42 protein-coding genes, 2 tRNA genes and 1 pseudogene (1 of these 45 running past the window's edge) are annotated in these 57671 nt (G+C 73.3%); 5 read left to right on the forward strand and 40 right to left on the reverse strand.

All coding sequences use genetic code 11. The features are described 5' to 3' along the window. Window positions 1-792: pseudogene (locus tag AB0B76_RS25320) on the reverse strand (RHS repeat protein); the annotation flags it as partial. A gap of 35 nt (window positions 793-827) precedes the next feature. Further along, window positions 828-5522: a LamG-like jellyroll fold domain-containing protein gene (locus tag AB0B76_RS25325; protein ID WP_360379670.1), complete on the reverse strand. Its 4695-nt coding sequence runs from the start codon at window positions 5520-5522 to the stop codon at window positions 828-830. 306 nt (window positions 5523-5828) lie between these two features. Between AB0B76_RS25325 and AB0B76_RS25330 the strand changes: the two genes are divergently transcribed. Next, window positions 5829-6641: a heavy metal-binding domain-containing protein gene (locus AB0B76_RS25330; RefSeq protein ID WP_360379672.1), complete on the forward strand. Its 813-nt coding sequence runs from the start codon at window positions 5829-5831 to the stop codon at window positions 6639-6641. On the opposite strand, the gene AB0B76_RS25335 is transcribed toward AB0B76_RS25330, so the two are convergent. The 23 genes from AB0B76_RS25335 to AB0B76_RS25445 form a co-directional block, all read right to left on the reverse strand. Then, on the reverse strand, window positions 6625-7038 hold the full coding sequence (locus tag AB0B76_RS25335; protein ID WP_360379674.1) for a hypothetical protein: 414 nt from the start codon (window positions 7036-7038) through the stop codon (window positions 6625-6627). The two genes, AB0B76_RS25330 and AB0B76_RS25335, sit on opposite strands and share 17 nt — an antisense overlap. Further along, window positions 7035-7298 (reverse strand): hypothetical protein, encoded by a 264-nt coding sequence (locus AB0B76_RS25340; RefSeq protein ID WP_360379677.1) that lies wholly within the window; start codon window positions 7296-7298, stop codon window positions 7035-7037. The genes AB0B76_RS25335 and AB0B76_RS25340 overlap by 4 nt, the downstream gene beginning before the upstream one ends. Before the next feature lie 53 nt (window positions 7299-7351). Beyond that, window positions 7352-7984 carry a hypothetical protein gene (locus tag AB0B76_RS25345; RefSeq protein ID WP_360379680.1) on the reverse strand — a complete coding sequence of 211 codons (633 nt, stop codon included), beginning with the start codon at window positions 7982-7984 and terminating at the stop codon, window positions 7352-7354. Window positions 7985-8023: 39 nt separating this feature from the next. Further along, complete coding sequence (locus tag AB0B76_RS25350; RefSeq protein WP_360379682.1) at window positions 8024-8767, reverse strand: hypothetical protein; 744 nt, start codon at window positions 8765-8767, stop codon at window positions 8024-8026. Window positions 8768-8810: 43 nt separating this feature from the next. Continuing rightward, the gene (locus tag AB0B76_RS25355; protein ID WP_360379685.1) at window positions 8811-9683 is read right to left on the reverse strand and encodes a phosphate ABC transporter ATP-binding protein; all 873 of its coding nucleotides are present in this window, start codon (window positions 9681-9683) and stop codon (window positions 8811-8813) included. 19 nt (window positions 9684-9702) lie between these two features. Continuing rightward, on the reverse strand, window positions 9703-10626 hold the full coding sequence (locus AB0B76_RS25360; protein ID WP_360379687.1) for a sortase: 924 nt from the start codon (window positions 10624-10626) through the stop codon (window positions 9703-9705). A gap of 7 nt (window positions 10627-10633) precedes the next feature. Further along, on the reverse strand, window positions 10634-11746 hold the full coding sequence (locus tag AB0B76_RS25365) for a DUF916 domain-containing protein (protein ID WP_360379689.1): 1113 nt from the start codon (window positions 11744-11746) through the stop codon (window positions 10634-10636). An 84-nt stretch (window positions 11747-11830) separates the two neighbouring features. Continuing rightward, window positions 11831-13123 carry an Ig-like domain-containing protein gene (locus AB0B76_RS25370; protein ID WP_360379692.1) on the reverse strand — a complete coding sequence of 431 codons (1293 nt, stop codon included), beginning with the start codon at window positions 13121-13123 and terminating at the stop codon, window positions 11831-11833. A gap of 171 nt (window positions 13124-13294) precedes the next feature. Continuing rightward, window positions 13295-14530 carry a hypothetical protein gene (locus tag AB0B76_RS25375; protein ID WP_360379694.1) on the reverse strand — a complete coding sequence of 412 codons (1236 nt, stop codon included), beginning with the start codon at window positions 14528-14530 and terminating at the stop codon, window positions 13295-13297. 137 nt (window positions 14531-14667) lie between these two features. Beyond that, entirely contained in the window at window positions 14668-17265 is a 2598-nt protein-coding gene (locus AB0B76_RS25380; RefSeq protein WP_360379696.1) for a hypothetical protein, read from the reverse strand. Continuing rightward, window positions 17265-18929 carry a phosphate ABC transporter substrate-binding protein PstS gene (locus AB0B76_RS25385; RefSeq protein ID WP_360379698.1) on the reverse strand — a complete coding sequence of 555 codons (1665 nt, stop codon included), beginning with the start codon at window positions 18927-18929 and terminating at the stop codon, window positions 17265-17267. Before AB0B76_RS25385 ends, AB0B76_RS25380 begins: the two co-directional genes overlap by 1 nt. Continuing rightward, the gene (gene pstA, locus AB0B76_RS25390; RefSeq protein ID WP_360379701.1) at window positions 18926-20200 is read right to left on the reverse strand and encodes a phosphate ABC transporter permease PstA; all 1275 of its coding nucleotides are present in this window, start codon (window positions 20198-20200) and stop codon (window positions 18926-18928) included. The genes AB0B76_RS25385 and pstA overlap by 4 nt, the downstream gene beginning before the upstream one ends. Then, window positions 20197-21195, reverse strand: coding sequence for a phosphate ABC transporter permease subunit PstC (gene pstC, locus AB0B76_RS25395; protein WP_360379704.1), 999 nt, complete (start codon window positions 21193-21195; stop codon window positions 20197-20199). The genes pstA and pstC overlap by 4 nt, the downstream gene beginning before the upstream one ends. Next, window positions 21192-21608, reverse strand: coding sequence for a hypothetical protein (locus AB0B76_RS25400; RefSeq protein ID WP_360379706.1), 417 nt, complete (start codon window positions 21606-21608; stop codon window positions 21192-21194). Before AB0B76_RS25400 ends, pstC begins: the two co-directional genes overlap by 4 nt. 265 nt (window positions 21609-21873) lie before the next feature. Next, the gene (locus AB0B76_RS25405; RefSeq protein ID WP_360379709.1) at window positions 21874-22923 is read right to left on the reverse strand and encodes an NADPH:quinone reductase; all 1050 of its coding nucleotides are present in this window, start codon (window positions 22921-22923) and stop codon (window positions 21874-21876) included. Then, window positions 22920-23945 carry a 2-oxo acid dehydrogenase subunit E2 gene (locus AB0B76_RS25410; RefSeq protein WP_360379712.1) on the reverse strand — a complete coding sequence of 342 codons (1026 nt, stop codon included), beginning with the start codon at window positions 23943-23945 and terminating at the stop codon, window positions 22920-22922. Before AB0B76_RS25410 ends, AB0B76_RS25405 begins: the two co-directional genes overlap by 4 nt. Then, window positions 23942-24880 carry a transketolase C-terminal domain-containing protein gene (locus tag AB0B76_RS25415; protein ID WP_360379715.1) on the reverse strand — a complete coding sequence of 313 codons (939 nt, stop codon included), beginning with the start codon at window positions 24878-24880 and terminating at the stop codon, window positions 23942-23944. Before AB0B76_RS25415 ends, AB0B76_RS25410 begins: the two co-directional genes overlap by 4 nt. Further along, entirely contained in the window at window positions 24877-25746 is an 870-nt protein-coding gene (locus tag AB0B76_RS25420) for a thiamine pyrophosphate-dependent dehydrogenase E1 component subunit alpha (protein WP_360379718.1), read from the reverse strand. Before AB0B76_RS25420 ends, AB0B76_RS25415 begins: the two co-directional genes overlap by 4 nt. A gap of 74 nt (window positions 25747-25820) precedes the next feature. Further along, window positions 25821-26876 carry a glycosyltransferase family 4 protein gene (locus AB0B76_RS25425; RefSeq protein WP_360379720.1) on the reverse strand — a complete coding sequence of 352 codons (1056 nt, stop codon included), beginning with the start codon at window positions 26874-26876 and terminating at the stop codon, window positions 25821-25823. A 2-nt stretch (window positions 26877-26878) separates the two neighbouring features. Beyond that, entirely contained in the window at window positions 26879-27175 is a 297-nt protein-coding gene (locus AB0B76_RS25430; RefSeq protein ID WP_360379722.1) for a phosphopantetheine-binding protein, read from the reverse strand. Next, complete coding sequence (locus AB0B76_RS25435; protein ID WP_360379725.1) at window positions 27172-27354, reverse strand: MbtH family NRPS accessory protein; 183 nt, start codon at window positions 27352-27354, stop codon at window positions 27172-27174. The genes AB0B76_RS25430 and AB0B76_RS25435 overlap by 4 nt, the downstream gene beginning before the upstream one ends. After that, window positions 27347-32584, reverse strand: coding sequence for an amino acid adenylation domain-containing protein (locus AB0B76_RS25440; protein ID WP_360379728.1), 5238 nt, complete (start codon window positions 32582-32584; stop codon window positions 27347-27349). Before AB0B76_RS25440 ends, AB0B76_RS25435 begins: the two co-directional genes overlap by 8 nt. Further along, window positions 32581-40218 (reverse strand): condensation domain-containing protein, encoded by a 7638-nt coding sequence (locus tag AB0B76_RS25445; RefSeq protein WP_360379731.1) that lies wholly within the window; start codon window positions 40216-40218, stop codon window positions 32581-32583. The genes AB0B76_RS25440 and AB0B76_RS25445 overlap by 4 nt, the downstream gene beginning before the upstream one ends. A gap of 178 nt (window positions 40219-40396) precedes the next feature. On the opposite strand from AB0B76_RS25445, the gene AB0B76_RS25450 reads away from it, so the two are divergent. Beyond that, window positions 40397-41512 (forward strand): nucleotide disphospho-sugar-binding domain-containing protein, encoded by a 1116-nt coding sequence (locus AB0B76_RS25450; protein WP_360379734.1) that lies wholly within the window; start codon window positions 40397-40399, stop codon window positions 41510-41512. Here the strand turns inward: AB0B76_RS25450 and AB0B76_RS25455 are convergent. The 3 genes from AB0B76_RS25455 to sigJ are packed head-to-tail and all read right to left on the reverse strand — an operon-like array spanning window position 41503 to window position 44014. Continuing rightward, window positions 41503-41910, reverse strand: coding sequence for a hypothetical protein (locus AB0B76_RS25455; RefSeq protein ID WP_360379736.1), 408 nt, complete (start codon window positions 41908-41910; stop codon window positions 41503-41505). The two genes, AB0B76_RS25450 and AB0B76_RS25455, sit on opposite strands and share 10 nt — an antisense overlap. Beyond that, a complete protein-coding gene (locus AB0B76_RS25460; protein ID WP_360379738.1) occupies window positions 41910-43091 on the reverse strand; it encodes an FAD-dependent oxidoreductase in 1182 nt (393 codons plus the stop codon). The genes AB0B76_RS25455 and AB0B76_RS25460 overlap by 1 nt, the downstream gene beginning before the upstream one ends. Further along, window positions 43088-44014: an RNA polymerase sigma factor SigJ gene (gene sigJ, locus AB0B76_RS25465; RefSeq protein ID WP_360379740.1), complete on the reverse strand. Its 927-nt coding sequence runs from the start codon at window positions 44012-44014 to the stop codon at window positions 43088-43090. Before sigJ ends, AB0B76_RS25460 begins: the two co-directional genes overlap by 4 nt. A gap of 88 nt (window positions 44015-44102) precedes the next feature. Here sigJ and AB0B76_RS25470 point away from each other — a divergent pair, with 88 nt between their 5' ends. Then, complete coding sequence (locus tag AB0B76_RS25470; RefSeq protein ID WP_360379743.1) at window positions 44103-44894, forward strand: alpha/beta hydrolase; 792 nt, start codon at window positions 44103-44105, stop codon at window positions 44892-44894. On the opposite strand, the gene AB0B76_RS25475 is transcribed toward AB0B76_RS25470, so the two are convergent. Then, window positions 44891-45943 (reverse strand): Gfo/Idh/MocA family oxidoreductase, encoded by a 1053-nt coding sequence (locus tag AB0B76_RS25475; protein ID WP_360379745.1) that lies wholly within the window; start codon window positions 45941-45943, stop codon window positions 44891-44893. The genes AB0B76_RS25470 and AB0B76_RS25475 overlap by 4 nt on opposite strands. Window positions 45944-46053: 110 nt before the next feature. Between AB0B76_RS25475 and AB0B76_RS25480 the strand changes: the two genes are divergently transcribed. Further along, a complete protein-coding gene (locus AB0B76_RS25480) occupies window positions 46054-47226 on the forward strand; it encodes a cellulose binding domain-containing protein (RefSeq protein ID WP_360379748.1) in 1173 nt (390 codons plus the stop codon). A 97-nt stretch (window positions 47227-47323) separates the two neighbouring features. Here AB0B76_RS25480 and AB0B76_RS25485 read toward each other — a convergent pair whose 3' ends face one another. From AB0B76_RS25485 to AB0B76_RS25510, 6 genes are all read right to left on the reverse strand, one after another. Next, window positions 47324-48496 carry a cytochrome P450 gene (locus AB0B76_RS25485; protein ID WP_360379751.1) on the reverse strand — a complete coding sequence of 391 codons (1173 nt, stop codon included), beginning with the start codon at window positions 48494-48496 and terminating at the stop codon, window positions 47324-47326. Then, entirely contained in the window at window positions 48493-49692 is a 1200-nt protein-coding gene (locus AB0B76_RS25490) for an MAB_1171c family putative transporter (protein WP_360379753.1), read from the reverse strand. Before AB0B76_RS25490 ends, AB0B76_RS25485 begins: the two co-directional genes overlap by 4 nt. Continuing rightward, window positions 49689-50228: a hypothetical protein gene (locus AB0B76_RS25495; RefSeq protein ID WP_360379755.1), complete on the reverse strand. Its 540-nt coding sequence runs from the start codon at window positions 50226-50228 to the stop codon at window positions 49689-49691. Before AB0B76_RS25495 ends, AB0B76_RS25490 begins: the two co-directional genes overlap by 4 nt. Before the next feature lie 71 nt (window positions 50229-50299). Next, entirely contained in the window at window positions 50300-50839 is a 540-nt protein-coding gene (locus AB0B76_RS25500; protein ID WP_360379758.1) for a hypothetical protein, read from the reverse strand. Between the two features lie 212 nt (window positions 50840-51051). Then, window positions 51052-51693, reverse strand: a complete 642-nt coding sequence (locus tag AB0B76_RS25505) for a response regulator transcription factor (RefSeq protein ID WP_360379761.1) — start codon at window positions 51691-51693, stop codon at window positions 51052-51054. Beyond that, window positions 51645-52922, reverse strand: coding sequence for a sensor domain-containing protein (locus AB0B76_RS25510; RefSeq protein WP_360379764.1), 1278 nt, complete (start codon window positions 52920-52922; stop codon window positions 51645-51647). The genes AB0B76_RS25505 and AB0B76_RS25510 overlap by 49 nt, the downstream gene beginning before the upstream one ends. Window positions 52923-53029: 107 nt before the next feature. On the opposite strand from AB0B76_RS25510, the gene AB0B76_RS25515 reads away from it, so the two are divergent. Then, the gene (locus AB0B76_RS25515) at window positions 53030-55078 is read left to right on the forward strand and encodes an MMPL family transporter (RefSeq protein WP_360379767.1); all 2049 of its coding nucleotides are present in this window, start codon (window positions 53030-53032) and stop codon (window positions 55076-55078) included. On the opposite strand, the gene AB0B76_RS25520 is transcribed toward AB0B76_RS25515, so the two are convergent. The 5 genes from AB0B76_RS25520 to AB0B76_RS25540 all read right to left on the reverse strand — a co-directional run. Beyond that, a complete protein-coding gene (locus AB0B76_RS25520) occupies window positions 55069-55275 on the reverse strand; it encodes a helix-turn-helix transcriptional regulator (protein WP_360379769.1) in 207 nt (68 codons plus the stop codon). The two genes, AB0B76_RS25515 and AB0B76_RS25520, sit on opposite strands and share 10 nt — an antisense overlap. Window positions 55276-55448: 173 nt before the next feature. Continuing rightward, a tRNA-Met gene (locus AB0B76_RS25525) sits at window positions 55449-55525 on the reverse strand. A gap of 143 nt (window positions 55526-55668) precedes the next feature. Continuing rightward, window positions 55669-56007 (reverse strand): hypothetical protein, encoded by a 339-nt coding sequence (locus tag AB0B76_RS25530; RefSeq protein WP_360379772.1) that lies wholly within the window; start codon window positions 56005-56007, stop codon window positions 55669-55671. 199 nt (window positions 56008-56206) lie between these two features. Beyond that, a tRNA-Met gene (locus tag AB0B76_RS25535) sits at window positions 56207-56280 on the reverse strand. A gap of 119 nt (window positions 56281-56399) precedes the next feature. Further along, window positions 56400-57671: the 3' end of a UPF0182 family protein gene (locus tag AB0B76_RS25540; protein ID WP_360379774.1), read on the reverse strand. It continues 1743 nt past the right edge of the window; 1272 of the gene's 3015 nt are visible here — the last part of the coding sequence; its start codon lies off the right edge, out of view; the stop codon is at window positions 56400-56402.

Genomic DNA, 57671 nt, shown 5'->3' on the forward strand with positions numbered 1-57671 from the left:
CGTCGGCGACGGACCACCCAACGACGGCGGCGTCCGCATCGGGAACGACCACGAAAAATCACCCGCCGACCCACCAGCCGACCACGTACTCGACGCCGCCAGACTCGTCGCCCCGTAACTACCCGACGCACCCGAGGTCCCCGCCGTCAACGCCACCATCCGGGTAGCGGTGGACGCGACCGTGACGTCGGCCGTAACCGTGCCCGCCTTCGTGTCGTTGTGGCTCGGCAGATCCGTGCCGCGGCACTCCGCCTTGTCCGGCGTGCTCAACGCACACGCCGGCAGGTCCACCAGCTTCAACCGCGACGACCAGTCCGCACCATACGCCGTCGCGAACTGCCGGTAGTCGACCTTCACGCCGACCGCGCCGGTCCCCTGCCCGCCGTCGGCCCGGCCCACCTTCAACAGCAGACCCTGCACGTTCGCCCGCTTCGACGCCTGCTGGTCCAGGACCTCGACGTGCACCTTGCCCGGGATCGGCACGCTCGCCGCCCCGATCGTCCGCGCCTGCCGCGTCGTCGTCGACGCGGTGATCGACACCGGGCCGCCTGAGGCCGCGGTGACATCGACGTCCGCCGCCGACGCGGCCGGCCACACCGGCGGCGGGCTGTCCTGCGCCTTACGCGTGGTGTCCTTGACTGGCTTGCCGGCCGCGACCGCCTTGGTCTTGACGCTCGACACCTTCGCCGCCGCCGCCGGCGTGAACGGCTTGGCCGGACCCGCGAACGCCGGCGCCTGCGCACCCAGCGACACCACCAGCGCCAAGGGCAGACCGAGCAGCAGGTAACGCACCAACGACCTCCGGGACTCGAAGCTGGGCACGGCGATCACGCGGCCGGCGGGGTGTAGATGATGGCCCGGTTGTCCGCGAGCACATCCCGGAACGACGAGTACGTCTGCCCGATGGTCCCGTCGGCGTTCTCAAGGCCCACGACCGCGCCGGTGCCGCGCTCCGCGGGACCGTCCAGGCCGCTGTAGTTGAACGTGATGGTGCCGTTCTGCGCGATGAGCACCTCGACACTCAACCGCTGCGACGTGTTGCCGAAGATGTACACGTTGCGCCACTCGATCACGAACGTCGAACCCGCCACCGCGGTGCGGATGCTCGACGAGCCGTCGACTACCAGGTCGTGCCAGTACGGATACAACGCCGCGTTCGGGCCCGCCGGATCCGGCACCCCGGTCCGGCCCTCCGGGTTGTCCGACATCGGATCCGCGAAGCTCGCCAGGCCGTTGGTGCTGATCCAGACGGTCGAGTACGTCTGACCGTAGAACGTCACCGGGAACGGCAACGGCACCGACGTGTGCGCGTCGTCGCCGGTCAGCGACAACACGGTGCCGTTCGCCGGCACGAACGTCTGCGTCGCCGTCGTGCACGTGTACCCGAACTCGTCCGGCACCGCCTCCAGCACCAGATTCGCCACCGTCTCCACCGACACGTGCCCGCTCGCCGACGCCGTCGCGCAACCGTCCACGGTGGACACGCCGAACTCGCCCTCCTCGACCGCGGCGAACGCGTACGTGCCGTCGGCCGCCGTCATCGTGCTCAGACCGGCCGGCTGCAGCCACACCGTCAGCCCGCCCGCCGGCGCACCGTCACGCGTCACCGTCCCGGTCACCGTGCCGGTGCCGATCGGCTGCGCGTCGAGCGGGTAGTCGATCAGCACCGCCTTGTCGTTGTCGAGGATCGGCTGGTTGTAGAGGTACTGCAGGCCGTACTCGCCGCCGGTGCTCTCGATGCCGACCGTCGCCCCGCCGCCGCGCTCGGCGTCGTCCGCGTCGAGGTCGGCGTAGTTGAAGGCGATGTCGCCGTTCTCGGCGAGGATCGCCTCGAACGTGACCCGCTTCGACGTGCCCCACATCTCCACGTTGCGCCACTCCACGACGAACCGCCGGTTCGGGAACACCCCCTCCACCTCGGTCCGCACGCTGGCACTGCCGTCGACGATCAGGTCACCCCAGAACGGCGCCACGATCGCGTTCGGCGCCGCCGCCTGCGGGATCGCCGAACCGGCCGACGCATCACCGGCCTCGCTCGGATCGGCGAAGGCGATGAAGCCGTTCGTCGACACCCAGGCCGAGGACTGGTTGTGGCCGTAGAACGGCACCACGAACGGCAGCGCCACCGTGGTCGCCGCGTCGTCGCCGGTCAGGTTGAGCACCGAACCATCGGCCGGATCGAACGCCTGGGTCTGCGTGAGGCAGGTGTACCCGAAGATGTCCGACTGCGGGAAGAGCTGCAGGTCGACGTACTGGTGCCCGGTGACCTCCACGTCGGTGCCGGCGTACACCCCGCAGGCCCCGCCGACCGCGGCCGACACGTTGTACGTCCCGGCGGTCAGGCCGGTGAACTCGTACTCACCCAACCCGTTCGTCACCCGGGTCGCGCCACCGGGCCGCAGCGTCACCGTCACGCCGACCACCACGTCACCGGTGAACGGGTCCATCACCCGCCCGCTGATCGCCGGCGGCGTGCCGACCGTGATCGACGCGCCGACGATCTCACTGAGCCGCGAACCGGCAACGGCCTGCGCCCACAGCTGGACCGGCCCGGGTGCCGGCGGCGTGACCGTCACCGTCAGCTGGCCGCCCGGCGTCGGCAGCGTTGCCGTCTGGCCCAGCCCCACATTGCCGAGGCTGTACTTGATCGCCGTTACGGTCGTGTCACCGCCCGCGCTCAGGGTCACCTGCAGCGGCTGGCCCACCGTGGCGGTGTTGCCGTTGGGGAACGTGACGATCGGCTTCTCGGGCTTGAGCGGCGCGGTGAACTCCGCCTCGGTCGACGCGACCAGGCGCCCGTAGAGCCGGACATCGTCGATGCTGCCCTTGAAGAAGTTGTTCGGCCCGATGTCCCACAGGTGCCGGCCGATCACGAACGGGCCGGTCGCGTTGAAGCCGCCGACGACCGTGGCGGTGGCCGCCTGGACGGCCCCGTCGACGTAGAGGCGCATCTGGTGCGTGGAAGCGTCGTACGTGGCCACCAGGTAGGTCCATCGCCCGGCGGTGATCGGGTTGTCGGACACCACCGCATAGATCGCCGGCGAATGCACGTCGGAGCCGGCCATGGTGAACCGCCACCGGCCCGTCGGCCCGTGGTAGGTGAGCGCCCACGCCGCCGTCTGCGTCCCGTCCTGGCTGGCCGCGACGTACGCGGTCGTCGGATCGAGGGTGTCCACCTTGACCCAGGCGGTGACCGTGAAGTTGGCGTCGGTACGCACCGTCGTCGCCGCGCCCGTCGTCGGCGACTTCGTCTTGATCGGCCCCGCCGCCACCGCCTGTGCCCAACCGTTGAACGCCAGCGCATGACGGGTGCCGCCCCGGCTCGCCGTCCAGGTGGTGTTCGACAAGGTCAGGGTGTTGCCGTGGTCCGAGCTGTCGGCCGTGGTCGCGCCGGTGCCCTCCTCCATGTCCCATCGACCGTCCGGGCCGGTACCGGCCTTGACGCTGAACGCGTACGTCTTCGGGACCGCCGAATAGGTGTCGCCGGTGTCCTTGGTCCACACGCGCAGGATGAACGCGTCGTCGGTCGGCGGGGTGATCGTCACCGTCGCTGTGTTGTCCGCGGCCGGCGCCACCTGCGCCGCGTTCGGCGCCGTCGTGCCCGTATCCAGGGTGTAGGCGTAGCCGGCGAAGTCCGACGGCACCGTGGCCGGCGGGAAGAACTTGAAGGTCCCCGCCACCCCCGCGCCACCGTAACGCTGACCGTCGTCCGGATAGTCTGTCGAGGTGATCTGCGACGGTGCGCCGGGTGGTGCGGTGTCCACCTTGAACTCGCACACCTGCGAGAACTGCCCGTCGTCGGTCCCGTCGTAAGAGCGGGCCTGGAACTGGTACACCCCGTCGTTGACCAGCTTGTTCGGCGGGATGCTCACGATGGCGGTGGTGCCGGGCGTGACGGACGACTGGGTGACGCGGTCGTTGTCGTTGCGCGAACCGCCCAGCGGCCACCACCAGAACGACACGTTGTGCACCTGCGCCGTGCCGTCTGCGTCGCTGGTGCGGGCCCGCAGCTCGGGCTGCAGCGTCTTCACCACCGGCCGCCCCGCGCCCGTCGCACACGCGCTGCCGGAGACGGTCAGCTGGTCCGGGGCGTTCGGGTAGGAGTTGTACGTCACCGTCAGCAACGCCGTACCCGCGTCGAACTTCTTCCACGCATTGTGGTTCGCCTCATCGCCGGCCCGCAGCCCGATCGTGACCCCGTTCCAGTACTGCCCCGCCGCCGACTGGATCAGGCCCGTGATCCCCCACTCGCTACGCACCCGCTGCTTGTTGCACGTGTGGTTGTCGGTGAACGTCTGCAGCGAACCCCACGAACCGGCGTGATTGCTCCACGTGGTGTTCGCATCGATCCCACCGACCCACCACAGGCTCGTACGGGTGTCGCTGCACGTCCACGAATGCAGCAGATCCATCGAGAACTTCGCGTCCAGCACGTGCTTGCCCACATACGACGACGTCGGCAACAGGAAGATCGACCGGTAGATCATCGTCTGGCCCTCGTCGGTGTACCCGACCTTCGCACACGGCACCGCCGTGTAGGGCGACGGACACCCGTTACGGTCGTAACTCCAGTACGACTGGGTCGTGAACCGGCTGTTGATCATCGTCCAGGCGGAGGCGTTGAACGCCGGGTCGATGAACACCGGAAACTTCGTCGACGCCCCACGCAACACCTGCAGATCCGGGCGCACGACCATGTCGCCACCCTCGACCGCCACCGGCATCCGCGCCGTGCGGCTCTGGACCCCGACCGCCTTGGCGTCCGCGGGCACGTCGCCGGAGGAGTCCCACATCGCCGGCGTCCCCGACGCGAACGCCGTCGCACCGCCGCCGTCCACGTAGGACACCGAGCCGTTGCCGCCCGTCTTCGCGGTCAGTCCCTTGGTCCCGGTGCGGAAGCGCACGTTCTCCAGGGCCCGCTGCTTGGCGGCCTCGGGCGTCTTCACGACCAGGACCTCGGAGTAGCCCTCCAGCTCCGCGGTCAGCTGCAGATCCACGCCCGGCAGCACCTCCGGGTAGGTGGCGGTGCGGCCCTCGACCTTCGGCGCCGGCAGCGCCGTCGGCCACGACAGGGACAACTCACCCGAGCCGCGCCGCAGCGACACCAGCGGACCGCTGCCACCGCCCGAGAACGTCGTGCCCAGCCAACTCGCCGCCGGCGCGAAGCCACCCGACGACGTCTTGCGCAACGTCGGGTCCGGGGCGGTCCAGCCACCGTTCGCGGTCCGGACCCGCTGCACCACGATCGCCTCGGAGGAGGTGAACGTTCCGTTCGGGTTGGCGAAGACCTGAGCGCGCTCGGTACGACCGTCGAGGACCTCGACCCGCCCCTTGCACGCCGCCGCCTGCTGCCGCGCGCTCACCGCGTCCTTGGCCGTCGCCGGGCAGGTGACGGGCTTGGGCGCGGCCGACGCGGGACCCGCAAAGGGCGGCGCCACCAGCAGCGCGACCACCAGACCGAGCAGCGCGGCGATGGCGCCGGGCCGAATGTGAGCATGCCAAACAGGCAGCCGAGTATCCACGCCCGCCACTCCCCCATGATCCAGTTGATCGGTGCGGGGGAACGCTAGGAGTCAGCTGTGAGTCGAGTCAAGAAAACGTTAAGCCGACCCCGGGTAACCACTCCAACACACGCCGCACAAAGTGTGACGCTCCGGCCACATGTCCCAGCTCAGCGGGCCCGCCGCCAATACGTTACGTGGCATGCCAATTTGTCAATGCAACATTTCTCACTGACCTCCGCCTGGCCGTCCGCCGTCGGCCCCGCCCACGCGCGGGGCCGTGGCAACGCTTACCGGAGCCGGACGATCCGGTTAAGGTCCGCAGACATGAGCGAACCCGTCTCCCAGCAGCCCCAGCCGCTCCCCGAGAGCGCCCGCGCCCGGCTCGCCCGCACCCAGCAGGGCAAGCCCTTCTTCACGTCCGACTTATCGGTGAACGAGTTCGTGCTGACCACGCAGACCGGGTTCGAGCCGCTCGGGCTCGTGATGGGCACCTGCATCTACCACGTCGGTCTCCAGCAGTCCAAGTGGAGCGTGAGCCAGGAGCTGCAGGTGCTCAGCCAGGCCATGTACCAGTGCCGCGAGCTGGCGATGGCCCGCATGGAGAGCGAGGCCGAGGCGCTCGGCGCCGACGGCGTCATCGGGGTGCGCATCCGTTCGCTGAACTACCAGTTTGCCTCGGACGTGCTCGAGTTCGTCGCGGTCGGCACCGCGGTCAGGTCCACCAGCGGGCAGAACTACCGCACGCCGCAGGGCCGGCCGTTCACCTCGCACCTCAGCGGCCAGGACTTCTGGACCCTGCACCGGCACGGCTGGCTGCCGCGCGGGCTGGTGCTCGGCACGTGCGTCTACCACATCGCGCACCTGACGTTCCGCCAGATGCTGGCCAACGCCGGGCAGAACGTGGAGCTCACGAACTTCTCCCAGGCCGCGTACGACGCACGCGAGATCGCCATGGACCGTATGCAGTACGAGGGTCAACTCCTGCAGGCCGACGGCATCGTGGGCGTGACGGTCGAGGAGTCCGCGTGGGAGTGGGGGCAGCACGCGATCGAGTTCTTCGCCATGGGCACCGCCGTGGCGCGCCTGCACCCGGACGCGCAGCCGGAGCACCCGACGATGGTCATGCCGTTGACGTGAGGCGGTGCAGCGCCTGTACCGCGGCCGAATCGGCCCCCGCGACCCGCACGAGCTCGGGGGTGAGCGCCCGGCACCACTCGTCGGCGCTCACCGCTTCCGAGGAGAGCACCACGCCCCGGGACTCGTGCCGGATGACGGTCACCGGGCGGGCGCCGACGCCGGTGCGGTCGAGCTCGAACCGGCGCCCGTCGAGGCGCACGGTCACCCCGAGCACCGCCGGCTCCCGCCCGCCGAGGCGCGCCTTGAGCCGGCCCTCCCGCCGCACCTCGACGAGGTGGGCGGGCAGCGCGGCGGAGAGCACCGTGAGGAGCATGCCGCCGTAGAGCGAGAGGTCGTCGGTGCACCGCCGCAGCCGCTCGGCGACGAGCTCCAGGTCCAGGTGGGACTCGGGATTCACGCGCCCATCGTACGACTGCCGGAGCGCCGCCTCGCCGCGACGAGAACGGCCGCGCCGAGGGCGACCAGGCCGACGCCGACGCCCGCGATGAGCACGATGTCGAGGCCGGTCCGGGCGAGCCCACCCCCGCCGCCGCCGCCACCGCCGCCGCCGGGTGCCGGGGTCGTCGGCTCCGGGCTGCCGCTCACCACGACCACGATGGGCATCCCGTCGTCGGCGCGCGCCGGTGCGCCCACCAGCAGCAGGGCAATGACGCTCACCAATACGAGGGCAAATCTCATGAATGTTCCGATCCGAATGGAGGACGACTTGTTCACGCGGTCGAGATCATTCGCCAGGGCGTCTCGCTGCGGGTCAGCCGCTCGACCGTCCGGGGGGCCTCGCGCAGCAGCCGCCGGCCCTCGGTCAGCAGCCCGGCGGGCAGGGCGGCCAGGAATCGCCCGACGTTGTACTGGCATTCCCGGGCCCGCAGATACGCGCGGTGCGAAACCGCGAGCGGCACGCCGTCGAGCTCGACCCGCCACACCCAGTGCCCGCTGGAGCCCAGCGCGGTCGAGACGGGATTGAGCCGGTCGGCCGCCTGTACCAGCCCGCGGACGGCCTCGCGACACTCCGCCTCGGTGTCGAAGGTCTGTTTTCCACGGCCGAGGATCCGGTTGTTGGGCGAGCACAGCATCCACGCGGTCCGTTGTTTCCGGTCCACGATGGACTCTTCGTCGTCAGGTGTGACGATTGCCAGGAAAATGAACCGCGGCGGCAGCATTTGGACATTCCTCCCCGAATGTTCGTCACCGGCGCGCCGGCAGGCTCGTAGCCCGTCCGGCGCGCAGGCCACCGTGCTGACCCTCGATTCCGGCGATGACACCTCGCGCGTCCCTGACCGCACACCGGACATGCACGAGATGAACATCAGAAAACGACGAGCGATCCATTCAGCAGCAACCATTGACCGAACGGTCAATAGTCAGCCGAGTGCGATCATGCGTCAGGCCGAGGACTCCGAATCGCGGCGGCGCGCGGCGTACCGAAGACCGACCCCGACCCCGATGAGCGCGACCGCGACGCCGGCGATGGTGGCGATGGCGCCCCCGGTGACCGGCAGGTTCCCGGAGCTGGAGGCGGGGGTCGGCGAGATGGAGTCCGACGGCCCCGGCGTCGCGGTCCGCGTGGCGCTCGCCTCGGGTGACGCGCCGTTCGACGGGGGCGCCGAGGCGGTCGGGGTCGCGGACGAGGTCGGCGGCACCGGCGTGGTCCCGTGCACCACCCAGCTGCCGTCCGCGCCGAAGTCCACCTGCACGGCGTCGGTGTACGTGCCGTGGTCGGCCCCGGTCCGGCAGTCGACCATGAACAGGAACGACTCCTGGCCCCCGTTGCCGGCCAGGGACTGGACCGTGGCCATGGTGGTGTTGAACGTGGTACCGAAGCCGGGCTTCACCGCGAGGACGGCGGTGACGTTGTTGGAGATCGTCTGCTCGACGCCGGCCATGTCGATCGTGTTGACGTTGGCCAGGTTGGTGCCCGCCGGGCACGCGGTGTCCGCCTTGAAGCTCGGCGTCTCGCCGCCGTTGCCGGACTTCGGGGTCAGGTGCAGACCGCCGAGGTTGATGCCGGCCGGGGCCGGGTTGGGCACCGCGGTCCGGGCGACCGCGGGGATGAGCAGGCTCACCCCGATCGCGCCGAGCAGCGCGGCGAACGCGAGGCCCATCCGTTTCGAGAGCGTGGTCTTCATGAGGGGTCCGCTGACCTTTCTGGTGTCGAGGCCGTGGCCGTCATCAGCCGAAGCGGCCGTTCACGTAGTCGGAGGTGCGCGGGTCCTGCGGGGTGGAGAACATCGCGTCGGTCGGGCCGTGCTCGACGATGTAGCCGGGCGTGCCCTGCTCGGCGAGGAAGAACGCGCAGTGGTCGCTGATCCGCTGGGCCTGCTGCATGTTGTGCGTGACGATCACGATGGTCACCTCGGCGACGAGCTCCTGGATCGTCTCCTCGATGACCCGCGTCGACGTCGGGTCCAGGGCCGAGCACGGCTCATCCATCAGCAGGACCCGCGGGCGTATCGCGAGCGACCGGGCGATGCACAGCCGCTGCTGCTGGCCGCCGGAGAGCGCCCCGCCCGGCTGGCGCAGCCGCTCGGCGACCTCACGCCACAACCCGGCCTTGGTCAGGCACTCCTCGACGAGGGCGTCCCGCGCCGACCGGGCCAGCCGCCGGCCGGTGAGCTTCAGCCCCGCGCAGACGTTGTCGTAGATGGACATCGCCGGGAACGGGTTGGGCTTCTGGAACACCATGCCGATCTGGCGGCGGGCGTCGGTCAGGCGCCGGGCCGGGTCGTAGACGTCCACGCCGTCCAGCAGCACCTCGCCGGCCAGGGACGCGCCCGGCACCAGCTCGTGCATCCGGTTGAGGATGCGCAGGAAGGTCGACTTGCCGCAGCCCGACGGGCCGATCAGCGCCGTCACCCGGCCCGCCTTCATGGACAGCGTCACCCGGTCCAGCACCTGGTGGTCCCCGAACCACGCGCTGATGTCGCGCGCGTCGAGCCCGGCGAGCGAGGGCAGCTCGCGATGGATGCCGAGATAGTCGTCGTATGCGGCGAGCGCCTCTTGCGGGCTCGCCCACGCGGTGTCGTCGATTGGAAGGGTCACCATGCCGTCCTCGGCCGTCGGGTCACATCAGGTTCGGTAGGAGCCGGGAGACCTGGTCGGCCGTCGCGAGGCCGAGGAACCCGACCACCGGCACCGCCACGATCCAGGTCTGCCAGAGGCCCCAGAACGCGCGGGCGGCGGAGAGCAGGGCGACCGCGAGCAGCAGCGCCTCGCCGATGAAGACCAGCGGGAACCACACCCGGGTGTCGACCGCCATGACCTGCTCGGCCGGGGCGAGCTGCGAGTTCTTCACCACCTGCTGCGGCTTCGGCAGCACCTCGGAGACCAGGTCGGCGTCGACCCGCAGCGCGTCGGAGGGCACGAGGAGCCCGCCGTACGCCGTGGTCAGTACGACCCGCCCGGCGCCCGTCGCCGGCGGGGGCGGCTGGGGCATGCCGCCGTGCCGGACGTCGAGCACCTTGAAGCGGCTCACGCCCTGGCCGGTGGTGACGCTGAACTCGTCGCCGGGCACCAGCGTCGCGAGGGCGCCGAACGGCCCGCCGTACATGGTGGCCCGCCCCATGATCACGCTGACCCCGGACTGCCCCGGCAGCGGTGTGTCCCGCCGGTGGCCCGGCCCGTCCTGCAGTACCGCGCCGGTCGTGCCCTCGAAGACGACCTCCTTGCGGTGCAGCTTGGGAATGTCCAGCACCGCGACAGGCGTGCCGAAGTCCAGCAGCCGCTTCGGGTCCGTGGGCTTCGTCGGCCCGGTCGGCGCGGTGCCGAGCGCGAGGTCCTTGCGGAAGTCGGCGTAGGCGGTCAGCTGGGCGCGGTCGTGGTGCAGCCGGGACACCCAGCCGGCGTAGACGCCGAAGCCCAGCAGGATCAGCGACAGGATCGTGATCGCCGTCGAGACCACCTGGACCGCCGGCGGCGCCTGACGCCGGGGGCGCGGCGGCGGCGCGGCCGGCAGGACGGGCGGCGGCAGCAGGTCGGTCGCGGTCATGAGGAGGTCACTCCCCATCGCCACCGGCGGACGACCGGGCCGCCAGCGCCTTGGTCCGAAGCTCCTCGACCGTCTCCTGGCGCGCCTTCGCGACCGCGTCGGCGACCACGCGCTGCTGGCGGCCGGTGCGCCGGCGCCGCAGCCAGCGGACCGCGAAGAACCCGCCGGCGAGCAGCAGGATGACGAGCAGCAGCGTCCACGGCGTGGCCCACAGGAACGCCTCGGCCTCGACCGTCTGCGGCTCCGAGGGCGCCTTGGGCAGCCCGAGCGCGGTGATCTGGCTGGGCACGGCGCGGACCTTCACGGTCATCGGGCCGAGCGGGAAGACGCCGGCGACGTGCACGGTGAACTGCACCGTCGAGCCGGGCAGAAGGTTGGGCAGCGTCGACTGGCTCGCGCTCGCGACCTTCAGCCAGTACAGGCCGTTCACCGCGATCTCGGGGTTCACGTTGAGCCGGACGTTGCCGGTGTTGTGCACGGTCACGGTCACGTCGGTGCTGCCGCCGCCGACGGGGTTGGCGGTCCCGTGGTAGCTGGCGCTCACCGAGTCGACGGCGATGCCCGGGTTCAGCGGGCCCGCGACGCGCAGGTACATCGGCACGCCGAGCCGGCGGTCGACCTTGACGGGCCCGTTGGCGCTGCTCTCCTCGACGCCGATCGAGCCGAGGATGCCGCCGGTGTGGTCGCCGGGGGTCGCGGTGGCCGGGACGGTCAGGGTGAACGGCTCGATGGCCCGCTCGTTCGGCTTGAGGGTCACGCTGGTCTTCTGCATCGTCACCCAGGAGCCGATGTCGCGCGGCTTCTCGGCGGCCGGCTGCAGCTGGAGTACGCCGTTGTTGCCGTTGAGGGCGTCGGTCGCGTAGATCTGGAACGTCACCGGCATCGCGCTGAAGTTGGTCACGGCGACGTAGTCGTGCACGACGGTGCCGGGCTTGATGTCGAGATACGAGAACTCCTTGCGGCTGTCCGGCCCGTTCGCGCCCGAGGGCTGCACCGCCCACGTGATCGAACCCGGCGTGGGCTCCGCGCCGGCCGGGTGGCCCGGCAGCAGGATCGCGGCGGCGGCGAACAGCAGGCCGAGCACGGCACTGATCGCGCGCGAGGGGCGCGGAGTGGTCATCGCAGCACGTCCATTCAGGTCGACGGAGGTTCCGGAGGGAGCGCGCGGACGGCGCCACGCGCTCCCCCCGTGTTGCGAGAGGCCTTAGGCGAGCGGGGTGCCGCCGAGGCCGGTGATCGTGATCGTCGCGGCGTACGTGCCCGGCGTGGTGCCCTTCGGGAAGTCGAGGGACAGGGCCGCACCGAGCTTGCTGTCGCCGAGACCCTTGCCGGCCTGGGCGCCGCCCAGGGTGGTGGCGCTGGTCAGGCCCGGGGTCGAGCCGGTGTTCACGGCCGGGCCCGCGGAGACGTTCGCGGCCGCGTTGTTCGCCACCACGGCCGGCTGCCAGCCGAGGCTGGAGCCGGAGAACTTCTTGGTGGCGTCGGCCGTGTTGGTGAAGTCGCCGACCTGGCCGGTGACCGACCAGCCGGGAACCGTCTGGTCACGGCCGTCGGAGATGTTCACGTTCTTGAGGTTGCCCTCGGCGTGGAAGTGGCGGGCGTCGCCCGTGCCCGTGAGGTGGGCGGTGCCCATGTCCACGAGGCCCGGGTCCACGGTCAGGGTGAACACGCCCTGCTCCTGCGGAACGCCGACCTGGATGTTCTCCGTGGCCGTCAGCGTGTTGCTGGCGATCACGACGGTGGCCACGGACGAGGTCGAGTTCGAGTACGCCGCCGTGTCAGCCGCGTGGAACGTCGCGGTGATGCTGTGCGAACCCACCGCCAGGCCGGTCGTCGAGTACGTGAAGGTGCCGCTGCCCGACGGGGTCGTGAACAGCGTGGTCGCACCCTCCTTGAACTCGACCGTGCCCGTCGCGGCGGCCGGGGAGACCGACGCCGTCACGGTCACGTTCGTGCCCGGCGCCACGGTCTGCGTGGCCGGCGACACCGTCGTGGTGGTCTGCTGCTGCACCGGGCCGGACCCGTGGACCTGCCAGCTGCCGTCGGCGGCGTAGTCCACCTGCACGGCGTCGGTGTAGGTGCCGTGACCGGCACCCGTGCGGCAGTCGACCAGGAACAGGAACGACTCCTGGCCACCGTTGCCGGCCAGCGCCTGAACCGTGCCCATGTCGGTGTTGAACGCGGCGCCGAAGCCCGGCGTCACCGCGATGACACCGGCGACGTTGGTGGAGATCGTCTGCTCCACGCCGCCGAGGTCGATCGTGTTGACGTTCGCCAGGTTCGTCCCCGCCGGGCAGGCGGAGGCGGCCGTGAAGCTCGGGGTGACACCGGCGTCGCCGGAGGTCGGGGTGAGGTGGAGGCCACCGAGGTTGATGCCCGCGGGAAGCGGGTTCGGGACCTCGGCCTGGGCGATCGAGGGCGCGAGCAGGGTCGCACCCATCGCCCCGAGCACCACACCGGCCGTAAGGGCCCGGCGCTTCAGGGAAGTGGTCTTCATCAGGGGCTACACTGACCTTTCTGATAGAGGGCAATGCCCGCTGCACAGCCCTGGACGACCCTGGGGATGGCCCCCCAGGGAGTCTGCGAAGGTGGATCAGTCCAGGACGCCGTGCGAGGTCCGGTGCCCGGCCGGTTCATCGATCGGCCAGGCACCGGCCCGTTCGTGAAATCAGTCGGTGCCGAACGCCCGCAGGCCGTCGACGATCGCGCCGCAGGTGTGACCCAGCGGGGCGGAGTTGAGCAGCGCGAAGCCGTAGCTCAGGATCACCGCGGACTTGCCGCAGAGGCCCTGGCCCGGGCCGAAGACCGAGTAGAGCTTCGCGTCGAAGGCCGCGTTGCCGACGTTGACCTTCTTCCACTCCACGACGTTGTAGACCTCGCGACGGATGATGAAGGAGGCGTTCAGGTTGCCCGTCTCCACCGTCGGGAAGGCGCCGCTGAGCGGGTTGACCGTGACGTTCGGCGTGACGCCGACGTTCACGAGGCTGTGCAGGTGGGCGCCGTGACGACGGTCGCCGTGACCGTTGCGCTGCGAGACCCACTGCGCGATCGAGAACGGCGCGATGCCGTTCGCGTCGCCCTGCAGGACCGTGCCGTCGTGCTCCTCGACCAGGGCGCCGTTGTAGTCGGTGCCGGTCCAGGCGTGGTCGTGCAGCCACGCCGGCACCGTGCCGATGCCCATCTTGCTCAGCCAGAAGGAGCGCGTGCCGGAGCCGTTCTGCGGGATGTACAGGTGGATCGGCGTGGCGCCACCGGTGCACGGGGCCACGTTGCACTGCGGGTCGTACGTGACGCCGCCGAGAACCACCGGCTGGCCGTCGCGGTACAGCTTCTGCAGCGTGCCCGTGCCCGTCGCGGCGTTGCTGGGGTCGTAGCCGAGCTCGTTGTAGTTGATGGCGGTGGCGTCGCCGAAGTGCTGGCTCGCCACGCCGACCGCGTCCAGCGCGAACGGGATGTAGGCCCACCGGCCCGTGTTGGACTGCGAGGTGCCCGGGTCGCCTGAGGACCGCGCGAAGTCGACGCAGCCGGCCTCCGGCAGGTCGGTCTCGTCGGCGAACGGGGCGGCGATCGCGGCCGCCACGTTGCCCGACTGGCGCAGCGCGGTGACGCCCTGGCCGGAACCGTTCGGCCGGTTGAGGCTGCAGCCACGCTTCGGCGAGATGGCCAGGTGCTGGGCCTTGCTGTTCGGGTCGATGGCGTCCCAGGAGCCGATGAGGCCGAGGCCGATGCTGTCCGCGACGCCGTTCAGGACGTCCTGGGTGGTGTCGGAGCCGACGCCCACCAGGTCGCCCACCGGGTCGGCGGAGGCGGGACCGGCCACGCCGACGATGAGACCCGTGGCAACGGTGGCGGCGGCGATGCCGCCGACCAGCAACCGCTGCACGAGGCGCTTCGTGTTGTTCATGTGCTTCCTTTCCTGCGATGAGGGGAGCGACAACATCTTGTGGATCTGAGCGCCGAGGCCGATACCGGATCTGCATAGAAGGTCGGGATATGTGCGGATACGCCAGCATTAAGGGAGGGTTACGGGAATGTGTGCACTCATCCCCCGGCTCCCGGCGGTCGGCGACTGAGCGCAAAGCGCAACAACGGTCCGCCGATCGCCCCGCCGAGGCCGGCGATGATGACGATGACCAGCGCCCACCGGATCGCGCCGATGCTCAGCGGCGAGGTCGACAGGGCGGCCGGGACCGGGCTCGCCGAGGTGGTGACGAAGGCCGGCCCGGACGAGCTCGACGCGACCGGGCGCACACCCGTGTCGGGCACGCCGCCGGTGCTCGAGTTGCCGCCGCTGCCGTTGCCGCCGCCCGATCCGGTGTTCGCCGCCTCCGACGTGCCGGCGGGAACGGTCAGCGCCGTGGCGACGCTCATGGCGGTGGTGCGCAGGCTCTGCGGCAGCGGCAGGAACCCGTGCGGCAGCTGGCCGGGTTCGACGCCGGGCGTCTGGCCCTCGTTTACCGCGAACTTGATCAGCGCCGCGTAGTCGGCGAGCGCCTCCGCGTCCTGGGTCTTGCGTACCGCCGCGTAGGTGACCGCGACCAGCGGGTACCCGCCGTTGCCGGCCGCCGCCGGGTCGACCTGCAGCAGCCCGCTGCCGTCGGCCTTGGCCGCGCCGACGGCGGTGGAGATCGACGTCGTCGTGGGTGACACGCAGCCGGTGCCGTCCGACTTGCACAGCTGGGCCGGCACGACACCGTAGTTGGCCAGGCTCGCGGAGTCCATGACGCCCCACATGAAGATCTGGCCCGGGAACTCGATCGGCTGGCCGACCTCCCACCAGCCCGCGGTGTTCTGCGGCGAGGAGATGTTCGGGTTCCAGTCGGCGCCCTGCGGGTTGTTCGCCGCGCGCACCCGGCTCGCGCTCTCGTCGTAGTTCTCCATGTACGGCAGGAGATTCAGCGTGCAGCGGTCCGGGATCTTCTCGCCCGGCGCGCCGGTGTTGAAGCAGGTGTTGACGCGCGGGAACAGGTCGGTCGGGCTCGCCGCCAGGTTCAGCTTCCGGTAATCGTCGTTGACGATCATGCCGTACTCGTCGCGCTCGCCGCCGAGCCAGGCGCGCGCCGACGCGTCGGACAGGACCCAGGCCCAGACCTGCCGGATGACGCCGGAGTGCTCGGCCGTCAGCAGGGGCGACATGAGCGAGCTGCCCGGCCGGAAGGGCAGGCCGGGATTGACCTTCATGAACTCGGGGTCCGACGTCATGAAGGCGGGGTTCTGCCTGGCCCAGTCCGGGCCCTGGCCGCCGTTGTCCCGGCTGTCGGTCAGGTCGCTCTTGTACGACTGGGTCAGCCCCTTGGCGACCAGCCGCGGGGTCAGCTTGATCGGCGTGCTGACGTAGCCGTCCGTGAGGTTGACGTGGAAGCCGAACGTGACCGCCGATACGGCGACCGGGGCGTAGGCCAGCGGCGGTAACTGCGGCGGGGTGTCGCCCGCGCGCTCGGCCTCGCTGCCGATCGGCACGGTGGTGAAGGCGAGGCCCTTGCCCGTATCGCTGCCCAGCTGGGAGGTGTTCGACGCCTCCGGGGCGCGGGTGAAGCCGTAGACCTTCTGGCAGTTCGCCCCGGTGTTCAGCGCCAGCTGCCACGAGTAGAACGCGTGCGAGATCAGCTCGGTGCCCTGGGTCTGCCGCTGCTTGACGCCGCCGATGCCGCAGGCGCGCTCGATCGGGCTGTAGCCGAGGCGGATCTGGATGCGCTGGGCCCAGGAGGCCGCGCCGAGCGGCGACTCCTGCATGATCGAGGCCGCGTCGATGTCCTGCAGCTTCCAGCCGTTGGGCTCGTACTCCCCGCGCGGCACGATGACCAGCCAGCAGTCCCGCGCCTTGCCGTCGTTCAGCGCCTCGCCGCAGCCGAGCCCGGGCGCCTCGGTCTGGGTGAGGGCGTTGAAGTAGAGGTCGCCGGTGCCGTCGGTCCGGGTGCCGGCCTCCTGGATCTCGTTGCTGTTGGACTTGCTGAACGGCCACTTGATCGGCTGGTAGAGCTTGTTGGTGGTGCCGACGGGCACGAAGGGCACCGTGTAGGTGTCGGTGCTGCCGGCCGGGTCGTGGTGGCTGTAGCCGGGCGCCGCCGGGTCCTCGGCCGGGTCGCAGCCCAGGAAGGGCGCGAGCCCCACGCCGGCCGGCGGCTCGGTGGTGCTGGGCCGATGAATGTCGCAGACGTTGCCCTTGCGGGTGCCGATGTTGGCGCCGCCGGTCTTGTCCTGCTTGAGGCCCTCGGCGCCGAACTGGCACTGCTCCGGCTGCGGCCCCTCGGCCGCGTCGCCGTAGCACTCCATGAGCTGCAGGTAGTTGGCGTTGAACAGGCCCTTCATCGGCTTGCCCTTCCAGGTCACCTTGATGGCCTGGTGCACGAGGTTGCGGGTCTGGCCGACCGTGACCTCGAGGTCCTTGAAGTCGTCGTGCATGAAGGCGTACGGGTCGGCGGAGTCGCGCGCCTTGACGACCGTCTTGTTGTCCGCGCCGAGGAGGCCGTCCTTCCAGCGGACGGTGACCGCGGAGTCGGTGATCCCGTTGCCGGTGATCTGGTCGGACGGGTCCGCCGCGCGCGCCGGGTCCACCGGGCCGAGCGCGAACAGCCCGAGCGCGGCGACGGCGGCGGCGAGCCCGCTCGCCAGGCGCCGGCGTGCGGCCTGGGTCAGCATCAGAAACCTCTCGATCCGTCGCGCCGCGCCCGCCGGTTCGTGGCCAGCTGCACGGCGAGGGGCGGGACGAGGCACAGCCCGAGCAGCAGCACCGCGGCCACCACCATGAGGGCGGTCTCGAACCCGTCGAACAGTGCGGGCGAGGTCTCCACGGCCGCCGCGTCGACCTGCCCCGGCGCGCCCTCGCCGCCGGCGCCACCGCCGCTGCCGCCCGAGCAGATGCCGGTGTCCGCGTCGCAGGTCGGGGCGGCCCCGGCGTTGCCGGTCGGGGCCCCCGAGGCGCCGGTGCTCGCGCCGGTCGTGGCACCGTTGCCGCTGCCGCCGTTGTTCCCGTTGTTGTTCCCGCCGCCGTTGCCGTTGCCGTTGCCGGCGGTGCTGGTCCCGGCGGTGCCGGTGGTGCACTGCTGGGGGCCCTGCTTGTCGCAGTCCGGCGGGTTCGCGTCCCGCTTGGCCAGCGTATTGGTGCCGTCGGTGGAGAACGTCGGGTTGTTGCAGCTGCGCATGTCCGTCGGGGGCGGCACGTTGGCCCCGGGCACGAGGGCGAGCTGACCGAAGCCGGCCTGCACCAGGTTGAGCGGCAGGGGCGAGTAGCCGAGCGTGTCGACCTGGGACTGGCCCTCGCACAGCAGGTACTTGCCGAAGTCGCCGAGGGTCTGGCCCTTGTCCGTGTTGAAGGGATCGGCGGTCGTGGTCGGCAGGATCATGTACGAGTACGAGGACAGCACGTAGGTGCGCGGGTCCCGGTTGGTGTACACCGCCGAGAGGTCCTGCGTCAGGTACAAGGCCTTGTTGTTCTTGTCGTTGTTGATCTTCGCCGCCATCAGCGACACGGCCACGTGCCCGGCCGTCGGCTCCGTGTAGTACCCGGCCGGGTTGAGCACCTTCGCCACCGGGAAGCCGGCCTGGATCGCGTAGGAGTACTCGACGTAGCCGATCGAGCCGGCCGCGCCGGGCTGGGAGACGTAGCCGGAGACGCCGAGGTCGCCCGGCTGCCCGATCATCGAGGAGCCCCCGAGCACCGGGTAGGCCGAGGTCTGGGTGCACGGGTTCTTGCCGACCTTGGCGCAGTACGCCGTCCAGTAGCTGCCCTGGGTGGCGACCATCCACTGGGTGAACTGGGCGCTGGAGCCCGACCCGTCCGAGCGCACCACCGGGATGACGGAGATGCCCGGCAGGTTCAGGCCCGGATTGTCGGCCTTGATCGCCGGGTCGTTCCACTTGGTGATGACGCCCGTGAAGATCTTCGCGATGTTCTCGCCGGACAGCCGCAGGTTGTTGACCCGCTTGGTGCCGATCTTCAGGTTGTACATGAAGGTCGTGCCGCCGGCGGTGTCCGGCATGTAGACGTACCCGCGATCCGGCGGCAGGTCGTTGTTGTTGCCGTCCTTGACGCCGTAGGGGATGTCGGACGCGGCCCAGTCGAGGGTGCCGTCGCGGAACCGCTGCCGGCCGACGGTCGAGCCGCTGCGGTCGTAGTCCACGTGCATGTGGTTCTGTTCCACGTTGCCGATCCACGCCTGGAAGGCGTTGTAGGACCAGGTGGACCCGCCGCCGGTGATCGGCACGTAGGCGGCCGCGGGGCGGGCGGGGGCGAGGACGCTCACCATCGCGGCGATGAGCGCGACGAGGATCGTGGCCGACCGGCGACGCCATCGGGGGTTCATGGTGAGGCCTCTTCCTGCCTGGGTTCGGTTCCCTGCTGAAGTGCGATTCCCTGCTGAAGTGCGGTTTCCGGCGGAAGTCCGGTGGGCGGGTACGGCCGGGACATGCGCTGCACGTCGCGCCGGGATGCGGCCGCGCGGCGTCGCCGGCCGCGCGCGGTGAGCTCGCCGGGTCCGCGGCCGCCGATGATCCGGGCGACCATGAACAGCAGCAGCACCAGGACCAGCAGGACCGTCGCCGTGCCGAAGCCGCGGGCGATCTCGTTCTTCTCCGGCGACTGCACCTCGGTGAACGCCAGCAGCGGCAGCGACATCATCGGGCCGTGCATCGGGTCGAGGTTGAGGTAGTTGGTCGCCCCGGCGGTCAGCAGCACCGGCGCGGTCTCGCCGATCGCCCGGGCGGCGCCGAGGATCACGGCGGTGGCCAGGCCCGAGCGGGCCGTCGGCAGCAGCACGTGCCAGGTGGTACGCCACCGGCTGGCCCCGAGCGCCAGCGACGCCTCCTTGAGCGAGCCGGGCACCAGGCGCAGCACCACGTCGGCCGCGCGGATGATGATCGGCAGGATCGTGACGGCGAGCGCGGTCGCGGCCGCGAACCCCGACGGCCCGAGGTGGAAGATCAGGATCAGGGTCGCGTAGATGAACAGGCCCGCGATGATGTCCGGCAGGGCGGTCATCGCCTCGACCACGGTCCGGACGAACCGCGAGAACCGGCCCGGCACCTCGTGCAGGTACACGGCCGCGATCAGGCCCAGCGGCACCGCGACGCCCAGCGCGATCCCGAGCTCCCAGAGCGTGCCGACGATGGCGTGCAGGATGCCGCCCTCGGTGAGCGGGTCCGAGGCCTTGGTCGAGCGCATGTCCTGGGTGTAGAAGTTCAGGTGGATCACGGCCCGCCAGCCGCGCGAGAACGTGTAGAAGATGACGAACACGAGCGCGGCGAGCAGCACCGAGGCCAGCGAGTGCACGACGAACGCGCTGATCCGGTCGCGTACCGCCGCGCGGTTCTCGTCGAAGGAGACCAGCGCCGCGTAGCAGACGACCGTCACCAGCCACGTCACCACGACGTAGCCGAGCAGCCCGGTGAACGGCCCGAGCTGCGTCCACAGCACGCCGGTCGTGGCGCTGCCGGCGGCGAACGCGCCGATGATGGCGAACCAGTCCGTGCGCCGCAGCCCGCTGGTGCGGCGCCGGGTCTGCGCGCCCGGCGCCGCCGGGCGCGCCGGCACGACGGTGGCGCGGGTGTCGGGCTCGACCTGGTGCAGCACCGTCACACCTCGCTCATCGCGCCGGACCGGGACCGGGAGACCACCCAGGCCGCGGCGAAGTTGACGAGCAGGGTCAGCACGAACAGCGCCACGCCGGCCGCCATGAGCGCCGAGATGCCGAAGGGGCTGGCCTCGCCGTACCGCAGCGCGATCAGCGAGGAGACCGAGCTGGTGCCGTGCTCGAGCACGCGCGGCTGGATCTCGAAGCGCGGCGAGATGATCATGACGACGGCGATCGTCTCGCCCAGCGCCCGGCCCAGGCCGAGCATGGTGCCGCCGACGACGGCGCCGCGGCCGAACGGCAGCACGACGCTGCGGATCATGCCCCACCGGGTGGCGCCGAGCGCGAACGCGCCCTCCCGCTCGCCCATCGGGGCCAGGCCGAACGCCTCGCGCATCACCGAGCAGGCGATCGGCGCCACCATCAGCGCCACGACCACGCCCGCGATGAAGGTCGACGAGGTGTACGCCGTCGCCGTCGCCAGCGGGTCGTGCCGCTCGACCCCGCCGACCTTGAAGATCGGGATCCAGCCGAACCAGTCGGAGATCCACCGGGACAGGTCGACGATCTTCCACTGCAGGAAGAACGCGCCCCACAGGCCGAACACCACGCTCGGCACGGCCGCCATCAGGTCGACCATGGCGACCATCGTGCGCTTGAGCCAGCGCGGCGCGTACTCGGAGATGTAGAGCGCGGCACCCATGGCCAGCGGCACCGCGACCACTACCGCGACGAGCGCGATGAGGACGGTGCCGACGATCACCGCGGCGATGCCGAAGCCGCCGCCGTCCGGGTTCCACTGCTCGGTGGTGATGAAGGCGGGCCCGGCCTCGCTCAGCGCCTCCCAGGCCCGGTAGGCCAGGAAGGTGCCGACGAGCACCATGAGCACGAGCACGAGGCTGCCGCCGCCGCGGGCCACGCCGCGGTAGATCTTGTCGGCCGGGCCGGCGTTGTCGACCAGCTTCCGCCGCGCCTGGCGGGCCGTCACGTCGCCGCTCATCGCGGGCCCCGGTCGGGCCGGGCCACGACGCCCTCGGCCGGCTCCGCCTCGGCGCACAGGGCGACGAACTTGGCCGCCCCGAGCAGGCTCAGCTTGTTGCGCTGGTACCACCGGCCGCTGACCGCGACGGCCGCGCCGTCCAGCTCCAGCCGCCAGCCCCAGCGGCCGGTGGGCCGCTCGGGGACCAGCTGCTGGACGAGCCGGTCGAGGCCGCCGCGCAGCTCGGCGAAGGCGGCGAGGGCGGACTGGTAGCTGCGGAAGCTCAGCGCGCTGCGCCCGAGCTCATGGTTGTTCGTGCCGATGAGCCGCCAGGCGTACCACTCGCCGTGCCAGGTCGCCCCCGCCGGCCAGGCCATCCGGTGCGGGTGCACCGAGGCCGGTCCGCACAGGACCTGGATACGCACCTGGGGCATCAACCTCTCCAGTCCGCTCTGCGAATCCCGTACGCCGGGACGCAGTGCTGAACCTCGCAAGGCTTGACCAAGTGCGAAGGGTTAAATAGTGAACGCCGAACGAAGCGTGGATCGCCGGAAGTGGATCGTGACCGATTCGAGCGTTTCCCGCGAAAAGGTCCACGACTCGGCAAATGACGGTTCGTGCAGGCCTCTGACCTGGCTATCTAATGTTCAGAAAATACCGTCGAAAATCGTTGTCCGAAAGGTCGATGGCCGGGCCCTCCTAATTGCTGGTAGCGACGCGAATGAGGACCTTGCCGACGGCCCCGCTTTCCACCGCGGCGTGCGCGGCCGCCGTCTCGGACAGCGGATATTCGTGCAGCGGCACGCCCGTCTCCGCCCCGAAGCGCAGGGCGCCGGCGGCGAGCGCGGCGTTCACCGCGGCGGCGCCGTCGGCCAGGGCCGCGGGCGGGACGGTGTAGAGCAGCACGAACTGGTACCGCACATTGAGCACCATGAGCCGGCGCACCTCGACGCTCAGCGGCCCGCCGGAGCTGTCGTTGGCGTAGACGGCGATCGTCCCGCCGGAGCGCAGCACGGCCAGGTCGAGCTCGAGGTTGTGCGCCGCGGCGACCTCCACGACCACGTCCACGCCGTCCGGGAAGAAGGTCCGGAGGCGCTCGGCCGCGTCGGCGTCGCGGTAGTTGACCACGTGGTGCGCGCCGGCGAGCCGGGCCAGCTCGGCCTTATCCGGCCCGCTGACGGTGGCCGCGACGGTCGCGCCGGCCCAGGCCGCGAGCTGGATCGCCGCGTTGCCCACGGCCCCGGCCCCGCCCGCGACGAGCACGTTGCGGCCGGCCAGCGCGCCGGGGGCCAGCCGCGCCGGGGCGCCCTCGTGCACGGTGAGCGCGCGGTGGGCGGTCATCGCGGGCACCCCGAGGCTCGCCCCGGCCTCGAAGGACGCCTCATCCGGCAGCGGTACCGCACGATCCGCCGGCACCACCGTGTACTCCTGCGCGGTCCCGCTCCCGGGCCGCTGGTAGGCCGCCATGACCAGCCACACCCTGTCCCCCACGGCCAGCCCGGTCACCCCGTCCCCGACGGCGTCGACGACCCCGGAGCCGTCCTGGTTGGGCACCTGGCCCTCGGGCGCGACGGGCGCCATGGCGGTGGCGCCGCTGCGCGTCTTCCAGTCGGTGGGGTTCACCCCGGACATCACCACGCGGACGCGGACCTCACCCGGCCCCGGCTCGGCGAGCTCCCGCTCGGCGAGCTCGAGTACCGAGGCGGCGCCGAACTCGGTGTACATGATCGCGCTGTAGTTCTTGGTCATACGGCCAACGTAGCCGCCACCGCCTTGAGGAACGAGGTCGCGCCGCGGCCGTTGAGGACCCGGTGGTCGTAGGCCAGCCCGAGCTGCACGTGCCCGTCCACCTGCGCGGTGAGCGAGACCGCGCACGTGGTGCCGGGCAGCACCAGCGGCACGGCGGCGGTCACGTCCGGGTCGGTGTGCAGGGCCAGCAGGATCGCCGGGCCGGCGAGATCGGCCGGGCGGAAGGCGCCACGCAGGGCGGTGGTGCGCAGCTGCATCAGGCGGCCCGCGATGTCGGCGAGCGACAGCGCCGGCACGTCGCGGATGACCGGCACGTGCAGGCCCTGGCCGACGTCGACGGTCACCCCGACGTCGACGCTCGCCGCCCGGCGCACCCGGTCCGGCGGCACGAACGTGGCGAAGCAGTCCGGGTGCTCGCCCGCGGCCGCGCCGATCGCGGCGACAGCCAGCTCGGGCAGGCCGATCATCCGGCGGTACCGCCGCGTGAGGTCGCGCCCGCGCGCCACGGCGGCCCCGACCGGCACGCGCACGGCCACGAACGCCTGCGGGATGCCGCGCGCCGACTCGCTCACCACGGCGGCCACGGCCCGCTGGACCGGGGAGAGCCGCTCCTCCCGGAAGGCGGCGGGGGCCGGGGCCAGCTCGTCGAGGTCGGCGACCCGGATCACCCTGCGCCCGAGCGCCTCCACGGCGGCGCGCGAGATTCCCCGCTCGGCCATGGCCCGCAGCGCCGGCTCGGTGATCACGATGTGCGAGATCTCCGCCGGGACCGCCGCCGGAGCCGATCCGGGGGCGGCCTCCAGCCGGCCGATCACGGCGCCGGCCGGAAAGACCGCGCCGACCGGCAGGAGCGGCCACAGGTAGCCGGAGGCGGTGGCGGGCAGCTCCTCGGCCGCCTTCGAGGTCTCCACGGTCGCGACCGGATCGCCCGCGCGCACCAGGGAACCGGCGGGCGCGATCCACTCGACAAGCGTGTACTCGGCGTCGTTGGTGTTGAGCTTGGGTACCCGGATCTCGGTCACGTGAGCGCCGAAACGATCGTCGAAGCCTGCACGAGCACCTCCCGCTCCAGGTGGGCCGCGGTCGGCACCACCGTGTCCGCCGCGTGCAGCACCCGCACGGGCCGCCCGCAGTCCCGCAGCCGGTACGCGACCTCGGTGCCCCAGGAGGCGCCCGGCGGCCCGTCTTCGACCACCAGGATCTGCCGGGCCGGGTGGCCCAGCACCGGCTCCGGGTCCCACGGGTAGAGCCGCGTGGGCACGTGCAGGGCGCCGCACAGCTCGTACCGAACCAGCAGCGCCTCCATCGCCTCCAGCGCGCGGTGGGCGAGCCCGCCGGGCGCCACGATCAGGTAGTCGTCGCTCGGCGCGCCGTCCACGACGACCATGTCCCCGGCGGCCGTGAACGGGCCGGGAACGCCCATCGGCCGGCCGTACAGCACCTTGTCCTCGAACAGCACCGCGGGCCGGCCGCTCGCCAGCATCGCGCGCAACAGCGGCAGCGGCTCGTAGAACGGGCTCAGCTCGAAGACGTCGAGGCCGGGCACGCCGAGGAAGTGCTTCTGCGGGCTCTGGCTGTGCGTCGGGCCGTAGCCGCGGTTGCCGCCGGTGGGGCAGCGCACCACCAGCGGCATCGGCACCGGGTGGCCGAACATCGCCGTCGACTTGGCCGCCACGTTGACGATCTGGTCGAAGGCGAGCAGCGCGAAGTCCGCGAACATGATCTCGACGATCGCCTTGTCGCCGGCCAGGGCCAGCCCGTTGGCGACGCCGACGACCGCCGACTCGCTGATCGGGGTGGCGAGGACCCGGCCCGGGTGGCGGGTGGACAGGCCCCGGGTCACCTTGAAGGCGCCGCCGTACGGGTCGGCGATGTCCTCGCCCAGCAGGTACAGCGCCGGGTCCTCGTCCAGGAGCGCGGCCAGGGCGGCGTTGAGGCGCTCGGCGACGCGGGTCACCGCGGGTGCCAGGTCGAGGGCGGGCGGGCGGTGACGTCCGCGACGACGGCCGCGACCCGCTCGCGCTGCTGCGTGTCGAGGGGGGTGCCGGCGTGGCGGGTGTACCAGTCCGGCAGCGCGGCCACGGCGGCGGCGGGACGGGTGTCGTCGCCCTTGCTGTGCGGGCCCAGCCGGTGCACGGCGAACTCGACGACCAGCGGCCCGGCCCCGTCGCGCACGTGCTTGAGCGGCTCCTCCAGCATCGCCCGCATGGCGGCGACGTCCCCGCGAAGCTCCGGGACGTGCAGGTGGGCGACGCCGAACGCGGCCGCCCGCGCGGCGATCGTGCCGGCCATGGCCGCCGCCGACGGGGTGCTCTGCGCGATGCCGTTGTGCTCGACCGCGACCAGCAGCGGCAGCCGCCACAGCGCGGCGAGGTTCAGCGTCTCGTAGACCGCGCCCTCACCCCAGGTACCGTCGCCGATGAATGCACACGCGAGCCGTCCGGGCTCGGTCCGGGCCGAGTGCAGGGCGGCCCCCGCGGCCAGCGGCAGGCTCTCGCCCTGCACGCCGGTGGACAGGTAGCGGTCGCGCCGCAGGTGCTGGCTGCCGCCGACGCCGTGGCACACGGCCCCGTCCCGCCCCATGATCTCGGCGAGCAGGCCGGCCGGGTCGTCGAAGCGGGCGAGGTAGTGGCCGTGGCCGCGGTGGTTGGAGAACACGAAGTCGCCGGGGTCCAGCAGCGGCATCAGGGCGACCGGCACCGCCTCCTGGCCGAGGCAGGTGTGGGTGGTGCCGTGCAGCAGCCCCTGCGCGAACAGCTCCAGCAGCGCGGTCTCGAAGTGGCGGATGAGCAGCAGCGTCCGCAGGTCGTCGCACGCCGTCACCTCCGCAAGCTCCGGCGCCGACGCGACAACCCTGAGCCCATGGTGAGCGGCCCCTCCGCTCCGCTCCGGACCGCTCACAGGTTCACCAGGTGCTTCTCGAGCGCCCCCGGGTCCAGGGCGGCGACGAACGCGGCGGCCGCCGCGCGGCTCTCGGCGGCGAAGGCAGCGGCGTCGCCGAGGGCGGCCAGCCAGGGCGCGATGTCCTGCGGCGGGACGATCGGCCGGGGGTACGGCTCGCCCGGCCGCTGCGGCTCGTACTCGGTGATCGGGGTGACCGGCAGCAGGTACGGCACCCCCAGCTTGGCCTCGCGCAGCCCGCCGACGTCGGCCGCCAGCACCGGTATCCCGTGCAGCATCGCCTCCACCGCCGTGTATCCGAATGTCTCGTCCCACAGCGAGGGCATCAGCAGCGCGCGGCTGCCCCGCAGCACGTCGGCGATGTCCGGGGCGGCCGGGACGACGTCGATGTTGGGCCGGGCGGCGAGCTCGGCCAGCTCGTCAGCGGTGCTGCCCCACGTCCGCACCGCCCGGAACCGGGTCGCCGGCCGGGCGTCGGCGAGGCCGAGCAGGATGGGCAGTCCCTTGAAGCCGCACGGATTCACCATGGTGATGCGGCCGGCCGGGTCGAAGAGGAGCGGGCCCGGGCGGTAGACGTGGGGGTAGAGCACGGTGGACTCGAGCCCGCCGTGCTCCCGCACGTAGTCGTGCGCGGCCCGGCTCACCGCGACGATCGAGCGCGCCCGGGCCACCATCCGGTGCCCGGACTCGCTGGGGTAGAACGCGCGCGGCCCGAACGGCAGCTGCTGGAGGGTGTGCACCAGGTACACCACCCGCCCGGGCGCGGCCCGCAGCGCCGAGCCGAGCACCATGAGCCCGGGATCGTCGGACGGCACCAGCACCGCGTCCGGCTCCTCGGCCGCGGCGACCTCGCGCACGAGCCGGGGCAGCCGCGGGCCGCCGGCCGCGAGCACCTCCACGCCCGCGACGGTGCGCACCCCCGGCTCGCCGCGGGTGACGGCGACGCAGCGGTGCCCGCGGGCCGCCAGCTCCTGCAGCAGCAGCCGGTTCGACTTCGTGGCGCCGCCGTGGCCGGGCAGGTACGGCATGTTCTGCGCCAGCAGCACCCGCATCGCTAGTCGGCCCGGCTCAGCAGCTGGGCCACCTCGGCGTCGGACATGCCGTCGAGCTCGGCCAGCGCCGCGGCCATCCGGGCCTTGTCGATCACCCGGGCCGCGAAGGCGACGGTCAGATCCTCCTCGAACAGCTCGTCGACGGGCAGCTCCAGGCCCATCTCGTGCTGCACCCGGGCCAGGAACCCGACCAGGGTCAGCGACTCGCCGCCGAGGTCGAAGAAGTCGTCCCCGGCCGACGTCGGCCGGAGCCCCAGCCCGGTCCAGATCCGCGCGACCGCGGCCTCCTCCGGCGTCATCTCCGCTCCCCCCGCAGGCTCGCCGGCCGCATGTCGGTCCAGACGAGGTCGATGTGGTCGAGGCACTCCTGGCGCGCTCCGCGGAAGCCGGAGGCGTGCCAGCCGGGCGGCGTCGGGTCGCCGGCGGGCCAGATCGAGTACTGCTCCTCGTCGTTGCGCACGACGATGTAGTCATCCATGGGTGTGCTCCTTGCGGCGTTGGCGGACTTGGGCCCCGATGAGGTCGTCCGGGGCCGCGTCGGGCACCCGCTCGTCGAAGCGGGCCAGGCTCGGCAGCCGCAGCGACACCAGCACCTGCACCACCATCACGGCGGCCAGCAGCAGGAACAGCAGCGCGGTGCCGCGGCCCGGGCCGGTGCCGATCAGCCCGCCGAGGCTCCCGGCCAGCGCGCCGCCGGGCGCCATGAGCGGGTCGAGCAGGCGGCTGCCGAGCGGCGCCACGACCGCGTAGCCGATCGGGATGGTGGAGAACGCGATGACGGTGTTGACGGCGAAGACCCGGCCGTGGAAGCGCTGCGGCACCTTCACCTGGACGATCGTGGTGTACACGCCGTTGGCCAGGGTCAGCCCGAGCGACATGCCGAGCGCGCCGGCGGCCACGAGCAGCTCGCTCGGCCGGAGCCCCGGCAGCGCGCTGCACAGCGCGAGCCCGAGCACGACCAGCAGCATGCCGCGCACCCGGTGCCGCCGCGGGCCGCCCCAGAAGCTCATGAGCAGGCCGCCGGCGACCGCGCCGAGGCCGCCGGCCATGCTCACCCGGGCCACCGCGCCCAGGTCGGCGAACGACAGCACGAGCGGCGAGAGCAGCAGGAACAGCGGGGTCATGAACAGGTTGAGCACCGCGAAGAACACGAGGACGGGGCGGAGGCCGCCAGGGCCCAGCGCGTACCGCCACCCGCCGACGATCTCCTGCCAGAACGTCTCCCGGCGCACCCAGGCCAGCGTCTTCGGGAACCGCACGGCGAGCGTCACGCCGACCGCGACGACGTAGCTGACCACGTCGAGCAGCAGCACCCCGCGCAGGCCGACGGTGGCCAGGAGCCCCGCGGCGACGAGCGGGACGAGGAACTGCCCGGCGCCGAAGGAGAGCTGGACCATGCCGTTGGCGTGGCCGAGGTACCGCTTGGGCACCAGCTGCGGCACCGCCGAGGAGAACGCCAGCCGCTGGAACGTCAGCGCGACCGACAGCACCACGAGCAGCCCGTACACGTGCGCCACCCGCAGCGTGCCGGTGAGCGCCAGCGCGAGCAGCACGGCCTGGCTGGCCCCGGCGGCGAGGTCGCCGCCGAGCATCACGCGGCGGCGGTCGAAGCGGTCGACGACGGCCCCGGCGACCGGGGCGACGAGCATGCCGGGCACCAGGCCCAGCACCGCGAAGACCGCGAAGCGCACCAGCGAGCCGGTCTGCAGATAGATCCAGAGCGGGATGGCGAACTCGGTCAGCGCCGAGCCGACGATCGACACGAGCTGCCCGGCCGCGACGGCCATGAACCGGCCGAGACTGGGCTCCGGCCCCTCGGTCCGCTCCACGGTGGACGAACGGCCGGCCACCTCCCAGCCGCCCTGCGGGTCCCGCAGCCGCTCGTCGGTGCGGTGCACCTCGGTGACGACGTGCGCGAGCTCCTCGGCGCGGTACTTCAGGAAGAAGTGCCCGCCCTCGTCCAGCACCACCAGCGCGGTCGCCCCGGTCAGGAAGTGCCACTCCCGGTAGCGCTCGCCGTAGAACTCGGTCTGCGAGTCCTGGCTGCCGACCACTGACACGATCGGGGCCCGCAGCGGGGTGACGTGCCCGGCGAACAGGCCGGTGAAGTACTCCTCGGCCAGCCGCGTGTGCTCGCGCATGTTGCGGATGATGAGGTCGGCCTCGTCCTTGTCGAACTCGGCCATCTCGACGCCCATCGAGCGCAGCCAGTTCTCGTACACCCGGTTGGACAGCAGCGCCTCGCGCCCGGCCAGCCGCGCCAGCAGCCCGCTGAACCGGCCGGTGGGGCGCGCGAACGGGAACACCGCGCCGATGTAGACGGCCTCGACGGTCCGCCCGGCGGCCTCCAGCCGGCGGGCCAGCTCGACCGCGACGGAGGAGCCGACGCCGCAGTGGCCGTATACGACGAGCGGGCCCTCGACGCGCTCCAGCACCTCGGCGGTGAGCCGCGCGGCGAGCTCCTCGAATGGCAGCGCCGCCTCGCGCACGCCGATGTCCTGGCCGGGGATGGCTACCGCGTGCAGCGACCACCCGGCCGGGAGCGCGTCGGCCAGGGGCTGGTAGACGACCGCGCTGCCGCCGCCGTACGGCACCGCCACGATCGAGGCCAGCCGCCGCTCGGGCGGGACGGGCCGCGTCAGCTCGTGCAGCAGCCGCCGGGGCCCCCGGTCCGGCTCGGCGAGCAGCCGCGCCAGCTCGCGGAGCGTCTTGTGCTGGAACACGTCGAGCACGGAGACCTGCCCGCCGGCCTTGCGCAGCCGGGCCACGACCTGGGTGGCGACGAGCGAGTGGCCACCGAGGTCGAAGAAGTCGTCGCCGGCCCCGACCCGCTCCACCCCGAGCAGCTCCTGCCAGACGCCGGCGACGAGCCGCTCGGCGTCCGTGGCGGGCTCGACGAACGCGACCTCGGCGCTGCGCGTGACGGTCGGGGCGGGCAGGGCGCCGCGGTCGAGCTTGCCGTTCGGGGTCAGCGGCAGCGCGTCGAGCCGCACGAACGCGGCCGGCACCATGTAGTCGGGCAGGCGCTGCTTCAGCGCCGGGCGCAGGTCGGCGTCGGGGCCGGCCACGTAGGCGACCAGGCGGTCCTCGCGCACGACCACGGCCGCGTCGTCGACGCCGGGCTGGGCCCGGATCGCGGTCTCGATCTCACCCAGCTCGATGCGCAGGCCGCGCAGCTTGACCTGGGTGTCGAGGCGGCCGAGGAAGTCCACGGTGCCGTCGGGGCGCATCCGGGCCCGGTCGCCGGTGGCGTACATCCGGCGGCCGGGCGGGCCGTAGGGGTCCGGGAGGAACTTCTCGGCGGTGAGGGCCGGGCGGTCGAGGTACCCGGTCGCCAGCGCGATGCCGGCGATGAACAGCTGTCCGGGGACGCCGACCGGGGCGGGCCGCAGCCGCGCGTCGAGCACGTAGAGGGCGACGTTCTGGATGGGCGCGCCGATCGGCACCCGGGCCAGGCCGGCGAGCGCGTCGCCGTCGCAGTGCCAGGCGGAGACGTCGATCGCGGCCTCGGTCGGACCGTAGAGGTTGTGCAGGCCGGCCGGGAGGGTGGCCACGCAGCGGCGGGCCAGGTCGGCCGGGAGCGCCTCGCCGCTGCACACGATCGTGCGCAGCGAGGTGCACGCGGCCACGTCCTCGGTCGCGAGGAACACGGCGAGCATCGACGGGACGAAGTGCACGGTGGTGATCCGCTCGGCCCGGATGAGGTCGCGCAGGTACTCGGCGTCGCGGTGGCCGCCCGGCTGGGCCAGGACCAGGCGGGCGCCGGTCATGAGCGGCCAGAAGAACTCCCAGACCGAGACATCGAAGCCGGCCGGGGTCTTCTGCAGCACCGCGTCGCCGGGGCCGATCCGGAACCGGCGCTGCATCCAGTCGAGGCGGTTGAGCAGGCCGCGATGGGTGTTCGGCACGCCCTTGGGCCGCCCGGTCGAGCCCGAGGTGTAGATGACGTAGGCGATGTCGTCGAGCCCCGGCCCCGCGAAGCCGTCCGGGTCGGCGAGGGCGTCGTCCAGCGGCCGCGCGCCGGAGTCCGCGCGCATGAAGGCCAGGCGGTCGGCCGGGTACTCGGGGTCGAGCGGCACGTAGGCGGCCCCGGCCCGCAGCACCGCGAGCAGCGCGATGACCAGCTCGAACGACCGGTCCGTGGAGACCGCGACGAGGCTGCCGCGCGGGATGCGGGCGGCGAGCCGGGCCGAGCGCTCGTCGAGCTCCCCGTAGGTCAGGTGCCGCCCGGCGAAGGTGAGCGCCACGGCGTCGGGCTGCTCGGCCATCCGGGCCTCGATCAGCGCCGGCACGGTGGCGGCGGGCAGCTCGACCGGCTCCGGCGCCCGCAGCACCGCCGCGCGCTCGTCCGGCTCCAGCAGGTCCACATCGGACAGCCGCCGGGACGGGTCGGCGGCGACCTCGGCCAGGAAGCGGCGGAAGTGCCCGGCGAAGCGGACCGCGGTGTCGTGGGAGAACAGGTCCGTGTTGTAGACGACCGTCGCCCACAGCTCGCCCGAGTCCCCGGCCCGGGGTACGTGCTCCTTGACGTACAGCTCCAGCTCGAAGCGGGTCGCGGACACCGGGGCCGGCCAGTGCCCGGGGGTGAGCCCGCCCCAGTCCGTTCCGGTGTACTCGTCGTAGTTCTGCAGCGCGAAGAGCGCCTGGAAGATCGGCGAGCGGCGGACGTCCCGGGGCAGGTTGAGCTCCTGCACCAGCTGCTCGAAGGGCAGGTCCTGGTGGGCGTACGCGTCCAGGCACGCCTCCTTCACCCGCCCGAGCAGCTCGGCGAAGGTCGGGTCGCCGGCCAGCGGCGCGCGGACGGTCACCGTGTTGACGAACATGCCGATGAGCCGCTCCAGCTCCGGCGGCTGCCGCCCGGCCACCGGCGAGCCGACGGCGAACTCGGACTGCCCGGTGAGCCGACCGAGCACCGCCAGGAACGCGGCCAGCAGCGTCATGTGCAGCGTGACGCCGTGGTCGCCGGACAGCGCCGACAGCTCGTCGCGCAGGCCCAGGGCGAGGCTGTGCTCGGCCCCGGTGAACGTCTGCCGGGGCGGGCGCGGGTGGTCGGTCGGCAGGTCGAGCGGCTCGACGCCGGCCAGGGTCCGCCGCCAGAAGTCGACGCTCGCCGCGAACCCGGTGCCGGCGCGCTGCCAGGCCGCGTAGTCGCCGTAGCGCACCGGCAGCTCGGGGAGCGTGCCCCCGGCGTAGAGGGTGGCGACCTCGCCCGCGAACAGGTCCATCGACCAGCCGTCGGTGACGATGTGGTGGACGGCGATGGCGAGCAGGTGGTCGCCCGGGGCCAGCTCGACGAGGGCCGGGCGCAGCAGCCGGCCGGCCGCGAGGTCGAACGGCTCCGCCAGGTGCGCGTCCAGCCCTTCCAAGGGCAACAGCGGCAGCGGTACCGGTCCGGGCTCGTCGATGCGCAGCTCGGGCCGGCCGTCTCCGGCGTCGGCGAACCGGCTGCGCAGCGGCTCGTGCCGGGCCACGACCCCGGAGATGGCGTCGGCGAGCCGCCCGCGGTCGAGGTCGCCGTGCAGCCGCAGCACGATCGGGATCACCGCGGCGAGGTTGCCCGGGGCGAGCTGCTCGAGGAACCAGAACCGCTCCTGCGCGAACGACAGCGGCGGCGGCGCCCCGGCGGGAAGGGCGGGGACGGTCCGGGCCGAGCGCCCCTTGAGGCGCTGTTCGAGCAGCGCCCGCTTGGCCGGGGAGAGCGTCGTCATGCGGTCTCCCCCAGCAGCCGCTCGGCCTCTTCGTCGGTGAGCGCGCTCAGCTCGGCCACGATCAGCCCCTGCACGGCCACGGCCAGCTCGGCGAGGACCGGATGGGCGAACACGGTCCGCAACGGCACCTCGGTGCCCGTGGCCGCCCGCAGGCGCCCCACCACCTTCATCGCCAGCAGCGAGTGGCCGCCGACGGCGAAGAAGTCGTCGTGCACGCCGACCCGCTGCAGGCCGAGCACCTCCCGCCACACCTCGGCGACCAGCTCCTCGGCGGCGTCGCGCGGCGGGATGTACACCGTCTCGGCGGCCGCCGCCACGGCCCGCGGCGCCCGGACCGACCGCAGCAGCGCGGCCCGCGCGGCGGCGTCCCCGCCCGCGTCGACCGTCGACAGCGCGGCGTCGGGGTTGGACAGCAGCGCGGTGGCGAGCGCCTCGAAGCGCAGCGCGAGCGCCTCGGCGGTGGCCCGGTCGAACAGGTCCGCGCGGTAGCCGAGCACCAGGCGCAGGCCGTCGGCGGTGCGCCACACGTCGAGGCTCAGCTCGAACTTCACCTGGCGCGCGCCCGGGTCGTGGAACTCCGCCTCGACCCCGGGCAGCACGTCGGTGCCGGCCGCCTCCTCGGTGTGCAGCGTGAACGAGGTCTGGAACAGCGGCGTCCGGTTGAGCCGCCGGGGCACGTCGACCGCGGCGAGCAGCCGGTCGAAGGGCACGTCCTGGTGGGCGTACGCGGCCAGCGCGGTGTCCCGGGTGCGGCCGAGCAGCTCCCGGAACGTCGGGTCCCCGGCCAGGTCGGCGCGCAGGGCCAGGGTGTTGACGAAGAAGCCGATCAGGTCGGCGACCTCGACGCGGGGCCGGTTCTCGATGGGGGTGCCGACGCAGAAGTCGTCCTGGCCGGTGAGCCGGGCCAGCAGCACCTCGTAGACCGACAGCAGCACCATGAACGGCGTGCACCGGGCCTCGGCGGCGAGCCGGCGCACCCCGGTGGCCAGGCTCGCGGGCAGGTCGTGCACCAGGAACCGGCCGTCGAAGCCGGTCATCTCGGGCCGCGGCCGGTCGGTGGGCAGGTCGAGGATCGGCACGCCGGTCAGCTGGCCGCGCCAGTACTCCAGCTGGTCGTCCTCGTCCCGCCCGCGCTGCCAGACGGCGAAGTCGCCGTACTGCACCGGCGGCTCCGGCCCCGCCTCCCCCGCGTACGCCGCCCGCAGCTCGCGCACCAGCACGCCGAGCGAACGCCCGTCGGCCGCGATGTGGTGCACCACGAGGCCGAGCACATGGTCGTCGGGGCCGAGCACCCGCAGCCCCGCGCGCAGCAGCAGCCCGGAGGCGAGGTCGAACGGCCGGTTGGTCCAGGCCCCGACATCGTCGCCGCGCTCCAGCACCACCCGCGCGCCGGTCACCTCCTGCACCGGCTCGTCCTCCCCGGGGAGGAAGCGCGTGCGCAGCGACTCGTGCCGGGCCACGACCGCGTTGAGCGCGGCCTCCAGCCGGGCCGGGTCCAGCGGGCCCCGCAGCCGGTAGGCGACGGCGATGTTGTAGGACGCGTCCGCGGGGTCGAGCTGGTGCAGGAACCACAGGCGCTGCTGGCCGTAGGACAGCGGGCCCCGGGTCAGGCCGCGGCGGGTCACCGGCTCCTCGGCGCGGTACCGGTCCACCGCGCCCGCGAGCCCGGCGACGGTCGGGGCGAGGAACAGCGCCCGCACCGGGATGTCCCGCCCGGTGGCCGCGCAGAGCTTGGCGACCGCGGCGATGGCCAGCAGCGAGTGGCCGCCGAGGGCGAAGAAGTCGTCGTTCGCGCCGACCCGCTCCACGCCCAGCACGCCGGCCCAGACCTGGGCGACGAGGTCCTCGGCCGGGGTCCGCGGGGCCACGTACCCGCCGGCCGCGACGACGGGCGCGGGCAGGGCGGCCCGGTCGACCTTGCCGTTGACCGTGAGCGGGATGCGGTCCAGCACGGTCAGGTGCGTCGGCACGAGGAAGGCGGGGAGCCGCTCGGCGAGCTCCCGGCGCAGCGCGGCCGGGTCGAGGCCCGCGCCGGCCGCGTAGGCCGCCAGGGCGCCGTCGCGCACGACGACCGCGGCCTGGTGCACACCCGGCAGGCCCCCGAGCACCGTCTCGACCTCGCCCGGCTCGACCCGGTAGCCGCGGATCTTCACCTGGTCGTCGAGGCGACCCAGGAACTCCAGCCGGCCGAAGCCGCCGCCGGCCGACTGCGCCTCCGCCGACGAGGCCTGTGTCGCCTGACTGCCGCCGCCGGCCGACTGCGCCTCCGCCAACGAGGCCTGTGTCGCCTGACTGCCGCCGCCGGCCGACTGCGCCTCCGCCAACGAGGCCTGTGTCGCCTGACTGCGCCGCCAGCGGGCCCGGTCGCCGGAGCGGTACAGGCGGGCGCCGGGCGGGCCGAAGGGGTCGGGGCGGAACCGGTCGGCGGTGAGCCCCGGCCGGCCCAGGTAGCCGCGGGCCACGCCGTCGCCGGCGATGCACAGCTCGCCCGGGACGCCGGCCGGGGTCAGCCGCAGCCGCTCGTCCACGACGTACACCCGGGTGCCGGCGATCGGGGTGCCGATCGAGGTCTCGCACGGGCCGAGCGCGCCGGTGGTCGCGATGACCGTCGTCTCGGTCGGGCCGTAGGTGTTGAGCAGCTCGACGCGGTCGCCGACCTCGGCGTACCACTGGGCGAGCCGGTCCGCGCGGACCGTGTCGGCCCCCAGGATGAGCAGGCGCAGCGCCGCGGGCCAGGGCACCCCCGAGCCGACCAGCTCGTGCCAGTAGGGCGTGGGCAGGTCCAGGACGGTGACGGGCTCGCGTGCCAGCAGCTCGGGCAGGTCCTCCCCGGGCGGCAGCAGCACCAGGCGGGCGCCCGCGGTAAGCGTCGGCCAGACCTCCTCGACATGGGTGTCGAAGCTGACGGTGGCGAACTGCGCGACGACGTCGTGGGCGCTCAGCCGGTACCGCCGCCGCATCCACGAAACGCGCGAGCTCAGCGCCTCCCGGGTGACCCCGACGCCCTTCGGCGTGCCCGTCGAGCCGGAGGTGTGGATGACGTAGGCCAGGTGCGCCGGGTCCACAGTGGACTCGAACGGTTCACCCTGCGCGACCGCGCCGACGGTCAGCGCGCACCCCTCGGCCAGCAGCGACCGGCGGGCCTGCGGGTAGCGCGGGTCGATCGGCACGTACGCCGCGCCCGCCTTCAGCACCGCCAGCAGCGTGACGATCAGGTCGAGCGAGCGGGGCATGAGCACGGCCACGCGGTCGTCGGGGCGCACCCCCTGCGCGCGCAGCCACCCGGCCTGGCGGGCGGCCCGCTCGTCGAGCTCGCCGTAGGTGAGCGACGCGGTTCCGCACGACACGGCGACCGCGGCCGGGTCCTGGGCGGCGACGAGCCGCACCACGTCGGGCGCGTCGCCGGCCGGGCCGGTGCCGAGCGCGACCAGCTCCTCCCGTTCCCCCGGCCCGAGCAGGTCGACCTCGGACAGCCGCCGCGCCGGATCGGCGGCCAGCAGCCGCTCCAGCCGGGCCAGCAGCCGGTCCGCGGTGGCGGCGTCGAAGAGGTCGGTGCGGTAGTTGAGGGACAGCTGGATGCCGTCCGGCTCCCGCCAGGCGTCGAGCATGAGGTCGAACTTGGCCAGGGCGAGGCCGTCCTCGGCGTGCTCGGCGGCGATCCCGGGCAGCAGGCCGGTGGTCGCGCCCTCCTCGGTGTGCAGGATCAGCATGGTCTGGAACAGCTCGGTGCGCGACGGGTCGCGGGGCAGGCCGAGGTCGGCGGCGAGGCGCTCGAACGGGATCTCCGGGTGGGCGTACGCGCCCAGGGCGACCTCGCGCACGCGGCCGAGCAGCTCGGCGAGGGACGGGTCGCCGGACAGGTCGGTGCGCAGCACGAGCGTGTTGACGAACATGCCGATGAGCCCGGCGAGCTCGGGCCGGGCGCGGTCGGAGACGGAGGTGCCGACGCTGATGTCGCTCTGGCCGGTGTGCCGGGCCAGCAGCGCCTGGTAGCCGGCGAGCAGCACCATGAACAAGGTGCAGCCGTGGGCCGCGCCGAGGCGGTCGAGCGCGTCGGCGGCCCCGGCGCCGAGGCGGCGGCGGGCGTAGGCGCCGCGCGAGGTCTGCACGGCCGGGCGGGGGCGGTCGGTGGGCAGGTCGAGGTGCGCGACCCCGGCGAGCCGCCGGGTCCAGTAGGCCAGGTCGCGCTCGTCGCCCCGCACCCGCTGCCACTCGGCGAAGTCGGTGTACCGCACCGGCAGCTCGGGCAGCGGCTCTCCGGCGTAGGCGGCGTACAGCTCCTCGCACAGGATCCCCAGCGAGCGCCCGTCGCCGGCGATGTGGTGCATCACCAGGCACAGCACGTGCTCGTCGTCCGCCACCGGGACGAGCCCGGCGCGCAGCAGCATCCCCGAGCCGAGGTCGAACGGCCGGTTCGTCCAGCGGGCCACGTCCGCGGGCGCGCCGCGCTCCAGCGCCGGGCGGTTGCCGGTGACGACCTGGCGGGGCTCGCCGTCGGCCGCGAAGTAGCGGGTGCGCAGGGTGTCGTGGCGCGCGACGACCAGTTCCAGGGCCCGGTGCAGCCGGTCCGCGTCGAGCGGGCCGCGCAGGCGGTAGACGAGCGCCATGTTGTACGCGGCGTCGTCCGGCTCCAGCACCTGCAGGAACCACAGCCGCAGCTGGGCCGGGGACAGCGGGGCCGGCGCCGCCGGATCCTCCCGCGGCGTGACCGGCACGTCGCGGGTGCGGTCCGGGGCGGCGACGAGCTCGTCCACGGCGGCGGCGAGCGCGGCCACGGTCGGGTGCGCGAACACGGTACGCACGGCGACCTCGTAGCCGCAGGCGACCGAGAGCCGCGCCGCGACCGCCATCGCCGGCAGCGAGTGCCCGCCGAGCGCGAAGAAGTCGTCGTCGACACCGAAGTCGAGGACGGTCCGGTCCGGCGGCACGACGTCGGACCGGTTGAGCGCCTCGGCCCAGACGTCCGCCACCAGGCGCTCGGTGTCGGTCCGCGGGGCCACGCCGGTGCCGGTCGCCGGCGCGGGATCGGGCAGGGCGGCCCGGTCGAGCTTGCCGTTCGGGGTCAGGGGCAGGGCGTCGAGGGTGACGTACACCCGCGGAACCATGGGCCCGGGCAGCTGCTCGGCGAGGTCGTTGCGCTCGGGCGCGCCGACGACGTAGGCGACCAGCCGGTCGTCGCGCACCGCGACCGCGGCCTGCCGGACGCCCGGCAGCGCGGCCAGGTGGGCCTCGATCTCGCCGAGCTCGATGCGGTGCCCGCCCAGCTTGATCTGGTTGTCGGCCCGGCCGAGGAAGCGCAGCTGCCCATCACCACCCCAGCGGGCCAGGTCGCCGGTGCGGTAGAGCCGGGCGCCGGGCGCGCCCCACGGGTCGGGCCGGAACCGGTCGGCGGTCAGGGCCGGGCGGCCGAGGTAGCCCCGGGCCACGCCGAGCCCGCCGATGCACAGCTCGCCGATCGCGCCGGGCGGCAGCTCGCGGCCGTCCTCGTCGCAGATGCGGATGTGGGTGTACGCGATCGGCTCCCCGATCCGCACCTCGTCGGCGTCCTCGGGCACGGGCCACGCGGCCGACCAGATAGTGGTCTCCGTAGGCCCGTAGACGTTGAGCGTGGCCCGGCTCTTCGCGCGCAGCTCCCGGGCCAGCGCGAGCGGCAGGGCCTCCCCGCCGACCAGCGCGACGACGCCGGGCCGGTCGAAGCCCGCGGCGAGCAGCAGCCGCCAGCGCGACGGCGTGGTCTGCACGTGCGTGACCCCGGCCCGGGCGATGAGCGCGTCCAGGCGGTGCCCGTCGCGCTGGGCCTCCTCGTCGGCGAGCACGATCCGCCCGCCGGTGACCAGCGGCAGGAACAGCTCCAGCCCGGCGATGTCGAAGTTGAGCGAGGTGACGGCGAGCCAGCGGTGCCCGGGCCGCGACTCCAGCCGGGCCGCCATGTCGAGGACGAAGTTCGTGAGCGCGTGGTGCTCGACGACCACGCCCTTCGGACGGCCGGTCGAGCCGGAGGTGTGCAGCACGTATGCCACGCCCGCCCCCGGGTCGCCGGCGCGCGCGTCGGCGCGGATCAGCTCCTGCCGGGCGGGCGGGTAGCCGGGGTCGACGGGCACGTAGGCGGCCCCGGCCCGCCAGACCGCGAGGACCTCCTCGACCAGCTCGGGCGTGCGTCGCAGGGCGATCGGCACCAGCGCCCCGGAGATCTCCTTGGCCCGCCGGTCCACGTTGGCCATCAGCTCGGCGTAGGTGCGGGTCTGCCCGTCGGCGCACTCCAGCGCCACGGCGCCGGGCGTGCGGGCGGCCTGGGCGTCGATCAGGTCGAGGACGGTGCGCGGGTCCTTGCGCCAGCCGGTCGGCCGCGGCGGCTCGGGCGCTCGCCCCTCGGCGAGCATCCGCAGGTGCTCGGCGAAGTGCTCGAGCGCCCCGTCCTCCAGGTCGGTGTACCGCAGCGCCAGCTCGGCACCGCCGTCCGGCCGGGGCACGGCCTCGACCACGAGGTCCTGCTCGACGGCGGGCACGTCGTGGTGCCAGACCTCGGCGTGCAGGCCGGGCCACGCCTCGGTCGCGTGCGGCTGGTGCAGGTGCAGGGCGACGCGGAACAGCGGCGTGCTCCGGCCGACGGTCTCGAACGGCACCTCGTGCGCGAGCGCCTCGGTGACCGTGCGGCGGGTCCGGCGCGCGACCTCGGCCAGGTCGCGGGCGCCGCTCAGGTCGGTCCGCAGCGCGACCGGGTTGAGGAAGCAGCCCACGACCGGCTCCAGCTCGACCCGGGGGCGGCCCGACGAGATGGTGCCGATGCTGACGTCGGGGTCGCGGGTGTACCGCGCCACCGCGTCGGACAGCACCGCGAGCAGGCCGGCGAACGGGGTGGCCGCGCGCCGCCGGTCCAGGGTGCCCGGGGCCAGCTCCAGCCGCAGCGCCCGGGTCGGCGCGCCGGGGGCGTGGTCGCGGGCGAAGGGCAGGCGGGTGTCGCCGAGGCCGGCCAGCCGCTCCCGCCAGTAGCGGGCGCGCGCCTCGGGCACCGGGCGGGCGGCGGCCCAGGCGGCGTAGTCGGCGTACTGCAGCGCGGGCGGAGCGCCGAGGTCGTGCCCGGCGTAGGCCCGCGCGACCTCGCGCCGGACCAGGTCGACCGAGTGCTCGTCGAAGGCGATGTGGTGGCCGACGAAGAGCAGCACGTGGTCGTCGGGGGCGGTCTCGACCAGGGTGGCCCGGAAGATGGGGCCGGTGGCGAGGTCGAAGCGCTCGCGGACGGCCTCGGCGGCGATCGCGTGCGGGTCGCCGGCGCGCACGTCGAGGCGGACCTCGGTGCGCTCCAGAACCCGTTGCCAGGGCCGGTCGCCGACGACCTCGTAGACGGTGCGCATGGCCTCGTGCCGGGCCGCGACCGCGGCGAACGCCCGGCGCAGCGCGGCCACGTCGAGCCGGCCGCGCAGCCGCAGGCCGAAGGTGGCGGGCGGGGCGGCGCCGAGCCGGTCGGCGACCCAGATGCGCCGCTGCGCGGGCGAGCACGCGACGAGCCCGCCGCCGGCCGGCCGCGGCGCGATGGCGTCGGGCGCGCCGCCCGCGCCCACGCGGCGGGCGGCGAGCAGGCGGTCGAGCGCGGCGCGGCGATCCGGATCAAGGCGCGCTAAGGCAGGCGTGACCATCAATCGTTCCCCCGCGAACAATTAGTGCCGGAATACCCACATTTGGCGGTGTTGGGAGCGCTTCCAGATGTGCGCACGCTACGCACGCCGACAGCGCAGCGTCAAGGTCTACGTATTTGGATCTTCAGATCAAATGAGTCTTGTTTGACGGCCGCCGCGATGGTCATACTCCACCGCCATGGCCGTCTTCCTCCTCGTCGCGCACGGCTCGGCCGGCGACGTGCTGCCGTTCGCGCGCATCGGCGCGACGCTTGCCGCGCGCGGCCACGACGTGACGCTCGTGAGCCACGCGCCCTTCGCCCGGCACGCGCCGTACGGTTTCGCCGCCATCGACACCGAGGAGCGCTACCGCGACAACCAGGCCCACTCGGCCGGCCTGCTCGCCGCGCACCGCCCCGATGACCTCCGCCGCTACTACGAGGAGCGCGGCCTCTTCGACGAGCTGCGCCGCGAGGTCGCGCTGCTGGCCGAGCGGCACCGGCCGGGCGAGACCGTGCTGGTGGGCCGGCACACCTCGGCGCTGTCGGTGCCGATCGCGGCCGACCTGCTCGGCGCCCCGGCCGCGTGGGTCGCGGTCGCCCCGGTGCAGCTGATGGTGGCCCCGGTGGCCGCGATGCACGCCCGCAAGGGCCTGGCCCCGGGCGTCGACGCGGTGCGCGCGGGCGTCGGGCTGGCGCCGGTGGCCGACTGGGCCGGGTTCCTGCGGGTGCCGACGCTGGGGCTGTGGCCGGGCTGGTTCGACGCGGCCGGCACCCGGTCGCGGGCGGCGCTGACCGGCTTCGTCTGCGGCGACGAGGACGGCGAGGCCGTGGACCTGCCGGGGCGCCCGATCCTGGTCACGGGCGGGACCGGGCAGATGCTGCACCCGCGGTACTACGAGGTCGCCCTCGCCGCGGCCGGGCTGGTCGACCACCCGGTCGTGGTCGTCTCGCCGCAGCCGATCGAGGGCTTCCCGTGGTACCGCCGCCTGCCCTTCCCCTCGGCCCTGCCCCAGTGCGGCGCGATCCTGCACCACGGCGGGATCGGCACCGCGGCCCGGGCACTGCTCTCCGGCACGCCGCAGGTGATCCTGGCCCACGGCGCCGACCGCCCGGACATCGCCCAGCGCCTGGCCCGCCACGACCTGGCGCGCTGGCTGCCGGCCGACGCCTGGACCGCGGAGGCGGCGGCCGACCGGCTGTGGGCGGCGCTGACCGACACCGGCTACGGGGGCCGGGCGGCCGGCTTCACCGAGCCGACCGCGACGGCCCCGGAGCGCGCCGCCGACCACCTGGAGCGCCTGCTTCACACCTGAAACGCGATGTTGAACGTGTAGTTGTCGCCGCTGCGCGAGACCACGTCGATGCGCACGCGGGCGGCCGGGTCGGAGCAGGACATCCCGACGCGGACCGGCATCCGGGCGAACCGGCTCGTGCCGGCGTCGATCCGCAGTGAAAGTTTCCCGTACGAGGCGGTCGCGAGGAACCGCTGACCGCCCGGCGCGAGCCACTGGCAGAGCGCCGCGGTGGAGTCGTTCGCGGGCGCGTCCGGGAAGTCCACGAAGACCATCTTGGCGGCGACGCTGCCGCTGGCCGGCACGAACCGGGCCTGGTTCTGGATGCCCTCGGACAGCGCCGCGGTGGTGGCGGGCAGCGCTTTCGCGCGAGGCGGCGTTGGCGGCCGCCGCCCCGGCTGGGGCCAGCATGACCACATCAATCGCTTACTGTCGATGCCTTTCGAACCGCGGAAGGTGAAAGTTTCACCGCGGCGGCCCGGGCCGCACTGCGCGCCGAGTTGAGCGCCACCTCCGCGAGCATGCCCGGCGCGGCCACGCTGTCGCCGATCAGCCAGACGCCCTCGCCGCGGTCGATCGCGGGGCGGTCGCGCCAGGTCGTGCCCGGCCCGTCGACCGCGCCCGTGCGACCGTTGGCGAAGGCGTCGCGGCGCCACGTCACGCGGTCGCGCCAGCCGGGCAGGGCCAGGTCGGCGAGGGCCTCGGCGCGCGCGGTCGCGGCCGGGACCGCCTCGTCCGGGCGGGCCGGCAGCTCCAGTTGCACCAGGGCGTGGCCGGGCGGGGCGAGGCTCGGGTCCGGCGCGGAGTACCGCTCCACGAACCCGCCCTCGTCGAGGTCCGACACCAGGAACGGGTCGCGGCGGTCCGTGCGCAGGCCCAGGTCGATGAGCGCGGCCCGCCCGCTCGGCCAGCGCAGCGACTCGTCGCCCAGCAACGCGCGGGCCGAGTCCAGGCCGGTGGCCACGATGACCGGGCCGTCGGGCAGCGCGTCGACGCGCTCGCCGGTGGCGATGACCGCGCCGAGGCGGCGGGCGTGGGCGGCCATCCGCTCGACCATCGCCGACCAGCCGCCGTGCACGTAGCGCACCGCCGGCCAGCCCGGCGCGGCCGCCCGCAGCAGGCGCTCCCAGACGAACGCGGCGGAGAGGCGGCCCGGGTCGGCGGTGTACGTGATGACGCCGACCACCCCCGCGGCCGCACGCGTCGCCTCGGGGCCGAACCGGCGCCCGGCCCACTCGCCGAAGGGCTCGTCGGCGGGCGCGGTGAGGCGGCGGTGGGCGACCATGCGCAGCAGCGCGAGCGGCGGCAGGGCGCGGATCCGCCCGTCGCGGCGGAACCGGAAGCGCGCGAGCTCGCCCGGGGTGGGCCGGCTGAACGGCTGGACCAGACGGCGCTCGGCGAGCCAGCGGAAGGGCTCCCCGTCGCTGTACAGCACGTGCGTGCCGTCGTTCGCGACGTACGGCCCGGGCGTCGAGCGCGCCCGCCCGCCCAGCCGGCGGTGGGCCTCGTGCAGCGTGACGGCGAGCCCGCGCTCGGCGCACGCGATGGCGGCGGTCAGCCCGGCCACGCCGCCGCCGACGATGGTGATGGAGTTCCTCATGCGGATGTGGACGCGGCGCCCTCCCCCGAACGTGACACCCACGCGAGCTTCTCGGGGTTGCCCACCAGGAACACGGTGCCGATGCGGTCGCCGTCCGCCGGCTCCACCGACAGCACCAGGATCACCTGCTCCTCCACCCGGATGACGATGGCCGGGGCGGCGTTCACGTCCTCGACGGCGACCCCGAAGTCGTTCGTCTGGGGCACGCCGATCGAGTCCAGGAAGCGCTGGGCCCCTTCGGTGTTGGAGATCGCGTTGAGGAACCGCCCGACGTGGTCCGCGCCGTGCAGGACCCGCAGCGGGGCCTTGGCCCGCCCGCCGCCGTCGCTGACCAGCCGCACGTCGGCGGCGAGCAGGTCGACGAGGCCGGCCAGGTCGCCGCCGAAGCAGGCGGCGAGGAACCGCTCGGTCAGGCGCCGGCGCTGGGCGCGGTCGGCGCGGAAGCGGGGCCGGGCCTCCTGCACGTGGTCGCGGGCGCGCCGGGCCAGCTGGCGGGTCGCGGCCTCGCTGCGGCCGATGACCTCGCCGACCTCGGCGTACGAGAGGCCGAAGGCTTCATGGAGTACGAACGCCGCACGCTCCAGCGGCGAGAGCGTCTCCAGCACGACCAGCAGCGCCAGCTCGACGCTCTCGGCCAGCTCCGCGCGCCCCTGCGGGTCGGGCTGGGTGCTGACCAGCTCCGGCAGCCACGATCCGGGATAGGCCTCGCGGCGGGCCCGGACCTGGCGCAGCCGGTCGATCGCGAGCCGCGTCGTCACCGTGACCAGGAACGCCTGCGGGTTGCCGACCGTCGCCCGGTCGACGGCCGACCAGCGCAGCCAGGCCTCCTGCACGACGTCCTCGGCGTCCGAGACGGTGCCGAGGATGCGGTAGGCGACGTCGAGCAGTCGGCGGCGGTGCGGCGTGAAGTCATCGGGGCCCATGCGTGACAAGACGGTACCGCGCCCGGATTCGTGACATCATCCGCGCGGGCGAGGGATCGGCGGCCCGAGGCTGTCACCGTTGGTCCTCATGAGCACGGTCCTGACGACCCTCGCGCTGGTGCTCGGCCTGGTCCCGGCCCCGGCCGGGCAAGCGCCGCCCGCGTTCGCCGCCGCCGACTGCACGCCCAGGCCGACCGTGGTGCTCGTGCACGGCGCCTGGGCCGGCACCTCCAGCTGGAACGGCGAGACGGAGCGGCTGCAGCGGGCCGGGTACACCGTGCGCGCCTTTGCCAACCCGCTGCAGGGCCTGACCGGCGACGCGGCCGGGCTCGCGGCGTTCCTGCGGACCATCGACGGCCCGGTCGTGCTGGCCGGGCACTCGTACGGCGGCTCGGTCATCACCAACGCGGCCGCGAGCAGCCCGAACGTCAAGCAGCTCGTCTACGTCGACGCGGCCGCCCCCGCCGTCGGCGAGACGACGGGCCAGCTCAGCGGGGCCGGCTCCGCACTCAGCGGCCCCGCGGCGATGCTCTACGACAAGGTCGGTTCGGAGTTGTACCTCAAGGAGTCGGTCTTCCTCGCCTCGTTCGGCCCCGACCTGCCCCGGGCCACGGGCCGGCTGCTGTGGGCCGGCCAGAACCCGGCGACCATGGCCGCGTTCACCACCCCGTCGGCGGCGGCCGCGTGGCAGCACATCCCGTCGTGGTACGTCATCGGCTCGGCCGACCGGATCATCACCCCGTCGTCGCAGGAGGCGATGGCGAAGCGCGCGCACGCGAAGATCCGCACGGTCCCGGGCGGGTCGCACCTGACGCTGGTGTCCCACCCGCAACCGGTGACCGAGCAGATCCTCGCGGCCGCGCGCGCCGTCTGCGCCTAGAGCCTCACGACCTCGCCCCGCTCGGCCGAGCGGCGGGCCGCCTCCAGCACCTTCAGCGCGGCGATCGAGCCGGCCACGTCGACCGGGCTCGGGGCGCCGTCGCGCAGGGCGGCCGCGAAGCCGGCGTAGAACTCCTGGTAGGCGCCCGGGTCGGTCGGCACCGTGTGGTCGCGGCCGTCGTAGTCGGTGAGCACCCCGTAGGCGCCCGGGTCCTCCTCGCCCCAGCCCGGCTCGGTGGGCAGCCGCCCGGCGCGCAGGGCGTCCTCCTGCACGTCGAGGCCGTACTTCGTGTACGCCCCGCGGTCGCCCAGCAGCCGCAGCCGCGGGCCGGTCTTGGCCGCGAGCGTGGTCATCCACAGGTGCGAGCGCGCGTCGCCCTCGTGCCGCAGCGCGATGAAGGTGTCGTCGTCCACGGTGATCCCGGCGCGGCGGGTGTGCGCCTCGGCGTACACCTCGGTCGCGGGGCCGAGCAGCTGCAGCGCCTGATCGACGAGGTGGCTGCCGAGGTCGTACAGCAGCCCGCCCGCCTCGGCCGGGTCGTCGCTCTCGCGCCAGCCGCCCTTGGGCACCGGACGCCACCGGTCGAAGCGGGACTCCAGGCGCAGTACCCGCCCGAGCGCGCCCTCCGCGACGAGCCGCCGGGCGGTGCGGAAGTCCCCGTCCCAGCGCCGGTTCTGGTACACGGTCAGCAGCAGCTGGTTCCGCGCGGCCAGCGCCGCCAGCTCCTCGCCCTCGGCCGACGTCGGCGTGAGTGGCTTGTCCACCACCACGGAGAGCCCGGCCTCGAGCGCGGCGCGGGCCAGCGGCGCGTGGGTGCGGTTCGGCGAGGCGACGACGACCGCGTCGAGCCCGCCGTCCCAGAGCTCCTCGGCCCGCTCGGCGATCCGGGCCTCGGGGTAGCGCGCGGCCGCGGCGGCCTGCCGCTCGGGGTTGGCGGTGACGATGGCCTCGAGCCGGAGGCCGGGCGTGACGCTGATCAGCGGCGCGTGGAACGCGGAGCCGGCCAGCCCGTAGCCGAGCAGCCCGATGCGCAGGGTGGTGTCGCTCATGAGGTCCAGTCTTCCAAATCGTCGTGCGTCGCTTTAACATCCACGCAGCGCGATGCCAGTGGGAGCCGGCCGCCAGCACCCCCGCCTGCCCTCCTCCGAGGAGTTCTCCCATGCTGCGCCGAACGCTCCTGCCCGCACTCTTCGCCGCGCTCCTGGCCGTGGCCGCCCTCGTCGTCCTCCAGCCCGCCGGCGCCGCCCAGTCGGCCGCGGCCGCGCCCGTGCGGATCATGCCGCTCGGCGACTCGATCACCGCCGGCCCCGGCTGCTGGCGCGCCAAGCTCTGGCACCGCCTGCAGACCAGCGGCTACACGAACATCGACTTCGTCGGCGGCGTCTCCGACGGCGGCGGCTGCAACCCCGGCTACGCGTACGACTTCGACCACGAGGGCCACGGCGGGTACTCCGCCACCGGCATCGCCGACAACAACCAGCTTCCGCCGTGGCTGGCCGCGGCCCGGCCCGACGTGATCCTCATGCACCTGGGCACGAACGACATGTGGGGCGGCTACATCCCGCTCGCCACCAAGCTGACCGCCTTCACGAAGCTCGTCGGCCAGATGCGCGCCCAGAACCCGGCCGTGAAGATCGTGGTGGCCCAGATCATCCCGATGAGCCAGGCCGCCTGCGCCACCTGCCCGGCCGACGTGGTCGCCCTGAACAACGCCCTGCCGGCCTGGGCCGCGGGCCTGACCACGGCCCAGTCCCCGATCACGCTCGCCGACCTGTGGACGGGCTTCGACGCGGTGGCCGACACCGGCGACGGCGTGCACCCGAACGACGGCGGCTTCGAGAAGATGGCCAACGCCTGGTACCCGGTGCTCGCCCGCGCTCTGGGCGGCGTGACCCAGTCGCCGTCGGCATCCGCCTCGCCGTCGCGGTCGGCGTCCGCGTCGGCGTCCGCCTCGCCGTCCCGCTCCGCGTCCACGTCCCCGTCGGCGTCGCGCTCCACGTCCCCGTCGGCGTCCTCCGGTGGCTCCCGCGCGTGCACCGCGACCGCCAAGGTCGTCTCCCAGTGGGGCGGTAACTTCCAGGGCGAGGTCACGGTGACCAACGCGTCGGGCACCGCCTCGACGGCGTGGACGGCGACCCTCACCTTCGCCAACGGCCAGCAGGTGAACCAGGCCTGGAACGCCACCGTGACCCAGTCGGGCGCGACGGCGACCGCGCGCAACGTGACCTACAACGGCAGCATCGCCCCGGGCGCGTCCACCTCGTTCGGCTTCCTCGCCTCCTGGAACAACATCACGAACGCGGCCCCCGCCGTGACCTGCACAATCTCCTAGCGAAATATTTTCACATCGATAGACCTTGGTACATGAGGGTCAAATGCCGTAAAGTGGTCGGCGGGACCGGCGTCTCCCCCCGTGGATGCCGGTCCCTTCAGCTTTTCAGCGTCAGGTGCAGCGCCGGCAGCGAGCGGCTGCGGAACGAACGGCGCCACACGGGCGGCTCGGCCAGGATCGGGCGCGGGAACCGGCGCAGCAGCTCACCCACCGCCACGTCCGCCTCCAGCACCGCCAGGGCCGCACCCAGGCAGTGGTGGGGGCCGTAGCCCAGCCCCAGGTGCGGCGCGCTCGGCCGGCGCAGCCGGAACTCGTCCGGCGCCTCGACCACCGACGGGTCGCGGTTCGCGGCGGCCAGGCTCAGCAGCACGGTGGCCCCCGCCGGGACCGTCACCGCGCCGTAGGTCAGGTCCTCCCGGGCGAACCGGCGGATCGACAGCTGCGCCGCGGGCTCGTGCCGCAGCGTCTCGTCGATCGCGGCCCGCCGCAGCTCGGCGTCCGTGCGGACGCCGTCGAGCAGGTCCGGGTGGCGTACCAGGGCCAGGACGCAGTTGGCGATCAGGTTTATCGAGTTCTCGTAGCCGGCGAAGATCGTCAGGAACGCCAGCGACGTGAGCTCCTCCTCGCTCAGCCGGTCGCCCTCGTCGCGGGCCGTGATCATCGTGCTCAGCAGGTCGCCGGCCGGCTCCTCGCGCTTGCGCCGGATCAGCTCGACCAGGAACTGCTCGATCGCCATGACCGCCCGGGCCGCGGCCTTCGGGTCGTCGGGCGGCGGGCTCAGCAGCGTGTTCGTCCAGGCCCGCATCCGGTCCACGTCGGCGTCGGCCAGCCCGAGCAGGTCGCAGATCGCGGCGACCGACAGCGGCGTGGCGTACTCGGCCACCAGGTCGGTCCCGGCGTCGGCGGCCAGCCGGTCGAGCAGGTCGTTCGCGGTCCGCTCGATCCCCGGACGCAGGGCCTCGACCCGGCGCGGGGTGAATGCCGGCGCGACCAGCCGGCGGATCCGGCTGTGGTCCGGCGCGTCCATGTTGAGCAGGTTGGCGTCCAGCCGCGGCGGGAGCGAGAAGCCGGCCCAGCCGCCGGTGGAGTTGCGCTTGTCCAGCGAGAGCCGCGGGTCGGCGAGCGCGGCCCGGACGTCCTCGTAGCGGGTCAGCAGCCAGACCGGGGACCCGTCGGGCAGCGTCACCCGGTGGGCCGGGCCGCTCTCGCGCAGCTTCGCGTAGAAGTCGTGCGGGTCCGCGAGCAGCGCGTCGATCGCGGTGGTGGTCAAGTCCGGCTCCCCTCGTCGGCGCCGCGCAGCTCCCGGGCGACGGCGACGAGCCGGCGCACCTCGCCGGCGAAGTCATCCTGGTCCGTGCCGTTGTGGTGCTCCGACGGCAGCGCGGCCCGCCAGGCGTCCCAGCGGGCCCGGCGCCCGGCCTCGTCCGCGGGCGGCGCCGACCCGTCGTCGCGGGCGCGGCGCTCCGCCTCGTACGCCAGGCAGGCCGACACGATCTGCCCCGCGTCCGCGTCCGCGCCGGCCGCCGGGTCGTCCATGTGGGGGCGCAGCTGGCGCAGGCCGTCGCCGATCTCGACCACCCGCCGCCGCAGCCGCCGGTCCACGTGGCGCAGGCCGGTGCCCCGCCCCGCCCCGGCCGCGGGGTCGAGCACGACCTCGGGGACGGTGACCGTGACGGCCTCCCACAGCGGGTACATCTGCCGGTAGGCCCGGCGCTGGGCCTGCCACGCGGCGACGCGCGACAGCCGCGGCCCGAACGACGGCAGGGTGAGCCCGACGATGACGCACACCGCCCCGAGCGCCGAGAAGACCGGCACGAACGCCTCCAGCCGCCGCGGGTCGCCGCCGAGCCGGCCCTCCACGAGGGTCGTCGCGCGGACTGCGCAGTACAGCAGGCCGAGGCCCGCACCGGCGGCGGTGAGCCGCAGGCCCCGGCGGAGCCAGACGCGCCCGGCGGCGCGGGCGTAGGGCAGGCACAACCGGAAGATGTCGAGGAAGCCCAGGCCCACCATCGCGATGTAGCAGCCGAGGTAGGCCGCGTAGACCGGGTCGTGCGCATAGGTCGCGGCGGCGTCGGTCGGGTGCTCGGCCTGCCGCGCGGCCGCGGTGAACAGCACCGTCATCACCGTGAGCACGACCAGCACCCACGCGATGCGCAGGCGGGCCCGCCGCCAGGCGCCGGCGCGCGGATGCGTCCAGAAGATGATGATGCACTGGATCGTGCCGGAGAAGGCGATGACGCCGCCCTGGCTGATGAGCAGCGACAGGTTGGGGATCGCGACGGCGGCGTCGATGCGCGCCCACACCGCCGGGGTCGACACGGTGAAGATGATGCCCAGCAGCGCGATCGCGGCCCCGACGGAGTACAGCGACGGGTCGCGCGGGTCGTGGCGCAGGCCCCGGGCGAGCCGATAGGCCAGCGCGAGCCACGCGACCGCCGCCGCGAGCGGGTACAACAGGCCGTTCATTCGCCCTCCCCGAGCGCACGCTCGATGCGGGTGATCACGCCGGCCGCCCGCTCCGGCACGTCCCACCGCTGCTCGCCCCGCCACGGGTTGAGCCGCTCGAACAGTTCGGTGCCCAGCTCCTCGGCCTCCCGCTCGGCCGCCCCGGCGAAACAGGTGCGGGCGAGCGTGCCCTCCACCGGCTCCCGCAGGGTGGCGCGCACCGCCGCCGGGTCGAGGCTCGGCAGCAGGCGGCGCAGCGCGTCGGGGTCGTCGAGCTCCTGCAGGTGGTGGCCGTGCAGGAGGTGGGCGAGCTCGTGGCACAGCACCATGTCGCGCAGCCAGCGCGGCGCGGCGGCGTCGATGACGATGCTCAGGCTCGCCGCGCGCACGGCGACCAGGCCGCTGGGCAGCTCGGGCGGCATGGCGAGGTAGAGGCGCTGGATCGGCCGGCCCACGCGCGCGCTGACGGCGTCGCACAGGGCGTCGGCGGTGACATGCCGGGGCAGTGCCAGCCCGGCGACGAGGCTGCCGCGCCGGTGCAGCCGGGCCCATCTCATCCGTCCACCGTCCCGCTCATCCTCCAGACCGGCGTGCGGCGCGAGCGCCCACACCGATACCAGGCTCTGGTTCACGCCGGCGTCTCCGGTGCGCCCGGGCCGGGCGCGTCGGGGTGGCCGGTGCCTCCAGTGCTCTCAAGGCCTTCGAGCTCGAGCAGTTGCGCCAGTACCGAGTTGAGCGCGTGCTGGCTGGCCGAGGACAGCCCCGTGCGGCCGATTACGTCGCGCAGCACGACCTTCTGGACGTTGAGCTCGCGCATCGCGCGCAGGCGCGAGAGGTCACCCTCGACGTCGTCCAGCGCCGGGTCGTCGTCGGCGGAGACAAGGTAGGTCGTCGGCACCCCGAACGCCATCGCCAGCGCCTTGAGGTGGCTCAGCCGCGGGTCGGTGGCCTTGCCGCTGCGCAGCTCGCCGATGTACGCCCCGCTGATCGTGACCGGTGCGTCCATCTCCTGCAGCAGCCGCTCGGCGACCTCGCCCTTGTTGATGCGCTCGGCGATCTCGCTGTTGAAGTACTCGCCGTCGGAGCGCGCCCGGTTGACGCCGTCGACCGGTTTGAACGTCGCAAACAGCAGGTTCAGGCGATCCGCCAGGGAGCGTCGTCCCTCCATGCCCGCCTCCTCCGCTGACGCGCGGCTGCGAGTATATGGCATCAAACGGGCACGCGTTGACAGTCGCCTATCCGGGCGGCGTATTCTCTGACCGTTGTGCGAAACGCACGTTGAACATGGTGGGCAACCCCGCAACGCGCGTGAAGCGTCCAACACCGGGGTGGAAGGTGCGGCACCACGGTGTGGTGTAACAGGGGGCACCTTCCACCCGCTCAGCCCCCGAGGTAGGCCAGCACCGCCATCACACGGCGGTTGTCGTCGTCGGACGGCGGCAGGCCGAGCTTGGCGAAGATGCTGTTGATGTGCTTGCTGACCGCCTTGTCGGTGACGAAGAGGCGGCTCGCGATCGCGGCGTTGGAGCGGCCCTCGGCCATCAGGCCCAGCACCTCGCGCTCGCGGGCGGTCAGCGCGTCCAGCGGGCCGGCCGGGCGGCGGGCCAGCAGCGCCGCCACGACCTTCGGGTCCATCACCGTGCCGCCGCCGGCGACCCGGCGTACCGCGTCGATGAACTGCCCGACGTTGGCGACCCGGTCCTTGAGCAGGTAGCCGACGCCGCCGAGCTCGGCCGCCAGCAGGTCGCGGGCGTACAGCTGCTCGACGTGCTGCGAGAGCACCAGGACCGGCAGCCCGGGCACCCGCTCCCGCGCGGCGATCGCGGCCTGCAGGCCCTCGTCGGTGAAGGTGGGCGGCAGCCGCACGTCGACGACCGCGATGTCGGGGCGGTGCGCCAGCAGGGCGGGCAGGAGGGACGGTCCGTTGTCGACGGACGCGACGACCTCGAAGTCGAACGCCTGCAGGATGTGTATCAGCCCGTCCCGGAGGAGGGCGAGGTCCTCGGCGATGACAACGCGCACGGCAGCTCCATCGTCACGGTGGTGGGTCCGCCCGGCGGACTGTCCACCGACATGGTGCCATCGAAGGCGGCGAGGCGGCGCCCTATGCCCAGCAGCCCGCTGCCCCCGGCGGGGTCGGCCCCGCCCCGGCCGTCGTCGCGCACCACGATGCCGATGCAATTTCGCCGGTACCGCACGAGCACCCACACCCGCGAGGCGCCCCCGTGCTTCACGGCGTTGGCGAGGGTCTCGGCGACCGCGAAGTAGGCCGCCGACTCCAGCGGGGCGAGCGGCCGCCCGGGCAGGTCGATCTCCACCTCGACCGGCAGCGGCAGCGTCAGCGCCAGCGCGCGCACGGCCCCGTCGAGCCCGCGCTCGGCGAGCACCGGCGGGTGGATGCCGCGGACCAGGTCGCGCAGCTCCTCGAGGGCCAGGCCGCTGTACTCCCGCGCCTGCGCCATCAGCCGCTGCGCCGTCTCCGGGTCGCGCCCCATCAGCTCCTCGGCGAGCCCGATCTTCATGCTCAGCGCGACGAGCCGGGCCTGGGCCCCGTCGTGCAGGTTGCGCTCGATCCGCCGCAGCTCGCTCGCCTGCGCGTCGACGGTCTCGGTGCGGGTCTGGGTCAGGTGGTCGACCCGCAGGGCCAGCGCGGCGGCGCGGGTCGGGCCGAGCAGGGCGGCGCCGAACCGCCCGAACCAGCGCAGGGCCCGCGGCGCGAACGTCAGCCCGGCGGCCAGGAAGGCGACGCCCTGGGGCCAGCCGAGCACGGCCTGCACCTCGTTGCGCAGCGGCCAGAACACGCCGTAGCCGTACCAGTCGAGGAGGCCGTAGAGCAGGACGGGTACACCCAGGATGCCCTCGACCCCGTAGACGGTCAGCGCCGCGGGCACGATCAGCAGGGGCGCGGCGACGTAGACCGACACCATCAGCCAGAGCAGGTCGCGCCAGGTGGCGGCGTCGGTCATCACCCAGCGGTACGTGCCCCAGACCCCGAGCCGCTCCGGCCGCGGCCGGTAGGGGCTCGCGATCTCGACCCCGGTCCACTGGGCCAGGGTCCGCCGGTAGTGGTCGGTGACGGCCCGGACCACCAGCGCGAGCACCGGCACGAGGAAGATCCCGAGGCCGGCGACGGACAGCAGGACCCCGACCACGAACAGCCCGAACAGCGCGGCGTTGACCGCCAGCACGCCGACCGCCAGCAGCAGCCCGCGCAGGCCGGCCACTAGGCCCCGCACCACCCAGACACGCACGGTGCCATTCTCGCCCATCGCCGCGCGCCGGTCGGTGGTGCTGGCTCCACCATGGCCGGGGAGCTGCCGCTCCTGACCGGCGTGCGCCCGGCGCCTTGGATCGAAGCATGCGCTACAGACTGCTGACTCTGGCCCTCTGGGTCGTCATCGCGGCCGGGCTGGGCCCGCTCGCGATGAAGCTCACCGACGTCCAGGACAACGACTCCCTGGGCTCGCTGCCCGCCGCGGCCGAGGCGACCCGGGCCGCGGCCCGCGCCGAGGCCGCCTTCCCGGAGCCGGACGCGCTCGTGGCCGTGGCCGTGTACGTGCGCGAGTCCGGCCTCACCGCCGCCGACCGGGCCAAGGTCGACGCCGACCGGGCCGCGTTCGCCGCAAACGCACAGGGCGGCCTCGTTCCCGAGCCCGCCCCGGCCGCCGACGGCCAGGCGCTACTGCTGACCTTCCCGGTCACGGGCGACGTCGCCCCGATCCGCCAGCGGCTCGCCGAGCAGACCCCCGACGGGCTGCGCACCGCGCTGACCGGCTCGGCCGCGGCCGAGGACGACCTGGGCGAGGCGTTCTCCGGCCTCGACCTGACGCTGCTGCTCGCCACCGTGGGCGCGGTCGCGCTGTTGCTGCTGCTGACGTACCGCAGCCCCGTGCTCTGGCTCATCCCCCTGCTGACCGCGGGCATCGCGAGCCAGTGCGCGGGCGGCATCGTCTACCTGCTCGTGCGGCACACCGGGCTGACCGTCGACCTGCAGAGCCAGAACATCATGACCATCCTGTCCATCGGCGTCGGCGTCGACTACGCGCTGCTGCTCATCTCCCGGTACCGCGAGGAGCTGCGCCGCCACGAGAACCGCCACACGGCGATGGCGGTGGCCCTGCGCCGCTCGTTCCCGGCGATCTGCGCGTCGGCGATCACCGTCGCGCTCGGCCTGCTCTGCCTGCTCGCCGCCGACCTGCCGGCCACCCGCGGCCTCGGCCCGGTGGGCGCGATCGCGGTCGTGACGACCCTGGCCGCGATGACCACGCTGCTGCCGGCCCTGCTCGTGCTGCTCGGCCGCTGGATCTTCTGGCCGTTCGTGCCCCGCGCCGGCGCTCCGGCCTCCGCCTCCTGGTCGTCGCGCGTGGCCCGGCTCGTCGGCGACCACGCCCGCCCGGTCTGGCTCGCCACCGCCGCCGTCCTGGCCGCGCTCACCATCGGCATCGGCCACCTGAGCATCGGCCTGCCCGCCGACGAGACGTTCACCAAGGAGGTGGGCTCGATCACCGGCCAGCGGCTCATCGAGCGCCACTACCCCGGCGGCACCCTGGCCCCCGCGGTCATCACGGCGACCGCCGGCACCGCGACCGAGGTCGCCGACGCCGCCCGCCGCGTCGAGGGAGTGGCGGCCGTCGGCGCGCCGGCGCGGTCGGCGGACGGCCGCTGGGCGCGCATCGAGGCCACGCTGGCGTCGGAGCCGACCTCGCCGGAGGCGGTGCGGACCCTGGAGCGGCTGCGCACCGCGGTGCACTCGGTGCCCTCGTCGGACGCGCTGGTCGGCGGCGACACCGCGACCGAGGCCGACGGCGACGCAGTCACGAGCCGGGACAACCGCGTGGTCGTCCCGCTGGTGCTGGCCGTGGTCCTGCTGGTGCTGATCGTCCTGCTGCGCGCTCTGGTCGCCCCGCTGGTGCTGCTGGCGAGCGTGGTCCTGTCGTACGCGGCCGCCCTCGGCGCCGCCGGCCTGATCCTGGACGCGATCGGCCACCCGCGCCTGTGGAGCGCGGTGCCGCTGCAGACGTTCCTGTTCATCGTCGCCCTGGGCGTCGACTACACGATCTTCCTGATGACGAGGGCGCGCGAGGAGACCGCCCGGCTCGGCCACCACCGGGGCGTGCTGCACGCCCTGACCGTGACCGGGGGCGTCGTCACGAGCGCGGGAGTGGTACTGGCGGCGACGTTCGCGGCGCTGACGGTCCTGCCAATGGTCCCGTCGGTCCAGATCGGGGTCATCGTCAGCGTGGGCGTACTGATCGACACCCTGCTGGTGCGGAGCCTGCTGGTGCCGGCCGTGACCCTCCACATAGGACCTCGGGTCTGGTGGCCGGCCGCCCGCCGGGGTCCGGTCGCCGACGCCGACGCCGACGGCTCCGAACAGCCGGACCGCGTCGCGGGGGCCTACCGCTGATCGCCGGTCCGCAGGGCGTTGGTCAGCTGGACCTGGGAGTTGACGCCGAGCTTGGCGAAGATCGCGCGCAGGTGGGTGCCGATCGTGTTCGCGGACACGCCGAGCTCGGCGGCGGCCGAGCGGTTGGTGTGGCCGGCGACGATGAGGCCGGCGACGCGGGCCTCGGTCTCGGTCGTGGCGCCCATCCGCTGAGCCATGAACCGTTCCGCGTCGGGGCGATGGCGTTGTCGAACTCGGAGACGAGGTACCAGGACGGCTTCGTCCGCCAGCCGGCCGCCGTCAGCGGCTCCGTGAGGCGGTCCGATCAATGCGGCCGACCCAGGTGAGGAATTGCGAAAGGCCCTCGCCGCAATGACGAGGGCCTTTCATTTGGTAGCGGGGACAGGATTTGAACCTGCGGCCTCTGGGTTATGAGCCCAGCGAGCTACCGAGCTGCTCCACCCCGCGTCGCAAACAAAACCCTACAGGAACCCGACAACAAACCCAACTCAATAACGCCGCCCGTCAAAAGCGAACGCCCCCTGCGCAGGATTTGCACCGGCGACCTCTGGGTTATGAGCGCACCTTGAGCCGTCTCGGGCGCGGGTCCGTCAGGCACAGGCCTTCTGCAGCGAATCAACGGCGTCGGCCAGCGGACCGGCGACGCGGGCGGCGTCCTCGAACGGTGGACACCGGCCAGCGAATCCTCCGCCGAGAGTGTCGTGAGCGCCGTGACCAGCGTGCCGAGCGCCGTACGCAGCCGCCGGGTCGGCGGCCAGCGGCTGGAGCCCACCGAGCCGGTGCGACCAGGTGCCGGCCTGGTCCTGGATGGCGTTCTTCGTCTGACGGGCCGTGATGAGCGCGCCGAACTGCTTCGTGAGCGTGTCGACGTAGGCATTATTCACCAGCGTCGCGGCCGCGGCGCAGATCCCCTTGCACAATGGACGCACGCCGAGGAGCGCCCCACTCTGCAGCGAAGTCTCTCTCTACTCTCTCTCCCCGCCCACCCGCCGAGCGCCCACCGACGCAGTTGAGGGGGCGTGGGTGGAGCAAAGCTCCCCCACTCTTCAGGAGCGAGCGAAGCGAGCGGAAAAGGCGACTCATTAAAAGGCGAACGGCCCCTGCGTGAGCAGGGGCCGTTCAAATGAGTAGCGGGGACAGGATTTGAACCTGCGACCTCTGGGTTATGAGCCCAGCGAGCTACCGAGCTGCTCCACCCCGCGTCGGCTTGTATAGATTAGCGCACGGGTGCGCGTGGTTCCAAATCGCTGAAGGGTGACCGTGTCGGGTGTCACCCGGGCCGGGGTCGTTACCCCGGCCCGGACGGCAATGACCTGCCCGATCAGCCCGACGACGGCTGGACCGACGGCGACGGCGAGGCGCCCGCCGACGTGGTGTTGCCCGGCGAACCGCTCGGGGACGGGCTCGCACCCGCCGCCTTCGTGGCCTCCTGGTACCGCGCTATCGCGTCCTGCAGCGCCTTGAGGGCCTTGCCGTACGCCTCGAAGTCGCCCGACTGCTGGGCCGCCTTGAGGTCGGCTATCGCCTTGTTCATCGCGGCTATGGCCTCCTGGACCTGGGGCGTGCCCTGGGTGCCTGGATTGCCGGTCGTGCCCTGGTCGGTGTTGCCGTTGTCGGTCTGGGGCACCGGCGCCTGGCCGGTCAGCTGTTTGACGAGCTGATCCAGGCCCGATGCGAGGTCGTCGGCGTAGGCCATGTACTTCGGGCCGTAGGCGACGAGCACCTTCTGCAGGCGCGGGAACGCGGTTTCGTTCTTCGCCTTCAGATAGATCGGCTCGACGTACAACATGCCGTTGGCCACCGGCAGGGACAGCAGGTTTCCGTAGAACACGTCGGAGTTCTGCGAGCTGAACTGGGTCAGCTCGCGTCTGGCGTCCGCGATCGACGTCATGCTGCTGTGGGTCTGGTTCGGGCCCTGGATCGCGGTGTTGGCCGGTAGCTCCAGCACCTCGAAGCGGGGCTGGCCGTTGACGTACGACGCCGACATCAGCGCCGCCAGGTTGCCGCGCTTGCGCGGGGCCATCGCGGCGGTGAGCTGGAAGCGGGCGTCGTTCTGGCCGGGCAGCTGGGCGACGAGGTAGTACGGCGGCTGGTCGGCCGTCGCGTTCGCCGGGTCCTTCGGGACCTCCCAGAAGTCCTGGCCGGAGAAGAAGCCCTCGGGCGACGTGACGTGGAAGCGGCTGAGCAGGTCACGCTGGACCTTGAACTGGTCCTCCGGGTACCGCAGGTGGTCCATCAGGCTCGGCGAGATCGCCGAGCGCGGCTGGACCAGCTTGCCGCCGAAGGCCTTGTTCCAGGTCTTGAGCACCGGGTCGCTCTCGTCGAACGCGTAGAGCTTGACCTCGCCGGTGTACGCGTCGACCGTCGCCTTGACCGAGTTGCGCAGGTAGTTGACGTCCTGGCGCGGCTCCGGGAACACCCGGCCGCCGGTCGAGGAGTCCTGGATCGCGGTGTTCCAGTCGATCTTCTGCGCGTACGGGTAGGTCGCCGACGTGGTGTACCCGTCGATGATCCACTGGATCTTGCCGTCCACGACCGCCGGGTACGGGTCGCTGTCCAGCGTCAGGAACGGCGCGATGTTGCGCACCCGGGT

The sequence above is a fragment of the Dactylosporangium sp. NPDC049140 genome, assembly GCF_040648435.1.

What these genes read in the sequence shown, in the direction of transcription:
- AB0B76_RS25455 (WP_360379736.1), bottom strand. Translation starts at nt 41,910, where the DNA reads ATGTGGTCATGCTGGCCCCAGCCGGGGCGGCGGCCGCCAACGCCGCCT.
- AB0B76_RS25365 (WP_360379689.1), bottom strand. Translation starts at nt 11,746, where the DNA reads ATGACCACTCCGCGCCCCTCGCGCGCGATCAGTGCCGTGCTCGGCCTG.
- AB0B76_RS25450 (WP_360379734.1), top strand. Translation starts at nt 40,397, where the DNA reads ATGGCCGTCTTCCTCCTCGTCGCGCACGGCTCGGCCGGCGACGTGCTG.
- AB0B76_RS25350 (WP_360379682.1), bottom strand. Translation starts at nt 8,767, where the DNA reads ATGAAGACCACGCTCTCGAAACGGATGGGCCTCGCGTTCGCCGCGCTG.
- AB0B76_RS25440 (WP_360379728.1), bottom strand. Translation starts at nt 32,584, where the DNA reads ATGACGACGCTCTCCCCGGCCAAGCGGGCGCTGCTCGAACAGCGCCTC.
- AB0B76_RS25495 (WP_360379755.1), bottom strand. Translation starts at nt 50,228, where the DNA reads ATGAGATGGGCCCGGCTGCACCGGCGCGGCAGCCTCGTCGCCGGGCTG.
- AB0B76_RS25385 (WP_360379698.1), bottom strand. Translation starts at nt 18,929, where the DNA reads ATGAACCCCCGATGGCGTCGCCGGTCGGCCACGATCCTCGTCGCGCTC.
- AB0B76_RS25470 (WP_360379743.1), top strand. Translation starts at nt 44,103, where the DNA reads ATGAGCACGGTCCTGACGACCCTCGCGCTGGTGCTCGGCCTGGTCCCG.
- AB0B76_RS25435 (WP_360379725.1), bottom strand. Translation starts at nt 27,354, where the DNA reads ATGGATGACTACATCGTCGTGCGCAACGACGAGGAGCAGTACTCGATC.
- AB0B76_RS25345 (WP_360379680.1), bottom strand. Translation starts at nt 7,984, where the DNA reads ATGGTTGCTGCTGAATGGATCGCTCGTCGTTTTCTGATGTTCATCTCG.
- sigJ (WP_360379740.1), bottom strand. Translation starts at nt 44,014, where the DNA reads ATGGGCCCCGATGACTTCACGCCGCACCGCCGCCGACTGCTCGACGTC.
- AB0B76_RS25360 (WP_360379687.1), bottom strand. Translation starts at nt 10,626, where the DNA reads ATGACCGCGACCGACCTGCTGCCGCCGCCCGTCCTGCCGGCCGCGCCG.
- AB0B76_RS25500 (WP_360379758.1), bottom strand. Translation starts at nt 50,839, where the DNA reads ATGGAGGGACGACGCTCCCTGGCGGATCGCCTGAACCTGCTGTTTGCG.
- pstC (WP_360379704.1), bottom strand. Translation starts at nt 21,195, where the DNA reads ATGAGCGGCGACGTGACGGCCCGCCAGGCGCGGCGGAAGCTGGTCGAC.
- AB0B76_RS25400 (WP_360379706.1), bottom strand. Translation starts at nt 21,608, where the DNA reads ATGCCCCAGGTGCGTATCCAGGTCCTGTGCGGACCGGCCTCGGTGCAC.
- AB0B76_RS25490 (WP_360379753.1), bottom strand. Translation starts at nt 49,692, where the DNA reads ATGAACGGCCTGTTGTACCCGCTCGCGGCGGCGGTCGCGTGGCTCGCG.
- AB0B76_RS25375 (WP_360379694.1), bottom strand. Translation starts at nt 14,530, where the DNA reads ATGAACAACACGAAGCGCCTCGTGCAGCGGTTGCTGGTCGGCGGCATC.
- AB0B76_RS25355 (WP_360379685.1), bottom strand. Translation starts at nt 9,683, where the DNA reads ATGGTGACCCTTCCAATCGACGACACCGCGTGGGCGAGCCCGCAAGAG.
- AB0B76_RS25330 (WP_360379672.1), top strand. Translation starts at nt 5,829, where the DNA reads ATGAGCGAACCCGTCTCCCAGCAGCCCCAGCCGCTCCCCGAGAGCGCC.
- AB0B76_RS25425 (WP_360379720.1), bottom strand. Translation starts at nt 26,876, where the DNA reads ATGCGGGTGCTGCTGGCGCAGAACATGCCGTACCTGCCCGGCCACGGC.
- AB0B76_RS25445 (WP_360379731.1), bottom strand. Translation starts at nt 40,218, where the DNA reads ATGGTCACGCCTGCCTTAGCGCGCCTTGATCCGGATCGCCGCGCCGCG.
- AB0B76_RS25460 (WP_360379738.1), bottom strand. Translation starts at nt 43,091, where the DNA reads ATGAGGAACTCCATCACCATCGTCGGCGGCGGCGTGGCCGGGCTGACC.
- AB0B76_RS25405 (WP_360379709.1), bottom strand. Translation starts at nt 22,923, where the DNA reads ATGACCAAGAACTACAGCGCGATCATGTACACCGAGTTCGGCGCCGCC.
- AB0B76_RS25475 (WP_360379745.1), bottom strand. Translation starts at nt 45,943, where the DNA reads ATGAGCGACACCACCCTGCGCATCGGGCTGCTCGGCTACGGGCTGGCC.
- AB0B76_RS25370 (WP_360379692.1), bottom strand. Translation starts at nt 13,123, where the DNA reads ATGAAGACCACTTCCCTGAAGCGCCGGGCCCTTACGGCCGGTGTGGTG.
- AB0B76_RS25380 (WP_360379696.1), bottom strand. Translation starts at nt 17,265, where the DNA reads ATGCTGACCCAGGCCGCACGCCGGCGCCTGGCGAGCGGGCTCGCCGCC.
- AB0B76_RS25480 (WP_360379748.1), top strand. Translation starts at nt 46,054, where the DNA reads ATGCTGCGCCGAACGCTCCTGCCCGCACTCTTCGCCGCGCTCCTGGCC.
- AB0B76_RS25515 (WP_360379767.1), top strand. Translation starts at nt 53,030, where the DNA reads ATGCGCTACAGACTGCTGACTCTGGCCCTCTGGGTCGTCATCGCGGCC.
- AB0B76_RS25520 (WP_360379769.1), bottom strand. Translation starts at nt 55,275, where the DNA reads ATGGCTCAGCGGATGGGCGCCACGACCGAGACCGAGGCCCGCGTCGCC.
- AB0B76_RS25430 (WP_360379722.1), bottom strand. Translation starts at nt 27,175, where the DNA reads ATGACGCCGGAGGAGGCCGCGGTCGCGCGGATCTGGACCGGGCTGGGG.